Origin of the sequence: Methylobacterium oryzae (assembly GCF_021398735.1) — a bacterium.
Lineage (GTDB): Bacteria > Pseudomonadota > Alphaproteobacteria > Rhizobiales > Beijerinckiaceae > Methylobacterium.
Genome location: NZ_CP090350.1, coordinates 320,001 through 374,875, shown reverse-complemented (window position 1 = coordinate 374,875; position 54,875 = coordinate 320,001). Strand labels below are relative to the sequence as shown.

The following is a 54,875-nucleotide window of genomic DNA, read 5'->3' as shown; positions in this document are numbered from 1 at the left end:
GTGAGGGGGCTTGCCCCGCTGGGCTTGGAGTGCGCGCGCTGCTCCTTGCGATCCGTCACGGGCGGCTTGGATGAGGTGCGCGAGGTCTTGTCCGGTTGCTGCAGCCACAGCACCACCTTATCCTGAGTCTGTCGAAGGATCGATCAGTTCCTCGCGGCTCAGCCATTCCAGTTCGCTGCGGCCCATCTCACGAAGAAGTCAGCAAAATCCGTCCCACGCAAGGGCCTGGGCAATTGCCAGTCACTAACGCTGCATTTATCGATCTGCGTCAAGGATACGACACGTATTTGCGGTATCTCAGATAGGATTTGATAGCTTTCGTAGTCAAACGGCCGACGACTTCCAGCAGCCAATGCCGCGTTCAGAAATCTGCGACTATATTGGAGGCGCTTCTTCCGTCGTCACATGGAACGCGACGAGTTCGTTGGGTCCAAAAGTCAGCGTCAACGGGACGTCCGCGGCGTCTCGACCATAGGCGATCAGAATCCGACCGATGCGTGAGCTGTTGTTGCGCGGATCAAACGTGTGCCAGCGCCCGCCGAGAAAAACCTCCATCCAGGCAGCAAAATCGCCGGGCGCATGGGGCAGCGGCAGACCGATGTCGCTGACATAGCCGTTGCAGTAGCGTGCCGGGATGTTGAGACACCGGCAGAACGCAATCGCCAGATGCGCATAATCACGGCAGACGCCCCGCTGCTCCTCGAATGCATCGAAGGCCGTCCGCGTGGCTCGCGCATGCTCGTATCCGAAGGTAATTCGATCATGGACGTAGTCGCAGATCGCCTGCACACGCTCCCAGCCCGGTGGCAGGTGGCCGAACAGATCCCAGGCGATCGATGACAGACGATCGGTCTCACAGTACCGACTGCCGAGGAGGAACAGCACCGTATCCGACGGCAACTCCTCGATTGCGGTCTCCCGAGCGTCGAAGGCCGCCGGGTCGCCGCCGCCGGGGTCCCGCACGATCGTGTCGGTCCGCAGCGTGAAGCGGCCAGCCGGGGCAACCATGCGGCTGCACCAGTTCCCGAAACTATCGCGATAGCCCTGGACCGGTACAGCGGGGCTCGTGATCAAGTAGTCGGGTCGTTCGAGATCCGAGAAGCGCGATGCGTGGACGTTAAGCGTCGCGATGATGGGGGTGGGCTGCAGGAACTCGTAGGTCATCTTGCCGCCGACGAGAATGCGCATGTGCGTTGCCCTCAGGAGCGACTTCGGGATCGGCCGCCGCCGCGGCCTCCCGCGTCCCGGGCCGCCTCACGGCGCGAGACGCGGGTCTCGATCGCGATGACACGGCGCCGATGTTTGGGAGCTCTCCGGTCGGGCGCTTCCGCAGGACCGGAACGGGGCCAGTCCGTGCATCCCGGCCCGCGTGACGTGCCCCCGACGAGCCGGCGTCCGGCTCGTCGGGCATCACCGGAACTGGTTTGGTAGCTCAGAAGTCCATGCCGCCCATGCCGCCCATTCCACCACCGCTCGGCATCGGGGGAGCCTCCTTCCGCGGGGCCTCGGCGATCATCGCCTCGGTGGTCACCAGAAGGCCGGCCACCGAAGCCGCCCCCTGGATCGCCGCACGGACCACCTTGGCCGGATCGACGATGCCGGCCTGAAGCATGTCGACATACGCTTCGGTCTGGGCGTCGAAGCCGAAGGTCGAAGACGCATCGGCCAGGATCTTGCCGACCACGATCGAGCCCTCGACGCCCGAGTTCTGGGCGATCTGGCGCAGCGGCGCCTCGAGCGCCTTCAGCACGATCTTGATGCCGGCCTGGACGTCGGGGTTGTCGCTCGAGAGCGCCTGAACAGCCGCCGTGGCGCGCAGCAGCGCGGTGCCGCCGCCGGGGACGATGCCTTCCTCGACCGCCGCGCGGGTGGCGTTCAGCGCGTCGTCGACGCGGTCCTTCTTCTCCTTCACCTCGACCTCGGTCGCGCCGCCGACGCGGATCACCGCGACGCCGCCCGCGAGCTTGGCCAGGCGCTCCTGCAGCTTCTCACGGTCGTAGTCCGAGGTGGTCTCCTCGATCTGCGCCTTGATCTGGCTGATCCGGCCCTCGATGTCGGACTTCTCGCCGACGCCGTCGATGATCGTGGTGTTCTCCTTCTCGATCCGCACGCGCTTGGCGCGGCCGAGCATGGGGAGCGTCACGTTCTCGAGCTTGATGCCGAGATCCTCGGCGATCATCTGACCCTTGGTCAGGATCGCGATGTCCTCGAGCATCGCCTTGCGGCGGTCGCCGAAGCCCGGCGCCTTGACGGCCGCGACCTTGAGGCCGCCGCGGAGCTTGTTGACGACGAGGGTGGCCAGAGCCTCGCCCTCGATGTCCTCGGCGATGATCAGGAGCGGCTTGCCGGTCTGAACGACGGCCTCGAGCACCGGCAGCATGGCCTGGAGCGACGAGAGCTTCTTCTCGTGGATGAGGATGTAGGGGTCCTCGAGCTCGGCGACCATCTTCTCCGCGTTCGTGATGAAGTACGGGGAGAGGTAGCCGCGGTCGAACTGCATGCCCTCGACGACGTCGAGCTCGGTCTCGGCCGTCTTGGCCTCCTCGACCGTGATCACGCCCTCGTTGCCCACCTTCTGCATGGCGTGGGCGATCATCTCGCCGATCTCCTTGTCGCCGTTGGCGGAGATCGTGCCGACCTGGGCGACCTCGTCGGACGAGGCGACCTTGCGGGCGCGTGAACCGATATCCTTCACGACCGCGGCCACCGCCAGATCGATTCCGCGCTTCAGGTCCATCGGGTTCATGCCGGCGGCGACGTACTTCACGCCCTCCCGGACGATGGAGGCGGCCAGCACGGTCGCGGTGGTGGTGCCGTCACCGGCAGCGTCGCTCGACTTCGAGGCCACTTCGCGCACCATCTGGGCGCCCATGTTCTCGAACTTGTCGACGAGCTCGATCTCCTTGGCGACCGTCACACCGTCCTTGGTGATGCGGGGGGCGCCGAAACTCTTCTCGATCACGACGTTGCGGCCTTTCGGGCCGAGCGTCACCTTCACCGCGTTGGCGAGAAGCTCGACCCCGCGCAGCATCTTATCGCGAGCATCGACCGAAAAGCGGACGTCTTTGGCGGACATGGCAGGACCCTCATCATCTGTCGTTTGGCCCCGAGGCGCACCCCAGCGGGCGCCTCGAAGGGCAGATCGTCACGACGCTCCGCGCCGCCCGAGCCGGGCTAGGCGACGATGCCCAGGATGTCGGATTCCTTCATGATCAGGAGGTCCTGACCGTCGATCTTGACCTCGGTGCCGGACCACTTGCCGAACAGGACGCGGTCGCCGGCCTTCACTTCAAGCGCGATGATCTGGCCGGCCTCGTCGCGCACGCCCGGTCCCGCGGCGACGACCTCGCCCTCCTGCGGCTTCTCCTTGACCGTATCGGGGATGATGATGCCCCCTTTGGTCTTCTCCTCGCCTTCGATGCGACGGAGCACCACGCGGTCGTGCAGCGGACGGAATTTCATCGTGAGATCCTGATCGTTCCCAAGCGAGATCCAACCGACATGACTGGCGCTGTCGCGGGACAGATAACGGCGAGACTGTCATCGCCGCCCGATCGACCCATTATTAGCACTCGCCGCATGGAAGTGCTAATCTTATAATGGGACGGCGGGTCCCGCTCATCCGGAAGCCGGGGCAAAACGCCCAAACGGCCCCTTCAGCGGGGGACAGCGGATTCGAACCGCCTCCTTCGATCGACCGATCTCCGCGCCGCGCGGATCAACCTGCGCGATCGTCCGCCCTGATCGGGCCGCTCAAGCAGGACTGTGTTGGAGAATGGCATGACGATCAGTCAGGTCACAGCTCCGCCGACCAGCGACGATTCCATTGTGAAAAGCAGCTGTCTCGCCTGAAATCGCCAAGAATTTTGACAATCGAAAATCTGGCCGGTGGCAGACGGATATTTCGTCTCTTTCACGCGTTACACTTTTCCGCGCGATGGTCAGTCCCGCCGCTGGCGGACAAGGATCATTGTCATGACAATTCTGATGGCCGTCGCTCTGGCGATTGCGTTGCTCGGCATCGCGCTGACGTCGGCAGCCTACCGGTTTGCACCGGTGTCGAAGCACATAGCGAGCGGGGATATCGTCCTCGTCTGTGGGATCAGCACTGCGGCGTTGGGAAGCCTCGGAGTCCTCCTGCAGATCTTCACCGTCTGACCTGCGGGCTCGTCGAAGCCGCGTTGCCCGTGACCGGGTCGCGCGGCGGGATCCATGTCATGGACGGGAGGCTGCCACCATGCCGACACTGCCCGACGCCTACCTCCGGGACATCCTTGCACAGGCGGAACAGGACCTCGCCGCGGCCGAGCTGCGCCGGGCCCAGCAGGCACGGATCGTCGCCGGCCCGCTCAATAGCCCGGAGACCCGAGCCGCCGCGGAACTGCTTCTGCGGGAGATCGACCGGACCATCACGTCCATCTGGGCGAACCGCCATTTAATCGAGGTCATCCTGGCCTGATCAAGCCGAGCCGGCAGATATGCCGATGCCGCGTTCATCCCTCCGCCCCTCGGCCAAGCGCGTCTCGTCCGTGCACAACGGCAGGTCGGCGGCTGGGGCCCCGACAATGGCACAGGACCAATCCTCACGATGCGTGTCACGTGCCGTTGCCTTGGGCGGTCATGCTGCCCGCGATCGCACCCTTATTCGAGCCCTCGGCAACAACGTGGCCTGCACGGCACCGCCCGCCGACACTTCCCGAGGGGGCTGGCGACAAGCGTCAGCTCACGAGACTGCGCCACGGTCTGCCGAAGCGTTCGCCGACAGAGCCATCCGCGGCACGCATCTCCAAGCCACTTCGCTGTCGCTTTCTCAGATTATCGAGCGTCACGATTATCCACGAGACTTGGGCTTTGGGGGTCTGTGCGCTCGAAGTTGAGGGTCAATACCTGAGATCGCTCCAGCGAAAGCAGACCATCAGCGGCCAGGCCCGAAACCACGTCCTCGAATTCGTCCCTGGTCAGGCCACGACTCTTCAAGGACTTCACGATCGTGTCCGCATGCGCCATGTCCATCAGATCGCGCTTGATCTCCATCGTCGAGGGAATCGATATTTTGCGTCCAAAACGTTTCTGATTGAGCATGGCGGATTTCCTTGACGGCAGCAACGGAAGCTTGCGTACTGAAAACGCCCAGAAAGTTATTTCGTTCATATCGGCGCCTGTTTCGTGTTTTCCCGGACAAATTTGCAATTTGCGATGAATCGCCAGATTTATATTTATTGGATCTAGTAAAATATTTTCGACACACCATCTTATGAAGATCGCCGCATCCTGCGTGCGATCGCCGCGACGCGCGACTGTGTCGTCGGACGGACGCGGGTCCTGTCGCGTGCTGACGTCAGTCAGCAGGTGATGCGCTGAGTTCCCGGCATGCCGAACCTCGGGGACGACCCTCGACATGATGGAGCGTCTCAACGTCGCCAGTCGGCGGGGCCACCTGAGCAAACGGTGACGTCATCTGCCGGCGCTTCGGCAGGACAGCGGCTTTCGGCTGTCTCCATGCGCGTGAATTCAGCCCCTTCAGCAAGGAGTGCGTTATGGCTCAACCCAGACTTACAGGCTTGGAGTTCAGCTGGTTCACCAAGTGCCAGATGATGGCGTCAAACTATGCCCAGCACTGGGAGATGGTTCTCGAGCCTGATCTCGGAAGTCTGATTCAGGCCGTCGCCACTGATGCGCGGACCAGCTTCACCGGGCCGCAATCGATGCGGCGCGTCGCCGAACGACTGACGCTCGTTGCAGACTCGCTTGTCGCGGCGAGCGACGATCGGGCTCGCGCTGCCGATGTGCGCCGCGAGGACGGTCGTTGCACGGAAGCGCTGCAATACTTGGCGTCGCAACTGGCGAGCACGGCAGCCAGCGTCGAGGCATGGAAGCATGCGTCCGCCTCCGCGACTGAAACAAGTCAGGCGCCGTCGGCGTGACTGCCAAAGGACCGACAATCTCGGTCCTGGAAGATCAAGAAACGGTTCTTATCGGAGCATTGAACAGATCAGATGATCGTTTTCAGACCCAATCCCCACAAGTTACAGGTCATGCCATCGGCGAAGGAGCCCGGCCGGTTCGACTGGTCGATCACGCGGGACGATGTGATCGTACGCCAGTCGGCCCGATCCTTCGATTCGGAGGGCGCTTCGGAGACGAATGGCGATTTAGCCCTTCGTCGGATGACGGTGCGTTGGCAGGCCGCGCGATAGGCGCCGCCACCGCAACGGCAGTGCCTCCAACCGGGTCATCGCTCCGCCGGGCATGTAAGAGCCTTCGGCCTGTTCAAGCGAGACCGACCGGAGCCGCGCCGAGACCCATGCGTCCCGCGTGCCGTCTGGCGGCGCCGACCGAGCGCCCTGCCAACGTCATCCTGCCGACACCGTCCGCTTGCCGCGCCGGAAACGGCGGACCGGCGCCTCCTCCCGTTGGCGGGAAGGGGACTCGCCGTCCCTCGGCAATCGGAAGGCACGCCCCATTCCAGTGAACAGGATCAATCCCATGACAGGCCGTTCAAGAACAGCGTGGCTGCTTCCGACCCTGCTCGGCTCCGCGACCGCGCTGGGAGCGTCCGCCCTCTATGCGGCCGCCCAGGCAAAGCAGGCCGAGCGACGGACGCCACCGATCGGCGCGTTCCTCATCGTGGATGGCGTGCGCCTGCACTACGTCGAGCGGGGGGCCGGCGAGCCGCTGGTGCTGATCCACGGCAACGGCATGATGATCCAGGACTTTCTCGCCAGCGGCATCGTCGACGATCTGGCTGAGCGCCACCGCGTCATCATCTTCGACCGACCCGGTTACGGCTACAGCGACCGCCCGCGCGGGCTCTGGACGCCGCGCGCTCACGCGACGCTGTTCCAGAAGGCGCTTCAGCAGCTCGGCGTTGCCCAAGCCGTCGTCCTCGGACACTCCTGGGGGGCTTTGGTCGCGGTCGCCCTCGCGCTACAGGCCCCGCAGCTCGTGCGCAGCCTCGTCCTGGCGTCCGGGTACTATTACCCGACGCTGCACGCCGATGTGGTGCTCGCGTCCCCGGTGGCGCTCCCCGGCATCGGGGACCTGATGCGCCACTCGATCTCGCCCGTGATCGGCCGGATCCTGCAGCCCGCCCTGCTCAAGGCCATGTTCGCGCCGGCCGCGGTCACGGAGCGTTTCGACCGAGGGTTCCCGAAGGCCATGATGCTGCGGCCGATCCAGCTGCGGGCGTCAGCAGAGGACGCCGCTTTGATGACGCCGGCGGCGGCCGAGCTTCAGAAGCACTACCGCGACCTGAGGCTCCCGGTGGTGATCATCGTGGGCGGAGCCGATCAGATCGCCGATGTCGATCGGCAGTCGAAGCGCCTGCACGGCGAACTGCCGGACAGTCACCTCATCGTCGTGCCCGGCCTGGGCCACATGATCCAGCATCTGGCGCCGGACGCGGTCATCGCCGCCATCGGCCAGGCTTCGGAGCGGGTTCGCGTCGCCGCCTGAGGAGCGGCCGGTTCGGATCCCGGCCTCGCACGCGCCCGTTTAAAGCGTGGTCAACGGAGTGGAAAGCCGCGCCTCCGCTTTGTCGCTCCGAGGCGGACCGGCGGCTCTTGGGTCGGGCCTCGCTCGTTCGTCGTCACACGGTGGTGGGCAAGCCGGCACCGTGACGGCGCGCGATGGCTGAGCGTTGCGGGGCGCTGGAAGTAGCCCTATCGGCGACGGCGATGCCCGGCCGATCACGTCGCACAACCCGGTCCGATAGCCTCTTCGGCGAAATCAGCGCGAGGCTCCCGCTGTTCGAGGACCTGCCGCCTGACGCGCTTCAGCTGCTCTCAGCGTCGGGATTGGGCCGCGGTTTCCTGACGGCCTCCCTGCGGGCCCGTCTGCGCAAGGCCGGGTACCGGGATCTCGGCCTTCTGGCCGAGAGCTCACCGGACGCGATCGCCAGCATCAGAAAGTTCGGCCCGGTCCGCGTCGAACGCGTTCGGACCTTCATCCTCGCCGAGCTGGCGCGCTGGGTGCCGGGCGCCCGCGACATGCACACGGCCGAGGCTACCGGCGAGCGAAGGCTCGGACGGCTGCGGCACATGCTGGTCGAACGCCTGCCTCTGCACGCCGACGACATCGCAGCGCTCGGCTTCGCCGGAGGGTCCTGCGCGGATTTGGCCGGCCGTTCACGCCTCGAACTCATCGGCACGGGCATCGTGATGTCTAGCGATGTTGATCGCATCATCACGACCATCGCCCGCGTCCTGGAAGGGGACAGGCCGATCGCTTCTCTCCCTCTCCAGGCGCCCTTGGACGCTCCGGCGGCGGAACCGGAGACGCTCGCGGCCCGTCGTGCCGCCTTGCTCGCGGAGCAGGACCGGGAATGGGGGGAGGCGGCTCCGGCTCAAGATTAATGTCGGAATGGTACGCCTCGGATTAGCTGCTTCCGGCCATCGTCAATCATCGCTTCGCGAACATTCCCGTCGCTTGACGGGTCTCAAGAGCTGTTCACGCGCGAACATTCAGTGCCTCGCGCCGGCTCCGCCGTTCAAGCGGTTGTGACAGATGCTTCCCATGCTCGCGGCGTTACCGAGATCTTGGCAGGATGCGGGAACACGCGTCCCCGTCAGGACTATCTTTGTCGATCGGAAAGGCGCAGAGTGCCGAGATCACCGGATCGGCTGTTCCAGGCTCCGGTGGCTGAGGGTTCATGCCCCCGCCTGCAACGGACAGGCGCGCATGGCAGACCTCATCAAGTTCCCCGCAAAGCCCCGCTCGAGGCACGCGCGCCGCGCCTATCAGGTTCATCGGCTCGCTCCGAGCGGTGGCGTGGTCGCGACCTCGATCATCACGGCCCGCGACGACGGGGACGCCAAGCGGCAGGCAAAGGGATTGATCGCCGGGCACCATGCCGAACTCTGGGCCGGCAGCCGCCTCGTCACCGTGCTCGGCGCGTTCGACTTCCCGATCGCGACCGCAATCCGGGCGCTGGCGGACCAGCCGAAGTCGGAGGGGTGAAGGTCGTTATCGAATCTGCCACGCGTATCGAGGAGCGGGATCATGGCAACGGACAAGAAACGCGGGAATCGCGAGACCAAGAAGCCAAAGAAGCCCGTGCCCAAGACCAACGCGGCGGCGCCCTCGAACAAGGGTACGGTCTCGGCTGCCATGAAGACCAGCGGTCGAGGCTAAGGCGATGTCCGACCACCATGGCTGCACGGTATGGTAGAGTTCGTTCGCCCGCTGATGTGCCCAGTGATGCGGAAGCTGATCGGGATGATCGTCCGCATGTCGCAGCACCCCGGCCTTCAGGAGCAGGGACAGTTGATTGATCAGCTCACGGAGCTCGAGACCGAGGGCATAGCCAGGGATGTTCCTTGGCGGACCGTGGAGGCAATCCGCGCCACCCGGTTGAGGCTGCGCGTCGAGGGTCTGATGCCCCGGACGCCACTCCCGCGCGGTCACTGATGGCTTGATGCATGACCGAAAACGAGGGGTGCTTGAACGAACCTCGCGCTGGTCGGTCGGTCGGGCGGACCGGGACGACCTTGCCGCCGCCCAGGAGGCCCCGCTGCAGGTTACCTGCCCGCGGACGGTGCGGAACGACGGGAGAAGGCACTCGACGGACTGCGCGTCGAACTCGGGCGTGGTGATGACGCGGGCGCGTGCTCGCGGGAGCAGCAGGCCTTCCGCACGGTGCTGCTCGCGATGGTTGAGCGGACCCGCGAGATGGCAGGACCGGCGGAGGGGTGACGTCCGCTGCGGTGCGGACCTCTTCGAAGCCGCAGCTTGCCGCCTGTTGGCACAACGCCGCGCGCTTTCCGAAGGTCCAGTTCGGCCATGGAATCGGCCCCGATCGCGGATAAGTCCTCAGGGCGGGACCTCGCATTAATCGGCGACCGCTCCCGAGCGGGATTACCGCGGCATCCAGCCCCGTCGTTGGACTCGCGTTTGCCTGCGTGTGTCAGAGGGCCCGCGCGAGGCCCGCTTCCAGAACAAGTGCGCTGGCCGTTTGCTGAGACAAGCGGCCCCCCGTCGGCTCGACCGCTGCGTCCGCCTTGACGGCACGGCGCACGATGGCGAGCGCCTCGTCCTCGGAGGTGGTTATCGCCGCGTAGAAGAGGACCAGTTGCCCGGAGAGTTCCGCGTCATCGGGCTGTGTCACTGAATCGCCCCGGGTTTTCCGGAGGCCGTTTGGTTTGGCTCAGGCGGCCAAGGCTTGGACCTCGGCCTGGGCATAATAGCGTGCCTCCGCCTCGGCGGGAGGGATGTGGCCGATTGGTTCGAGCAGCCGACGGTGGTTGAACCAGTCCACCCATTCCAGCGTGGCGTACTCGACCGCCTCAAAGGACCGCCACGGCCCGCGTCGATGGATGACCTCCGCCTTGAACAGGCCGATCACCGTCTCGGCGAGAGCGTTATCGTACGAGTCGCCAACACTGCCGACGGAGGGTTCGACGCCCGCCTCGGCCAAGCGCTCGGTGTAGCGGATGCTCACATATTGCGATCCGCGATCCGAGTGACAGACGAGGCCGCTGCCGGCGAAGGGGCGGCGCTCGTGCAGGGCCTGCTCCAAGGCATCGAGCACGAAGTCGGCCCGGGCCGAGCGCGACACACGCCAGCCCACGATCCGGCGGGCGAAGACGTCGATCACGAAGGCCGCATAGACGAAGCCGCCCCAGGTGGCGATGTAGGTAAAATCCGCCACCCATAGCCGGTTCGGGCATTCGGCCCTGAACTGTCGATTGACCCGGTCGAGCGGGCAGGCCGCCGCCGGATCGGGAACGGTGGTGCGAACCCTCCGCCCCCGGACGACGCCAGCCAAGCCCATCGTTCGCATCAGCCGGACCACCGTGCAGCGCGCCACAATGATCCCTTCGCGGGCGAGCTGCCGCCAGACCTTGCGCACGCCGTAGACCCGGAAGTTTGCCTCGTACACGCGCCGGATCTCGACCATGAGTGCCGCGTCCCGCTTGGCTCGAGCCGACAGCCTCCCGGGATCGGCTCGTCGCGCGGCATGGGCGTGGTACGTCGACGGGGCGATCGGCAGAACCTTGCAGATCGGCTCGACCCCGTAGAGCGCACGATGATCGTCGATGAAGGCGATCATGACCGGAACCGGCGGTCGAGCTCCGCCTGGGCAAAATACGCGCTCGCCTTCCTGAGGATCTCGTTGGCCTGCCGGAGCTCGCGGTTCTCCCGCTCCAGCGCCTTGATCCGCTCGCGCTCATCCGTCGTCGGTCCGGCCCGCACGCCCCGGTCGCGCTCGGCCTGACGGACCCACTTGCGCAGCGTTTCGCCAGAGCAACCGATTTTGGCCGCGATCGACTGGATCGCGGCCCATTGCGAACCGTGCTCGCTCTCATGCTCCCGGGCCAGCCGGACTGCCCGCTCGCGAACCTCAGGGGAAAAGGGTGGGGTATGCTTCGTCATGGCTCCAGTCTCTCAAGAGTTGGAGCCTCCGAAAATCCCGGGGCGATTCAAGCAGATCGAGCTGCCCGCGGTGGCACCGATCGTGACGCAGCGCCAGCACTTTGCCGTTTGTTGTCCGAGCTGCGGGACGCGCGTGATCGCGCCATCGGCCGAAGCAGCTCGCGGCACCCCGTTCGGTCCGCGGCTGCATGCGGTGGCGACGTACCTGAGGACCTTACAGGCGCTCTCGTACGAACGGCTGTAGGCGGCGCTTTCCGACCTGTTCGGCCTCACCCTCAGCCAGGGCGGGTTGATGAACCTGCTCCGCCGCGCGCAGGGCTGCTTCCTGTCCGGTTGTGACGCGGCCATCGCGCCCCCGGCGCCGGGCCGAGGTCATCGCCTGCGACGAGACCGGCGTGCGGATCGAAGGCGCGAACGCTTACCACTGGCTGTTCCACTCAGCTGCGGCCGTGGTGCACACGACTTCGCCGACTTGCGGCGCCGTCGTAGTGCGGGAGATGATGGAGGGGCACCGGCCCACAGTGTGGACTCGGACCGCTATACCGCCCAACAAGGCCACGCGGATGAACACCAGACCCACCTGGCGCATCTGGCCCTCGACATCGCCTACGTTGTCGAGGTCAGCGATGACCCCGTACCCTGGCGCCTGCAACTCTGGCTGGGAGACGTGTTCGCCCTGGCCGAACACGTCGTGGATCTCGCCGCCTCGACGCTTTCAGCCCAGCGCCGGAGCCTGGATCGGCAATTCGGTGCCATCTTGGCCACGCCGAGCCGCTATGACCTGACCCGCGAGCTGCAGGCCACGATCAGCCGCGCCCGCGATCAGCTCCTGGTGTTTCTCGCCTATCCCGGAAAGGTCGGGCCGACCGACAACAGTTCGGAGCGGCTGCTTCGTCCAGCCGTCGTGCAACGGAAGGTGACCAACGGTGACCGGGCCATGTGAGCGGCCGAGGGCGAGACCGCCATCCGCACCGTCGTCGACACAGCGCGCCTGACCGGCGCCCGTCGCTTCGCAACCATCCTCAAAACCGTCGGTGCCTGAACCCAGCCATCACAGACCTTGGTAATTGAAATGTCTGCTTACCGGCCGTTCTTCAAACAGAATGAATGACCGACTTGGGCGCCAAGTCGAATGTCCGGTTCTGCGCGCGACGTCGATCCAGCGTGACGAAATATGGCCGAGAGCGGAGTGGCCGCTGTGGAGCGCGACCGCTGCAAAGGCGGACGGCCTCCCACCGACCCGACCCTGCCGTCAGAGCGTATCGGCACGTCTCCCGGAAGCGGATCTCCAGCGTGCAGCAACCGGACGATGCGCGCCCTGCTCAGTGCGCCAGCGATCGGTCCGATGCGTCCGACGAACGCTTCTTCCTCTTGCGCTTGCTCGCTTTCAAGACCACGTCCGCGTTGTCCTCGGCGATGCGCTCAGCCAGCGCGAAGTCGTGAAGCTCCGCGGTCGCACCCTCAGCGGCGGTCGCCCCTTCTGTCACGGCGTAGAACGCGGCGCGGACGATCTCCTTCTTGCTCGCCTCCGGATGCCGCTCACGGATGGCGGAACGGATCGCCTTCGGCTTCATGCCCGGCGCGGCGATCTTCCTCAGCGTGTCCGCGATCTCCCGGATCGATGCCATACCGCTACCTTCACCTGACCCCTTCTGCCGGCTCACAAACCCGTCAGCCGACGGGGCGTTCCGATACCGCGGCCACACAGGCGGCTTCCCGCGCGCGACGCGCCGCACCCGCGGACGTGAGGTCGCGCCGACGCGCCGCGCTCCTCCCGAGACCGGAACGCGCTCGGCGCGCGCGGGGGCACGCAAGCGGGCCGCGTTCACCTCAGTAGCGGGTGATGGCACGCAGGCCGAACACCGCGGCGCCGCGCACCCGCTTGCCGTCAGGATCGCGCGGATTGGCGATCCCGCCACCCGGATGGGCGACGTACTGCACGGTCGGCTGCAGGGCGATGCCGGGCGCGAGCACGGCCTGATAGGTCGCTTCGAGCAAGATCTCGGCGCTCCGGCGCGGTGCGGGTGTCGTGCTCTGGAGCGCGGCGATCACATCGAGCCGGCGTGCCGCCGGGGAGATGCGGGTGATGCCGACGGCGAGGCCCAGCGTGTCGTCCGACCGTCCGGGGATCAGGCCGCGATAGGCGATGCCGCCGTCGATGTAGAGGTCCACGAGATTGCGGTCCCCCGGCGAGACGGACGCACGCAGGAAGACGCTGGCGCCGTCGTTGGGATCGTCCGGCTCCTGGTAGATCGTCTGGTCGATGAGCCCGTAGAGGCCCGAATTGCCCGAAACCCTCCGATCGAGGCCACTCACCGGATCCGGCGTGAGGGCATCGACGCGGCCGAAGCGGTGCCAGCCGCCCAGCGTGACGGTGCCCGGCCGGCCTTCGGAACTCGGACGGGTGTTGTAGGCGTAGGCGACCTCGGCGATGACGAGCGGGGGGTCGGAGACGGGGAAGCGGATACCGTTCGGATTGCGGCGCTGCGGGTCTACGCCCGAGCGGGGACGGCCGCCGCCGGGTGTGCCGTCGATCACGCTCGCCTGGAACGAGAGATCGGGCGTCGGGACGTACTTCAGGCGGACGGTCGGCGCCGAGAGCGGATAGGCCGGCCCTCCGTCCACCATGTTCGCGGCGAAGATCTCCGGCCAGCCGAAGGTACCGTTGGTGAACAGGATGCTGGTCTGGCTCACCATGTACTCGGTGTCGGCGGAGAGCTGGCCGACACGGACGGACAGCCTGTCGTCGAACAGGCTCTGCTCCAGCCACAGCTCCGAGAGCCGCGAAGCCGGCAGGGCCTCGATCTCGCTGATCGTCATGAGGTTGCCGACGCGGCTGCGGGAGGCTCCGCTGCCCTGGATCTGGTAGACGGTGGCGTGGGCCGTCGCCCCCTTCCACCCGGCGAGCGTGTCGAGATCGACATCGACGTCGAGATCGAGCAGCGTCAGGCCCGTGGAGCCCCGCCGCAGGCCGCCGCGCAGGTTGCGGTAGGTCTCGGCCACACTGATCAGGCCGAAGGTGATCCCGCGGCTCTCCAGGAAGGCGCGGTACCCGCCGGGATCGCCGGCGGCCCCGAGGAGGGGCTGGAACGAGGTCGTGACCTCCGCCGCGCGACCGGCCGAGAACACGGGCTGAGCGACCGAGGTCTGCGGATCGCCGCCTGCGCCGGAGGGTGAACCGATGGCGAGGCCCTCCGCGGCGACCCGCGCGGCCGTCGCCAGCGGATCCGCGGCCGGTTCGGCCAAGGCACGGCCGACCGGCGCGATGAGAACGAGCGTGATGCCAGCGAGGGCGCAGATGACAGAGCGCACCAGGACCTCTGGAGACATCGGGCTCGGCGAACGAAGGCATAGCCTCGTGACCATTCGACGACGGCGGTGGCGAGACATCGCCGCGAATTGATGGGACAGACGCGGCACTGACGCTGGCTCGTACAACCGCAGGTCGCTAGGGTTCTCCGCATCACCGGAGGTCCTCCACCGTGCGTACGCTCGCTCTCGCCTCGGCCCTCGTCTTCGCCTGCACGGTGTCCGTCCGAGCGCAGGCCCCCGCACCCTCGGCGGCTCAGACCGCGCAGCGGGATCGGATGAAATCCTGCAACGTGGATGCTGGGACGCAACGGCTGTCGGGCGCCGCCCGCAAGAGCTTCATGGCAGATTGCCTCGCGGGAAAGAGCGCCGCGCCGGCCAAGGAGCTGACGCCGCAGCAGATGAAGATGAAGAGCTGCAATGCGGATGCCTCGGCCAAGAGCCTCAAGGGCGCCGAGCGCAAGGCGTTCATGAGCACGTGCCTCAGAGGTTAGTCGCCTGCGCCCATACCGCGTCCCTGTTCGGCTTCTGACCAATGTCAGGGCTGCGTGAAACGGATGCCGTTCGAGATACCGACCGATCTCGGGCGTCCTGAACGTCACTCGGGCTTCCACGAAGCGGTCGACGTCCCCCTCACTCTCCCCCCGCTCCGTCGCGGAACGGTTTTGCCAGCCTCGCCGTAACTGACCCATCGAGCCGCGACGGCGCGGGTCAGATGGCCGAGGCGGTCCCAGCATGAAGCGCGCTCCCTTCCGCATCCTGATCCGCATCGAGGGCGATCGGCGCGTCCTGCGCGCGACCTCGGAGCGCGAGGCGGCGCTCAAGGCCGAATCCGTTCTCCGGCGCTACGACGTCCTGCCCGGCGGCGCCGGCCTCATCATCGAAGCGTCGGACACCCGGGCGAGCGCGCGCATCGCGGCCTATCTGGCCGACGTTGCGCTCGAGATGGAAATCGCGTGATCGGCCTCCGAGGATGACGGTCTCGGACAGCGCGGTCCCCTACGTGCTGGGCGCTGCGGCGGTGCGCTCGGTCGAGGTCATCGACGGCGGCGGCACACTGGCGATCCGATTGCGGTCGCCCGACGACAGTGAGTTCTGCGTCCTGCTGCCGATCGGTGTCGTGGGCGACCTCCTCTTTCAACTCGCGGATGTGATGAGCGTCAGCCTTGACCCACGCCCATGACCGAGAGGATGCCCACCTGGGCGAAGGGGATGACCCGGTGCTCGACGCGGTCGCCGTGCTTCGGTGCCGCGGGTACACGGTCGAGCCGGATGACGACTGCGCGCGCTGGCGGATCGACGGTGCTGACTGGATCACGCTCAGCGACCTGTTCGCGCGGGCTCTGCGGCTCGGCTTGAGAGACGGGCCGGGACGCGCGCAGTAATCCCCGGCCAGACCCGGAGTTGGACCGCTGAGGGATCGACCGGCGGGATCAAACACCTAGTTGATCAGGCAGAAGCCGGCTTCCGCCCTGTCGACGCCGCCGACGCGCCTCCCGGTCTCGCAACTCGGGGCGACGGCGCGCACCGCTTGGACACGCGGCGTTTCGGGCGGCGGGCGGAGGAGGGTGGGCTGTGGCCGAAGCTCCGGCTCGCGCGCTTCGGCCGGCGTGTTCGCCACCGCTGCCGCGGCCGCCGCAGGAACGGCCGCAGCGATGGGGGCCGGCGCGATCGCGATGATGGGACGGTAGCCGGCACGGCCGCTCGGGGCCGTGTCGGTCGCGGCGACAGACGGAGGCGACGCGGGTCGCTGCGCCGTCGACGACCGCCCGAAGAACAGACGCCCGCGCCCGCGCGCCTCGACGGTGTCGATGCTACCCACAAGTGTAGAGAACGCCACACCTGCCACCAGCCACGCGCGCATGATGTCCCCCACCGCACGCGAGGAGTATGGCAGCGAACCAATTCAATAGTGCTGCCATGACCTTTCAAATTCGATTGATTTGACGAATGCAGAGCGCGAACATGTCGCGACAGCGCGGGATTTCCGCGCGCCTGACCTGTCGGCACCGAGCCGCGATCGACCGGACAACGCTGTCCTTCAGCAAGAGCGGCTCCCGGCGCGCCGATGACCGATTGCGCCGTGCACCGTCCGCCGTGTCGCGTGCAGAGCCGACCGATACGGTGTGGCCGCGCAGCCGGGAGGACACGCCCCCGCGGCAAGTCTCGCGGGCAGGACTTCCGGGCACGACCCACCGGTAAGCCTTCTTACGCCCCCAGCCCCGCGGCGCCGGAGACCGGGGCCGAGACAGCCGGGCGTCAGGTACCGGGGCGGCCCAACCAACGACACCCTGGAGCCGCACCGCCCGGCGGCCCGCGCCGTGCCGGACGGCCGGATGAGAACGGTGACTCCACCCGTTCTCGATCGAGGGCCCGTCGCCCGCCGGATCTCCTGCCCGTGTTTCGACGCCGCAAGACTTCTCCGACCGACGCGTCGCCCGGCGCCGGTTCAGGTCCCGCCGCGGGGCAACTCGCGGTGTCGGGCGTGAGCCGACGCTACGGCCGGACGCTGGCGCTGGACAACGTGTCGCTGACGCTCGGTCCGGGCGAGATCCTGGCGGTGCTCGGCGCCTCCGGCTGCGGGAAGAGCACGCTGCTGCGGCTCATCGCCGGCCTGGACGCGCCGGACGCGGGCGAGATCGCCTTCGGCGATCGCCGCGTCGCCGGGCGCGGCCGCAACGCGCCGCCCGCGAGCCGCGGCGTGGGCCTGATGTTCCAGGACTACGCGCTGTTTCCCCACCTCACCGTGCTGGCCAATGTCCGCTTCGGCCTCGCCCATCTCCGCGGCGCGGACGCGCGGGACATCGCCCGCGAGCGCCTCGATCAGGTCGGGCTGGCACACCGCGCCGACAGCTATCCGGGCACGCTGTCGGGCGGAGAGGCGCAGCGGGTGGCGCTCGCCAGGGCGCTGGCCCCGCGTCCGCGGGTGCTGCTCCTCGACGAGCCGTTCTCGAACCTCGATGCCGGCACCCGCGAGCGTGTCCGCGCCGACACCCTGGCGGTCCTGCGGCGGGACGGCATCGGCGCGATCCTCGTCACGCACGATGCGGCCGAGGCGGTCGCCTGCGCGGACCGCATCGTCCTGATGCACCGGGGTCGGATCGTCCAGAGCGGCAGCGCCGAGGCGCTGTACGCCGCGCCGGCGACGCCGTTCGCCGCCCGGGCGCTCGGCGAGATCATCGAGATTCCGGGCCGCGCCGTCGACGGCCACGTCGCGACACCCCTCGGCACGCTGCCCCGGCCCGACGCCGTGCCGGAGGGCGCGGTCAAGGTCTGCCTGCGCCCCGAGGCGATCCGCCTCGGGCCGGCGGGTGCCGGGGTGCCGGCCAGGATCCTGGGCCGGGCCTTCGCGGGGCCGCGTCTGCGCCTGGACATCGCGGTCGCGGGCCTCGGCGCGCCGCTGCGCCTCGACCTCCCGCCGGAGGAAGTCCCGGGCGAGCAGGTCGGCATCGAGCTGCTGCCCGGGCGCGCCCACGTCTTCCCGCTGCCGGACGGAGTCCAAGTGTTGTCAGATTGTAATTAGAATACATCTAAATAAATCCGCCTTGCAGGGCGCACTCTTACTCTATAGCACCGGCTCGTCGCTCGACGAACGGGGTTTATCATGTTGGACGTCTGCAGAACCGGAGCCTGGGCGAGCTTGTGCCTGTCTCTCTGCTTCGGCGGACCGGCCTACGCGGCCGAGGTCAACCTCTACACCACCCGCGAGCCGGGCCTGATCCGGCCGCTGCTCGACGCCTACACGGCGCAGAGCGGCGTCACCGTGAACACGGTCTTCGTGGAGAAGGGGCTGGCCGAGCGGGTCGCCGCGGAGGGCGCGCGCTCGTCCGCCGACGTCCTCATGACGGTCGATATCGGCAACCTGATCGAACTCGTCGACCGCGACCTGACCCAGCCGGTGCGCTCGCCCGTGCTCGAAGCGGCCGTGCCGGCGCCCCTGCGCGGCGCCGACGGGCGCTGGTTCGCCCTCTCGATGCGCGCGCGCGTGCTCTACGCCGACACGGGCCTGAACGATCTCGCGGCCGCGACCTACGAATCGCTCGCCGACCCGCGCTGGAAGGGCAAGGTGTGCCTGCGCTCGGGCCAGCATCCCTACAACACCGCCCTGATCGCCGCCTTCCTCGTCCGCCACGGCGCGGAGAAGACGGAGGCGTGGCTGCGGGGCGTGAAGGACAACCTCGCCCGCAAGGCGACGGGCGGCGACCGGGACGTGGCCCGCGACATCGCGGCCGACCTCTGCGAGGTGGGCCTCGGCAATTCCTACTATGTCGGACTGATGCGCTCGGGTCGCGGCGGGGCGGACCAGCAGAAATGGGGCGCGGCCATCAAGGTCGTGCTGCCGACCTTCGAGGGCGGGGGCACGCACGTGAACGTGTCGGGGGCGGTCGTCGCCAAGAACGCGCCGAACCGCGACCAGGCGGTCAAGCTCCTCGAGTACCTCGTCTCCGACGCCGCGCAGGCGCTCTACGCCAAGGTCGACTACGAGTATCCGGTGAAGGCCGGCGCCCCGATCGAGCCGCTGCTCGCGGAACTCGGTCCGCTGAGCGTCGATCCGACACCGCTCGTCGAGATCGCCCGCAACCGCAAGGCGGCGAGCCTGCTCGTCGACAAGGTCGGCTTCGACAACTGAGTTCGAGCCGGGCCGGATGTCGGTGACCCGCTCTCTGGGCTGGGCGGGGGCGGTCGCCCTGGCGGCGCTGCTGCTCGCGCCCGTGATCTCCCTGGGCTTCACGGCGTCCGAGGGCGGCGGCGAGCTGTGGCCGCACCTCGCCGCCTACGTGCTGCCGCAGGCGATCCGCGACACCGCCCTGCTGCTCGCGGGCGTCGGCCTCCTGGTGATCGGGCTCGGGACCGCGACGGCGTGGCTGGTCGCGGCGTTCGACTTCCCCGGTCGGCGCCTCCTCGAGGCCGCCCTGCTGCTGCCGCTGGCGATGCCGACCTACGTGGTCGCCTACGCCTATCTCGACCTGCTGCACCCGCTCGGGCCGTTCCAGGTCGGGCTGCGGGGCCTGCTCGGCCTGTCGAGCCCGCGCGATCTCGCCCTGCCGGACCTGCGCTCGCTCCCGGGCTGCAGCCTGCTGCTCGGCTTCGTGCTCTACCCTTACGTCTATCTGCCGACCCGCGCGCTGTTCCTGATGCAGGCCGGCTCGCTGCTGGAAGCCGCGCGGACGCTCGGGGCCGGGCCGTGGCGCAGCTTCCTGCGGATCGCCCTCCCGCTCGCGCGGCCGGCGATCGCCCTCGGCACCGGCCTCGCCCTGATGGAGGCGCTGAACGATGTCGGCGCGGCCGAGTTCCTGGGGGTGCGCACGCTGACGGTGCAGGTCTACGCCACCTGGGTGAACCGCTCGGACCTGCCCGGCGCCGCGCAGATCGCGCTGGTGATGCTGGCCGCGGTGGTCGCGGTCGTCGGCCTCGGACGGCTCGCGCGGGCCGGCCGCGGCTATGCCGGAGGCGCCCGCCGCCACACGGCCGGCGCGCGCCGCCGGCTGGACGGCTGGCGGGCGGGGTCGGCCCTGGCCCTGGGCACGGCCCCCGTCGCGATCGGATTCCTGGTGCCGGCGGGCTCTCTCGGCCTCGAGGCGTGGCGCCGGATCGACGCGAGCGGCTTGCCCGACGCGCTCGCCGCCCAGGCCCTCAACACGGTCTACTACGCGGGCCTCGCCACGGCGGTGACGGTGCTGGCGGGCCTGGCGGTGGCGGCCGTTCCCTCCCTGCTGAGCGCCCGGGCCGGGCGCCTGCTCATCGGCGCGGCCGGGATCGGCTACGCCATGCCCGGGACCGTGCTGGCGGTCGGGCTCCTGGGTCCTCTGGCGCTGGTCGAGGCCGGGTTGTTCGAGGCCGGCCTGACGACCGCACGGGTGGGACTCGGGACCGGCGCCGCCCTCGTCATCGCCTACGCCCTGCGCTTCCTGACCGTTACGGTGGGCGCCAGCGAGGCCGGCTTCGCGCGGATCCCGCGCACCATCCCCGACGCCGCGCGGGTGCTCGGGCGGGGTCGGCTCGCCACGCTGGTCACCGTGCAGCTGCCGCTGGCCTGGCCCGCGGTGCTGAGCGGCGGCCTCCTCGCCTTCGTCGACATCGCCAAGGAACTGCCGGTGACGCTGCTCCTGCGTCCCCTCAACGTCGAGACGTTGAGCACGCATCTCTACGGCGAGGCGGCGCGCGGCACGTACGAGGACGGCGCCGTCGCCGCCGTGCTCATCGTGATGATCGGTCTCCTCCCGGTGACGCTCCTGCTCAGGCTCGACCGGAACGCGATCGGGCCGGGACGGTTGGCCGGGGAAGAGCCGCGGACCGGCCGGGGATAGGCCGGGGAGAGGCCGGGGAGAGGTCGGGGGGAGGTCGGGGATCGATCGCCCGCCCTTCGCGCCGCCCGCTCCGCGCGCCGGTATCCGTCTCGTGCCGCGCGCCCGTCTCCGCGTCGCGGGCCTCGGCGGTCAGGCGATGGTCGGAACGATCCCGCCCTCGACCCGGAGCGCGGCGCCGTTGGTCGCGGCGGCGAGGGGACTCGCCAGGTAGGCGATCATGGCGGCGACCTCGTCCGGCTCGATCAGGCGCTGGATCAGCGACAGCGGCCGATGGAGCCGGAAGAACTCCGCCTCCATCGCCTCGGGCGACAGGTCGGGATCGGAGGCGACACTCTTCAGGAAATCGCCGATCCCGTCGGAGCGCGTGGGCCCGGGCAGCACCGTGTTCACGGTGACGCCGCTGCCCTTGGTGAGCTGGGCGAGTCCGCGGGCGATCGTCAGCTGGGCCGATTTGGTCACGGCGTAGTGGATCATGTCGGGCGGCGGCACGATCCCGGACTCGCTCGAGACGAACAGGACGCGCCCCCAGCCGCGCGCCTGCATCCCCGGGAGATAGGCCTGCGCGAGCCGGGCCCCCGACACGACGTTGACCGCGAACAGGCGGTGCCAGTCGTCGTCGGCGATGTCCGGGAAGGCCTTGGCCTCGTAGATCCCGAGATTGTTGACGAGGATGTCGACCGCGGGGGCCGCGCGCACGAGCGCGGCAGCGCCCTCGGCCGTGGCGGGATCGGCCAGGATCGCGCGCGCGCGGCCCGCGGCGGCGACCGCGGCCGCGGCCGCATCGAGCTTGGCCTGCTGGCGCCCCGCGATGATGACCTCCGCGCCCTCCGCGGCCAGCCGTTTGGCCACAGCGAGACCGATCCCGGCGGTCGAGCCGGTGACCAGGGCGCTTCGTCCCGTGAGCTGAAGATCCATGACGGTTCGTCCTCGTTGCCGTGTCGGTCCCGAGGAGATGGACGGCCGCCGGATTGCTGAGTAGCAGGCATCGCGGCACGATGATCGTGACTTCGATGCACGAGTGGCGGCGCGATGGACAACCGGCTCGGGGACATGGAGGCGTTCCTCCAGGCGACGCGGTGCGGCAGCTTCGCGGCGGCCGCCAAGGCCCTGCGGCAAACCCCCTCCGCCGTGAGCCGGGCCGTCGCCCGCCTCGAGGCGCGCCTCGGGGTCGCGCTGCTCCGGCGCACGACCCGATCCCTGACCCTGACCCCGGAAGGCGAGGCCTATCGCGAGCGGGCCGCCGAGCTGATGGCGGAACTCGACGCGATGGAGCGGGGCCTCACCCAGACCGCCGCCGAGCCGAGCGGGCGGCTCCGGGTGAACGCCTCGGTCCCGTACGGGACCCACGTCGTCCTGCCGGTCCTGCCGCGCTTTCTCGCGCAGCACCCGCGGATGAGCCTGGATCTCGCCCTGACCGACGAGGTGATCGACCTGCCCGCCACGCAGGCGGACGTCGCGATCCGGATCGGCCCACTCCGCGACACCCGCCTGCGGGCGCGACGCCTCGGGCGCAGCCGGATGATCGTGGTCGCCGCCCCCGCCTATCTCGCGCGGGAAGGTGTCCCGGAGCATCCCGACGGCCTCGCGGCGCACAAGTGCCTCAACTTCAGCTTCCGCCGCTCCCTCGATACCTGGCCGTTCCGCGTCGGAGCCGGTCTCAACCAGCGGCCGATCCAGGGGAATTTCTACGGCAATTCCGGCGAGGTGGTGCGCCTGATGGCGCTCGGCGGCGCCGGGATCGCCCGCCTCGCCCGGTTCCATGTGGCGGCCGATCTCGCGGCCGGCCGGCTCGTGCCGGTGCTGGAGGCGTTCAACCCCGGCGATGCCGAGGACGTCCACGTCCTCTATGTCGGCCACGCGCGCTTGGCGCTGCGCATCCGAAGCTTCGTCGATTTCCTCGCCGCCCACGCGACGGTGGAGGAATGACATCGGCGCGGCAGACGCTTCACGAGCGATGCCTCGACTGCGGTAATATTTATTTTCATTGCTCGAAGACCCGAAATATTTGAGACGCTTGGGTCCTGAACAGGATCAGATCCGGCGACGGAGAGGCCGGCTCGCGGTCCGGGCGCTGGAACCGAGCGTCGCCGAGCCCGTCATGCGCGGCCCGACCTCGGTGCAGCGCGCGCGTGCGCGCGACCCCGAACCGCTCTGGCAGCCATCGGCCGCTCTGAGTGCTAACCGACTGAGATCGCGGGCGATTCGGCGTTTGTTAACAGCTCAGCCGGCAACTTTCTTGCTTCGTCGTGGGTCACTCTCACGATGCGCGCAGGAGGGGCCGCCATGAGCGTTTCGACCGCCTTCCGTCGTCAGCTGGAAGGCTACAGCCTGACGACAGCCGAGATCCTGTATCACCTGCCCGACCATCCCCACCTGCTCCAGACCTTCATCTGGCAGCAGCACGATCTCTTCCCCGTCTTCCCGGAGCTGAAGCGCTTCCTGGCCTTCTGGCAGGGCGCCCTCGATGGGCCGCTGCATTCGGTGAAGGTGGCCCACAGCCGCCTGATCAGGCCCGCGGAATTGCGGGCCGTCGGCAGCGAGTTTCACCTCCACTGACGCCGGGGGCGGGAGCCGAGCTTTCCGCGGGCCCGCGCGGGAAGCGCGATCGCGATGGTCGCGGAGATCGCGGAGATCGCCTGCGCCGGCCGGATGCGGGCTCAGGATCCGCGCTCAGATCTCGCCGCGACTCATCCGCTTGGCGATGTGGTCCGCCTGCCGCAGGGCCAGCGCGACGATGGTGAGGGTCGGATTCTCCGCGGCGCCGGTCGTGAACTGGGAGCCGTCCGAGACGAACAGGTTCTCGACATCGTGGGCTTGGCCGAAGCGGTTGACGACGCCGTCCCGGGGCTTCTCGCTCATGCGGTTCGTGCCGAGGTTGTGCGTCGACGGATAGGGCGGGGTGCGGATGGTGCGGACCGCGCCGACGGCCTCGTAGAGGGCGCTGCCCTGCCTGTAGGCGTGCTCGCGCATCGCCTCGTCGTTGGGATGGTCGGCGAAATGGACCGACGCGACCGGCATCCCGTAGGCATCCGTGTCGTCCGACAGGGTGATGCGGTTGTCGGAACAGGGCATGTCCTCGCCCACGATCCAGAGGCCCGCCATGTTCCGGTACTTGTCGAGGGCGCCGGTGAAGTCGCGGCCCCACGTCTGCGGGTCGAGGAACGCCGCCATGAAGGGCAGGCCCAGGGAGAGCGTCTCGAGCTCGTAGCCGCCGACGAAGCCGCGGCTCGGATCGTGCCGGGCCTCGTCGCGCACGATGCCGGCCATCGTGGTGCCGCGGTACATGTGGACCGGCTTCTCGAAGATGGCATAGACCGAACCGGTCGTGTGGCGCATGTAGTTGCGCCCGACCTGCCCCGACGCGTTGGCCAGACCGTCGAGGAACTTCGCCGAGTGCGAATTGAGGAGGAGTCTCGGGCTCTCGATGGAGTTGCCGGCCACGGCGACGGCCCGCGCTCTCTGCCGGTGCTCGACGCCGTCCTTGTCGGCGTAGACCACGCCGGTGACCTTGCCGCCGGAATCGTGCTCGATCCGCAGCACCTGGCAGCCCGAACGGACCTCGAGCCGGCCCGTGGCCTCGCCCTTCGGGATCTCCGCGATGAGCGTCGACCACTTCGCGCCCGACTTGCACCCCTGGAAGCAGAAGCCGAGCTGCATGCACGCGGCGCGGTCGTCGCGCGGCTCGGAGTTGATGGCCATCCGGCCGGTATGCACCTCCGTGTAGCCGATCTTGCGGGCGCCGGCCTCGAGCACCTTGAAGTTGTTGTTGCCCGGCAGGCCCGGGATGCCGTTGGTGCGCGTGACGCCCATCCGGTTCTCGGCCATGGCGTACCAGGGGTCCATCTCCGGGAGGTCGACGGGCCAGTCGAGGAGGTTGGCCCCCTTCACGGCGCCGTAATGCGTGCGCGTCCTGAACTCGTGCTCCTGGAAGCGCAGCGACGCGCCCGCCCAGTGCACGGTCGAGCCGCCGACGGCCTTCACGATCCAGGCCGGCAGGTTGGGGAACGTCTTGGCGATCGGCCACGGCCCGGTGGCGTGCCGCTTGTCCTTCCAGGCGAGCTGGGCGAACGAATCCCACTCGTCGTTGACGAAGTCGAAGGTCTCGTGCCGGTCGCCCGCCTCGAGGATGACGGTGTCGATGCCCTTGAGCGCGAGCTGGGTCCCGAGGGTCCCGCCGCCGGCGCCCGAGCCGACGATGACGAAGACGGAGCCGTCGCTGAGGTCGTAGGGAGCTGACATGGTTTCCTCCTGCCGCGGATCGGCCCCGTCCCGTCTTCGCGCGGGATGGTCGGACCGAGCGGTGAATGCGTGTCGCGCGCGGCCGTCGGCGCGGGCGCCGGGCCGCCGTCAGAGCCAGTCGATGTCGTCGAAGCCGCGCTCCAGGTAGCCGCCCTTGTCGAAGGAGGCGCCCTCGTAGCCGAAGATCGGCCACAGCTCCTTCTGGTTGTAGAGACCGACGATGAGGTTGGCCCGCACCTTCTGGAAGAACGGGGTCGGCTCGATGGTCTCGAGGAGGGCTGCCCGGTCCGTATCCTGCGGAACCTTGGCGTAGGGCAGGCGGTGCCTCTCGACGGCCGCCCGGTTGAGCGCGGCCATCCCGTCCTCGAGGAGCGTCAGTTCTCCTGGAGCGGTCCGCGCCGCGTCGTCGAGGATCTGCACCGCGGCGGCGTAGTACCTGTCGGCGACGCGGTCGTGCGGGTAGCAGTCGCGCGACATCTGCACGAGCGAGGCGAAGGTCTCGGGCTTCGTCGCCTTCGGCATCTGCGCCCAGGCCCGCCCGGTCACGCTGCCGTCCGGCATAACCGCGACCGCGAGCAGCGTCGAGCCCGCGGCGCCCAGGAAGCCGCGGCGGGACAGGTGTGCGCCCGTCTCCTGCATCCTCATCCCGTCCTCCCCTGTCCGTGTCGGTCGTGCCGGTGCCGCGGCGGCCGATGGCGGGCCGTCGCGGGTCATCAGGCGAAGCGCCAACCGCGGGCGAGCACCTCGATCTTGTGCTCGTCCGGGTCGTCGATGAAGCAGGAGCGCGCCGTGACCCGGGCGGCCCCCACGCCCAGGCCGCAGGCGCCGTCGTGGCCCGTGTTGACCGTCAGCGCCGACGCGAGACCGGACGCGGCATGCGCGAGATCGATCGGGGTGAAGGTTTCGAAGCCGGGCCGGTCGGCGGTGTCGAGGCGGAAGGTGGTCCGGTAGAAACGCGCGGAGCGCGCCGCGTCCCGGACCCGGATCATCGCGGGGATCCGCTCGGGCATGTCGGACATGTCGCGCATGATCCCCCTGTCGAGGCCCGAGGCCGAAGGCCCCGAGGGGTCCCGCCGAGCGGAAACTTAGAGCCGCTCCAGCGTGCGGTGGTAGTATCATGCTACTGCGGAGCGGGCCCGCGACGATCCGCGGAGCGCGTTATGCCAGAGCCCGGAAGGCGGTGGAAACGGGCGCGCGCTGCATTATTGTTCCTCATCCCGGGGAACCGCGGGCGGTCGCCGCGGGTGAGCGGCGCGGATCGCAGGGGTGGACATGTGCAATCTGTACTCGGGGATGCCGTCCGCCGACTACGAGGGCGAGACCCGCTCCATCCGGCTCGGCGGACACTCGACCTCGATCAGGATCGAGGTGATGTTCTGGAACGTGCTCGAGGACATCGCCGCCGCTCAGGGCATGACCCTTCCCCGCCTCGTGACGCTTCTCTACGACGAAGTGCTCGCTCTCCACGGTGAGGCACGCAATTTCGCCTCGCTCCTGCGGTGCGCGTGCCTGAGGCACCTCGAGATGAAGGCGGACCGCCTCGCCTCGGCGCAGCGGCGCGCCGTGGAACAGCGCGGCAGGGTCGCGGGGGACGTCGATGGCGCCCTGGACCGGATCGACGACCGTGACGTCGGCGTCGGACACGTCGCGCGGACCGCGCGCGCCCTGCGCGGCGACGCGGTCCGGCCGCGCGATGCCCGCGGCGAGGGCTGAGGCGCGTCCCCCCCGGCATGGCCGATGCAGAGGGCTGGCGCGGTCGGCCGCTCCGGCCCCGATGAACGGATACCCGACATGCCGCTGCAGGAAGCCCCGAGGTCGCCCATCCGCGGCGGTCGCATCGCGATCGCCGGCCTCGGCACCGTCGGGCTGGCCGTGGCGCGCGCTCGATGCGGGCGCCATATCGGGGCTGAGGCTGACCGCCGTCGCGGTTCACGATGCCGCCAGAGCCCGGGCCGCCCTCGCGGCGCTCGCGGAGCCGCCGGAGGTCGTCACCGCGTTCGACGCCCTGGAGCCGCGGGCCGACATCGTGCTGGAATGCGCGCCGTCCCAGCATCTCCCGGCGATCGTGCGGCCCTTCGTGGCGGCGGGGAAGACCGCGATCGTGCTGAGCTGCGGCGCGCTCCTCGATCACGAGGACCTCGTGGCGACGGCCCGCGCCCACGGCGGTCAGATCGTCGTCCCGACCGGCGCGCTGCTCGGCCTCGACGCCGTGACGGCCGCCGCGGAGGGTACTATCCGCACGGTGCGGATGATCACCCGCAAGCCCGTGCGCGGCCTCGTCGGCGCGCCCTACCTCGCGGAGAACGGCATCGAGATCGGCGGCATCACCGAGCCGATGCGCATCTTTGCCGGCAGCCCCCGCGAGGCGGCCCGCGGCTTCCCGGCGAATTTCAACGTCGCGGTCGCGCTCTCGCTGGCCGGCATCGGTCCCGACCGGACCGAGCTCGAGATCTGGGCCGACCCCGGCCTGGAGCGCAACACGCACCGCATCGAGGTGGAGGCCGACGCCGCGCGCTTCGCGATGACATCGAGAACGTCCTGACCGACGAGAACCCCCGCACGGGCCGCATCACGGCCCTGTCGGTCATCGCCTACCTGCGCAAGCTCACAGCCCCGCTCCGGGTCGGAACCTGACAGACCGGACCCGGCCGGCACGGCCCCTGCCGCCGCGCCCCCGCGCCCGGAGCGGTGCCCGGGCGCGGTCGCCTCTCAGAGCCCGGAGCGGTCCGTGACAGCGGCGAGCGGCGCGATCCCGTCCGCCATCGAGCGGGCCACGGCGGCCCCGTCAAGCGCGGGCGGCGCCGGTCGCGGGCCGCGCGGCGAGGTCGAGGCGCGGCCCCGCGGGCTCCGCGCTCACCTCCCGGACGCCACCCGCGATCTCACCCCGCCACTTGGCGACCGCCGCGGTGGCGAGCCCGTTACCGAGGACGTTCGTGACGGTGCGCCCCATGTCGAGGATCTGGTCGATGCCCATGATCAGCAGGATGCCGGCGGCCGGGAGACCGAACATCGGCACGGTGGCGGCGACCACGACCAACGAGGCCCGCGGCACGCCGGCGATGCCCTTGCTCGTCACCATCATGACGAGCAGCATCGTCAGCTGCTCGCCGAAGCCCATGTGAATCCCGAACGCCTGGGCGATGAACAGGGCGGCCATGGCCTGGTACATCATCGAGCCGTCGAGGTTGAACGAGTACCCGAGCGGCAGCACGAACCCGGTCACGCGCGGGCGCACCCCGAAGCGCTCCAGCACCTCGACGGTGCGCGGGAAGGCGGCCTCGCTGCTCGCCGTCGAGAAGGCGAGGATCATCGGGGCGCGCAGCAGGCGCAGCAGCTCCACCACGCGGCGGCCCAGCACGGCCCAGCCGGCACCGATCAGCAGCAGCCAGAGCAGGGACAGGCCCGCGTAGAAGCTGGCGATGAACTTGCCGTAATCGAGAAGGACGCCGAGCCCTTGGACGGTGACGACCGCCGCGATGGCCGCGAAGACGGCGATCGGCGCGAGCCGCATCACCGTGTCGGTGACCCTGAACATCACGCGGGCGAGGCCGTCGAGAAGCTGCACCATCGGCTCGCTGTAGCGCCGGTCGATCGTGCTGAGACCGAAGCCGAAGAAGATCGAGAAGACCAGGATCTGCAGCACCTCGTTGCCGGCCATGGCCGAGACGATGCTGGTCGGGAAGACGTGGACGAGGAAGTCGCGCAGGTTCAGCGAGGCGGCCTTCAGGCCGGTCTGCGCCCCCGCGTCGGGCAGCGGCAGGCCCAGGCCCGCGCCCGGCTGGAACAGGTTCGCGGTCAGGAGCCCGAGGGTGAGCGAGACGACCGAGGCGGTGACGAACCAGCCCATGGCCAGCGCGGCGACCCGGCCGACCGAGCGGGCGTCGCCGAAGCTCGCGATGCCGGCCACGATGGTGGCGAACACGAGCGGCGCGATGATCATCTTGATCAGACGCAGGAAGATGTCGGTCGCGAGGGTGAAGTGCGCCGCGAACGCCTTGGCCTCGTCGGGTCCGGCCGCCAGTCCGTGGAGGACGGCGCCGACGAGGATGCCGAGTGCCAGCCCGAGCCCGGTATAGAGCGTGAGCCGGCCCGAGCGCGATGTCGTGGAATCCGGGTCCGTATCGGCGTGCGTCATCCGTTGTCCTCCCATGGGATCGTGTTGTTCGGCGTGCGGGACCCGACCGCTGGCGTCGCGGGCGCGGATCCCGGATTCTGGATCAGGCCCCGGCGACGGCCCGGGCGATGACCGGATCGGGGGCTTGCGGGCGGGTCAGCCGCTCGGGCCGGAGGACCGCGTCGAGCTGCGCGCGGGCCATCAGCCCCTTCTCGAGCACGAGGTCGTAGACGCCGCGGCCGGTCGCGTGCGCCTCCATGGCGACGGCCGTCGCGTTGCGGTAGCCGATATAGGGGTTGAGCGCGGTCACGATCCCGATCGAGTGCTCGACGCTGGCGCGCAGCCGTTCGCGGTTGGCGGTGATGCCCCGCACGCAGTGGAGATCGAGCGTGCGGCAGGCGGCTTCGAGATGCGCGAAGCTGCGGAACAGGCTGTAGGCGATCACGGGCTCGAAGGCGTTGAGCTGCAGCTGGCCGGCCTCGGCCGCGAAGCTGATCGTCACGTCGTTGCCGATCACCTCGAACGCCACTTGGTTCACCACCTCGGGGATCACCGGATTGACCTTGCCGGGCATGATCGAGGAGCCGGCCTGCCGGGCCGGCAGGTTGATCTCGCCGAAGCCCGCGCGCGGACCGCTGGAGAGCAGGCGCAGGTCGTTGCAGGTCTTGGACAGCTTCACGGCCACCCGCTTGAGGACGCCGGACACCTGCACGAAGGCGCCGCAATCCTGGGTTGCCTCGACCAGATCCTCGGCCGTGACGAGCGGGATGCCGGTGATCTCGGACAGCCGCGCGCGGACCGCGGCCGCGTAGAGGGGATGCGCGGTGATGCCGGTCCCGATCGCGGTGGCGCCCATGTTGATCTCGCGGATCAGCAGCTCGGCCTCGCCCAGCCGGGCCTCGTCCTCGCCGAGCATGCGCGCGTAGGTGCCGAATTCCTGGCCGAGCGTCATGGGCACCGCGTCCTGCAGCTGGGTGCGGCCCATCTTGAGCACGTCCGAGAACTCGGCGGCCTTGGCCTCGAAGCTGCCGCGCAGCGACGCCATCGCGGCGACGAGCCGACGGATCGCGCCGATGCCGGCGATCTTGAGGGCCGTCGGGTACACGTCGTTGGTGCTCTGGCCCATGTTGACGTGCTCGTTCGGGTGCAGCTGCCCGTAGGCGCCGCGGGCGTGGCCGAGCAGTTCGAGCGCGCGGTTGGCCACGACCTCGTTGGCGTTCATGTTGGTCGAGGTCCCGGCCCCGCCCTGAATGAGATCGACCACGAACTGATCGTGCAGGCCGCCGGCCCGGATCTCCTCGCAGGCCGCGACGATCGCGTCGCAGCGCGCCGCATCGAGCAGGCCGAGTTCCCGGTTGGCGAGCGCCGCCGCCTGCTTGATCGCCGCGAGCGCCCGGATCAGGTCCGGGCAGGTGGCCAGCGTGGTGCCGGTGATCGGGAAGTTCTCGACCGCGCGCAGGGTATGGATGCCCCAGTAGGCCGCCTGCGGAACCTCGCGGTCGCCCAGGAGGTCGTGCTCGGTGCGGGTCGGGGCGGCGGAAGCGATCTCGGACACGGCTCTCTCCTCGCGCGCGGAAGCGATCCGGCGCGCCGTAGGGCAGGACGGTTGGGCGGACGATTGCGCGTGAGCGACCGGCCCGCGTGAGGGGGCGTCGACGCTCTCGACGGTGCGCGATGAAGGGTCGCCGCCAGTCGCCCCGCCCTCACGGGCGGCCGCGCCTGACCGGCCGGCGTCTGATAGTCCCGGTGCCGGCGGGCCGCCAATGCTAGTTGCGACCAGAACTATTCCGAACCGGAATAGTTCTTCGAATCCGCGGCGGCGGCCGACCAGACGGCCTCTAGGAACGGCCGGGCCCGCTCCGCGCTGCGGTACAGCCGGATCTCCATCGACATCTCGGGGCTGACGATGGCGAGCGCGCCCGCCGCGATCTCGCCGGCCACGAGGCTCCTCGGCAGCCACGCGACCCCGTGTCCCGCGAGCGCCATCGACCGCAGGGCCTCGGCCATCGAGTTCTCGTTCGTGTGGACCGGATAGGTCGCGGGCGCGCCCTCCCGGGCCTGGGCGATGGCGGCGAGCCGGCCCAGGAAGGAGCCGCGGGAATATTGCAGGAGCGGCAGGCGGCCTTCCCGGTCGCGGGGGAGATCCGCCGGCGCCGCCACGGCCACGAGGCTGTCCTGGCCCACGACGAGGCAGGGAAAGCGATCGGGCCCGAGCGGGATCGGGATGCCCGGATGGTGATAGGTCAGCATGAGGTCGTAGCCGCCCTCGACCAGGGCCTGGAGGCAGATGTTGAAGTTCTCCGGCAGCACGCGGCTGCTCATCGCGCCGAGCTCGCCCCGGAGCGTGCCGAGCCAGCGCGGCAGGAAGGAGAGGCAGAGCGAATGCAGGGCAGTGATGGCGACGACGGGCAGGCTCGACCGCTCGCTGCGGTTGCGGAAGTCGGCGCGGCTGAGGGTGAGGAGGCGCACCACCTCCTCGGCGGTCTCGAGGAAGTGGCGCCCGTCCGCCGTGAGGGTGATCGGGTAGGTGCTTCGGTCGAGCAAGGCCGTGCCGAGCCAGACCTCCAGGGAGCGGATGCGGCGGCTGAACGCCGATTGCGTGACGTGACGCGCCTCGGCCGAGCGTGAGAAGCTACGGGTCTCGGCGAGGCTGAGGAAGTCCTCGATCCACTTCAGTTCCATCGCCGGCCGGGCCACGTCCAGGGGTCACGGCCTTGAAACGCAGAAAGGGCGGGCCCGGCAAGCGGGGCGGGCGCGTCCGCGCCGACGCGGTCCGGCGCCCGATCCTGGGCGATCGTGGCCGATCCTGCCGAGAACCGCGCGCGCCGACGGCGCGGCCCGGAGCGGCTCAGAGCGGTCCGCCAGGCGCCCCTCGGACGAAGCGAGGCGGCCCGATCGTGGGCTGCGCGATAAGTCTCAACGCGACGGTGGCCGTCACGACGGCGTCGGAGGAGCGGCGCGGGGCGCTCCCCCGGCAGGCGGGCTCAGGCGAAGTGCGTCGGCAGACTCAGGGCCTGCGCGTAAGTCACCAGCGCGATCGCGCCGCCGATGAGGGTCGCGGCTATGGTGATGCGGTTCGTCCAGGTCATCGTCGTCTCCATCGGGCTCGCGACTGTCGTCGCGGTGTGATCCCGATGTAGGCTCAAGCTTTCAGGCCCGGCGTGTTCCGGAGCACCCGCGCTGACGGCGTTGCCGGAGCGACGGGATCGCCGTGGCCGCCGGCTCGGACCGCGGCCGGCTCGGGGAGCGCCCGACCGAACGGCCCCTCCGGCGGCTCCGCGGCAATCGTGCAGGCGTGCGGCACATCGAACGACACGGCGCAGCGATGTGACCGCGGGGCCTCAGCCGCGGGCGCGGCGGCCCGCGACAGGGTGCTACGTCCTTCGGTCGAGCACCGAGCACCACAAATGATGGCGACGGAAACGCCCGCGCGGGCTCTGCGCCTGGACAGGACTGGTCCGAGTCTGGGTCAGCCTCGGCGGCCGGCCGCAAGATCAGCATGAGCCGGCTGGCCGGGATCCGAGAGCGTCGCAGGACACACATGCAGGAAACACCCCGCAGAGTCGTGATCCGAACGGATCCCGATTTCGAACACGCCGTGATCGGCGGATTCAAGCTGGTCGAAGACGCCTACGCGCGCGGGATCATCTCTTGGATGCGCCGGTGCGCGTTGCGGGACCTGTTGGCGAGCGGCGAGTCCGAGCTGTACGAGAGGCGCACCTATGTGACGCCGCATTCGGACCCGGATGCGATCCAGATCGGCGTCTACTTGGAACCGACTTCGGCCTTCCTGATCGAACTCGGTCTGCTGACGCCGGAGATGACCGCGCCCGAACAGGCCGATTCCGGGGCCGACCGCGAGCGCTAGGGCCCGAGGCGCCGGGACGGAGGCTCCGGCCCGGCGGACGCGGGGTCGTGCAGGGGGCTCGCGGCGCGAGTTGCCCCGCCTCTGTGCTCCGGGCACTGCCCGCTGACGCGGCCGCGCGCGGCGGGGCGCGGCCCCGCGTTTGCCTCGCAGCCTCTCCGAGGGCACCATGCGACGCGACGAGGGTGACGGGCGCACGGTCTCCGATGGCATCCAGCACGAGCGCTCGCCGATGAGGCGCCGCGAGGTCCTCGCCGCCCTGGCCGCCGCCGCGGTCGCGCGGCCCGCCGTCGCGCAGCCCGCCAAGGTTCTGCGCTTCATCCCGGAAAGCGACGTCGCGGTGATCGACCCGATCTGGACGACGGCGACCGTGACGCGCAACCACGGCTACCTCGTTTTCGACACCCTCTACGGCCAGACCGCGGGCTACGAGTTCCAGCCGCAGATGGTCGAGGGCCACGCCGTCGAGGCGGATGGCCGCCTCTGGCGCCTGACCCTGCGCGAGGGCCTGCGCTTCCACGACGGCGCGCCGGTGCTGGCGCGCGACGCGGTGGCGAGCGTGCGCCGCTTCGCCGCCCGCGACGCCTTCGGCCGGGCGCTGATCGACGCCACCGACGAACTCGCGGCGACCTCCGACCGCGTCGTGCAGTTCCGCCTCAAGCGGCCGTTCCCGCTGCTGCCCGCGGCTCTGGGCAAGACCGGCACCTCGATGCCCTGCATCATGCCGGAGCGCCTGGCGAAGACCGACCCGAACACGCAGGTCACCGAGATGGTCGGCTCGGGCCCGTTCCGCTTCAAGGCGGACGAGCGCGTCCCGGGGGCGCTCACCGTCTACGAGCGCTTCGACGGCTACGTGCCCCGCCCGGACGGCGCGGCGAGCTTCACCGCCGGACCGAAGCGGGCCCATTTCGAGCGGATCGAGTGGCGGATCGTGCCCGACGCCTCCACCGCCGCGAGCGCGCTGGCGGCCGGCGAGGTCGACTGGTGGCAGAACCCGACGCCGGATCTGCAGGCGCTGCTCAGGAGCAGATCGGGGATCCGGCTGGAGGTGCTCGATCCGGCCGGCGGCATCGGCTGCCTGCGCTTCAACCACCTGCATCCGCCCTTCGACAATCCCGCGATCCTGCGGGCGCTGCTCGGCGCCATCGACCAGACCGAGTTCATGAGCGCGGTCGCGGGCGACGAGCGCGCCCTGTGGAAGGACCATGTCGGCGTCTTCAGCCCCGAGGCGCCGATGGCGACGCGCGCGGGCACCGACGGGCTGGTCGGCCCCCGCGACTACGCCGCGGTCAGGCGCGCCCTGGCGGAGGCCGGCTACCGGGGCGAGCGCGTCGTCATGCTCGACCCGACCGATTACCCGGCCACCCATCCCCTGGCCCTCGTCGCGGCCGAAGCCTTCCAGAAATGCGGGCTCGCCGTGGACCTCGTCGCGATGGACTGGGGGACCCTGGTGCAGCGCCGGGCGAGCCGCCAGCCCCCGGACAAGGGCGGCTGGAGCACCTTCGTCACCTACCTGAACGGCACCAACAACTTCGATCCCGCCGGCCAGCTCGGCATCCGCGGCAACGGCGACCAGGCCTGGTTCGGATGGCCCCGCGCGCCCCGTCTCGAGGAGCTGCGCGCCGCGTGGTTCACCGCGCCCGATTCTGCGGCGCAGAAGGCGATCTGCGCCGAGATCCAGCGACAGTTCTTCATCGACGTGCCGTACCTGCCGCTCGGCGCCTATTACGAGGCGACAGCCTATCGGGGCCTGACGGGCGTGCGCAACGGCTTCCCGCAATTCTACGATGTCAGGCCGGCCTAGAGCGCTCTGCACCGAAGTGGATACCGGTCCGGCGCAAGAGAGCGCGTCGAAACAGAGGCTTAGAGCCGCGCCCGGTCCTTACGTGGCGCGCCATCCTTCGCCGGGCCGGACCGTCGCCCCGGCGCGCGGCGCCCCGAGGACACCGGAGCCGATGCGCGTCGCCGTCCGGCCTTTCGCGGCCGCGGCGATGCGGGCGCGGTGGCGCGCGCTACATCGGTGCCATGCGGACTGCGCCAGCCTTCTCCTCCCGCCACCTCGACCGCCTCGGCGACCGCCTGACGGCCGATGTCGACAGCGGCGCGATCGCCGGGGCCGACATGCTCGTCGGCGGCGCGGACGGGGCGATCTGGCGACGCACCGTCGGCTACCGCGACCGCGTCGCGCACGCGCCCCTCGGGCCCGACGCGCTCTGGCGCATCTACTCCATGACCAAGGTTGTCGTCTCCGCCGCTACCATGGTGCTCGCCGAGCGCGGCGCACTGCGCCTCGATCAGCCCGTGGCGGCATTCATTCCCGCCTTCGAGCACCTGTCGGTGCTTGATCCGGACGGCGGCCTCAGGCCCGCCAGGGCCAGGCCGACCGTTCAGGATCTCCTGCGCCACACCGCCGGGATCGCCTACGGCTATCTCGGCGACGGGCCGGCGCGGCGCGCCTACGCGGCCGACGGCCTGCTCGCCGAGGATCTCGACAACGCGGCGTTCGCCGACCGGATCGCCCGCCTGCCGCTGGAGCACGAGCCCGGCACGGTGTGGCACTACTCGCACGCCACCGACGTGCTCGGCCGCGTCCTGGAGATCTCGGGCGGCGCGGATCTGCAGCGGGTCCTCGACGCGACCGTGCTCGAGCCGCTCGGCATGGCCGACACGCTGTTCCAGATCTCGGCCGCGATGGGATCACGCGTCGCGCAGCCGCTGCCGCAAGCACCGGGGCAGCGCCCTGTCTTTCACGATCCCGCGCAGCCGCGGCGCGGCCAGAGGGGCAATGGCGGCCTCGTATCGAGCACGGCGGACTGCGCCCGCTTCCTGCGCATGCTTCTCGCCGGCGGCAGTCTCGACGGCGCGCGCGTCCTGGCGCCGGCCAGCGTGCGGCTCATGACCTCGGATCATCTCGGGGCGGCGATCGCGAAGGCCGCCTACTATCCGCCGGGACCGGGCTACGGCTTCGGGCTGGGCGTGGCGGTCCGCCTCGCGGCGGGCGAGGCGCCGTTCCCCGGCAATATCGGCGACTGGTTCTGGAGCGGCGTCGGAGGCACATACTTCTGGGTTGACCCTGTAGAGGGGTTCTTCGCGCTCCTGATGATGCAGACCTCCTCGGCCGACCAGCGCCAGCACTACCGCACGCTGACCCGCACCATGGTCTACGCCGCCCTGGAAGACCGTCGACTGTCCGAGACGTCTCCCTGAGGGACAAGGTCCGCCCGACGCATGTCTACGCCGGCGGCACGACCGAACCCGGAGCGGTCATGGCGCGGACTCCTGCCGCGCCGCCTGGACAAGGCGGTCGCCGTCCTCGCGCAGGAGCAGGCGATCCCGAACCAGCGCGTCCACGGACTTGGTCACGGCAGCCAGGTAGGCATCCGGATCCGGGTAGCGCTCCTCCAGCGAGGGCCGCGGATCCCCGTTGGCCTCCCGCTCCGCCCGGGTCCGGGCGAACGGAAGCTGGCTCCCCTCCCGGTCGCAGAGGGCCCCCGCCGGGAAGGGATCGGCGTAGAGATTCCAGCCCGTGAAGGTCGCGCGCGGTGCGGCGACGGCCGGCAGGCGAATGCCTGCCACGTCGTTGCCATCCGCGTCGACGCGGGGCACGAGCGGCCGGTACTGCGGCCCGCTCTCGGGCTTGGGATCGACGTAGGTGCTGAAGCGGGCGATCGTGTTCGGGGCGGTCGGGACCGGCACACCGACGATGAAGGGATAGCCGGCCTCGGCCGGCTCCACCAGCGTGCCGTCCGACAGGCGCGGGATCTGGCTGTCGGGCGGGGGCGTGCCGAGCGTCACCCAGTCCTCGAGTGCGACGAGAAGCGCCCGGAGGGCAGGCGCCGGATTGAGGGTGCTGCGCATGTTGGCGCAGGGGCCTCTGCTCGAGGTCAGTCCGGCGCGCCCGTAGTGGAAGCCGCTCGAGACCAAGTAGACGCGTGTCGTGTCGGGCAAGGCCAGGTCGGTGCGGCCCAGGGGATCCGTCGCCAGCAGCGAGGCACCCTTCTGCCAGTACTCGGTGCCGGTGTTCACCTCGATCAGCAGCGGGTCGAAGCCGTCGTCGCGCAGCAGTGCGCCGTTCCGTCCCGTCACCGGGTCGTGCTGAACCGCCGCGGAGAACGGGAAGGCATTCTCCGGATAGAGATGGTCCTCGTGCTGCGTGTTGGTGCGGGACGGTTGGCCGAAGCGCGCGTTCAGGAAGACGCCGCCGATCCCCGCGATGTGCGACAGCACGCCGTCGAAGACCCGGCGCCCGGCCTCGTCGCGATTGAAGCCCTGGGCGATGAAGTCGCGCAGGTACCGCCCGCTCTGGGAGATGCCGAGCGCGACAGCGTGCCGGATCGCTCCGCCCGCCGGGTTGGCGCCACCGGCGGCATCGCCGCGCAGGTAGGCGACCACGTCGCGCGTCGCGGCGAAGCCGATGCCGAGCACCTTCGGCTCGGTGGCGCGGTAGGTGAACTGGTAGATCGAGCCCGGCAGCGGCTTCGTTCCCTTGGGCAGGAGCTCGAGTTGCCGCGGCGTCGCGTAGTGCCACGCCTCCTCCGGAACCGGCCGCGGCGGGTCGGCCTCCCGGCGGCGCACGGTCAGCTGCGTGCCGGCCTTGTCCTGGCTGGCCGCCTTGAAGGTGAGATAGAAGGGCGCCTCTGGCGGCCCGCGCGTCGCGCTCACGAGTTCGTCGCGCACGATCTCCACGATCGGCTTGCCGTTCCTGGAGGCGACCGGCACGTCGATGGCCATGCCGCCCTGCTGGCGCAGCGCGTCCGCCTCCCAGCCCGACCAGACGATCGTGTCGCCGCGACGCAGGACGAGGCCGGTTCCGGCGTCGACGGCGTTGCGCGGATCGTTGACAGCCTGGGCCCCTTGGGCCGGCGCGTCCAGCACCCAGTTGAAGAGGAACTTGCGGCCGCGGTTCAGCACCTCGAACAGCAGCGTACCGCTGCCGCGGGCAGGGTCCTTCGGGCGCAGGATGAACAGGTCGGTCCTGTATTCGACCATGCCGCGCGCATTGCGCGGCGCCAGCGCGATGTCGACGATGCCGGCATTGGCCGGATCTGCCGGATCGAGCTCGCCGCGGGCGGCACCGATGACCCGCTCGTACGCGCCGGCAGGTCCGAATTCAGCGCCGTCGGCGAACGGCTCGACGGTGACGACCTCGATCTGGGTGATCCGCGCCTGGGTCGGCGTGACGCCGAGCGCGCAGCCGAGCGCGCCGGCAAGAATCCAACCGGTCCGCATGGTCCCCCCTCTCGCGCGGCTCGTTCTCCTGGCCGGCCGTGTCAGCAAACACAGATGGAACGGGCCGTCGAGCGCGCTGCCCGCGAAGGCATTGCGTTCCCGGACCGCCTGTCAGCCGGTCTCGGGAGGCCCCCGGGCGGGCAAGGCAAGCATCCGCGAGGGGCAGCCTAGCGAGGCGCGAAGATCGTCACGTTGCTGTTGATCTGGTAGGCGGCCGTTGGCTTCGTGTTGACCAACCGCAGATAGATCGGGCTCTCGCCGAGGATCGCGCCGAACGCCCGTGTCACCTTGAGCGGGAAGCAGCGTGCCAGCACAGCGGATGCCGCCTCCTCGTAGCGACGGTGCGCGTCCTGGTCGCCGACCAGTCGCCGCGCGGTGATGAGCGGCTTGCCCCGGATGGCACCCGTCTTGTCGAGGCCGAACCGGTAGGCAATCAGGGATCCCTCCGTGCCGGGCGGCACCGTCCAGCACGCCGCCATCGCCTCGCGGAACTCAGCCCAGTTGTTGACGGGCGCGACCTGAGATCGCGCCGGCAGATCTGACAGAACAGAGACGGCTGCTGCGAGCAGCAGCGTGGCAAACGGTTTTGCCAAGGGCACCTCCGCGATGACCGCCGTATCTCCGAAGTATTCTGCTCGAACAGGGCCGCGCTCTCGTTGCCGCGGCTTCACGTCATCGCCGACAGGGGAGGATGTGCCGTCGACCCCGATGCCAGTGACCCGGGCCGATCCCGGGGCGTGCTCGACGTCGCGGACCCACCATCGACGCGCCCGGATTCGCTCACTGACGCGGTGCCGGCGCGGGGTTCTGCGGCGACGCCCCCGGCTGTGCGGGTGCCTGCGGGATCGAGTTCTGAGGCGGAGGCGGCGGCTGCTGACCGGTGCTGGCCGGAGCCTGATCGTTCTGCAGGGTCTGGTTCGCCTGAGTCTGGATCTTGTCGGCCGTCTGCTGGCTGATGACTCCGTAGGAGACTGCAGCGGCGAGCGCGACGGCGATAACGGCTCCGATGATGGTCTTGGTCAGCTTGGGCGGCATCGTTGCGTCCTCCACGATCAAAGTCAGTCCGACGGCGGCTCCCGGTCAGATGACATAGGCGGCAACCGTGCCTGAGGTAGTTCCCCGGCCCGGATCAGCAGCCGCCCGGCCTCTGCGATCGGGGGGTCTGCCGGGACCGGAGCCGTCGGGCCCGAAATGCGGCCAGTGCCCGGGCTGGTGAGGGAAGGCGCGTCGCCGCGGCGATCGAGGTGGACCACCCGACGAGGATGGATCTCCGGCGCGCGCCGGCGCCGTCGGGACCCGACCACGCCACCGGGTTGCAATCGGTTAAAGAACGGTTAAGCTTCTACGTAGGTAATACGGGGGAGCGGTCATGAAACCAATCTATCCGCAGCGTGAGGACGGTCCGCGTGTCCCGCAATCGACCGCGATCACAGTTTTCCCTCAGCACGAAGACGAGATCCTCCAGGAACAGATGCGGCGGCAGCACAATGCGCGTGCCCGCCACCGTTCGGCGCGCCGCCATCTTGCCGCGCGGGCCCATAGCTGAGGGCACGGCCATGCTCGAACCATTGCTCTTCATCGGCCTCATCATCGCCGCTGTGGCTGCCGCGACCCGGCTCGGGATCGCCGCCGCGGCACCGATGGCGCCGTCGCGCCTCGACGCGTGGGACGGACGCGCCGACGCGGACGCCTGAATCGGCAGCGTCCTCCCGACAGCACCGTCGTCGCGCCCGCGAACGGGTGGGCTGGACTCCAGGCGTCGCCGAGCGCCGCACCCGTCTTCCCGGGTTGTCGGCTCCCCGCCGCGGAGGCTCACGGGGGCGGCGCGTCGGAGACCGTGGCGGTGTCGCCTGAGACACCGATCGTCGCCTATGAGCCAGCCGATCCGTCGGCGATCCGTCCCGACGCGAAGGCCTTCGTCACCGCTGAGCGGGACGGCGGCAAACTGACGGCGCTCCGGGCCAGCGTGGGCGAGGACGGCCTCACCCCGGCATGTAGCCGACGATGTGGCCGGCGGCGGTCGGTCGCCGCGCGGCCATGGCGTCGCGGCGCATCCCGGAGGCGTGCCGGCGATCGCGCGTGGCGCTGTGGATCGCTCTCCGAGAACGGCGTCTCAACTGATTTGGTGCAATCCAACGCAATAATCGAAGCAATAACGGCGCAATTCAGCTTGGCCATATGACCGTCCTGGGACAGCCGATCCACGGCTGCACGGATGAGGCAACCACCGATGGCCACCAAGATGATGACCAAGGGCATGACCGTCACCGACCACATCGTGGCCTGGTCGATGCTGACTGGCTTGGCGCTCGCCGTCCTCCAGCTCGCCCTGACCGCGGCGCTGCCGACGCACTTCGTCTGATCCGCCGAGCGTGATGCCTGCTGGGAGGTGTGTGGGGATGGCTCGGGTTCGGGATAGGCGGAGTGTCGGCAGCGTGGCGCTGCGAGGCCTGTTGACCGCGGTGTTCCTGGTGGCCGCCGGCATGAAGTTCGCCGCTGTGCCGTTCGAGGTCGAGGGCTTCGTCCGCTTCGGCTACCCGCTGTGGTTCATGGACGTGGTCGGCGCCCTGCAACTCCTCGGCGCGGTGCTCCTCTGGACGCCCGGTTGCGTCGCCCTCGGCGCCTGTCTGCTCGCCGTGCTCATGGCCGGCGCGGTCGGCAGCCATCTCCTCGCGGGCGACCCCGTTCTGATGCCGCTTCCCGCCCTCGTGCTTCTCATCCTGCTGGGCGGCGTCGCTCACGCGCGCCGGTCCGAGCTTCTGCCGTCCGGCAGCGACACGGAGATGCGGCAGGCCTGACCGTTCCGACAGGGCGGATTCGGCCATTCACGTCCGCGCGGGGGCGCAGTGGGGGCGCAGTGGGGGCTCGTCGGTTCGAGCCTTGACCGGCGCGGCCGCGAGCGGAGTGACGGGCACGCGGCAATCCGGACACCACGCCCGGCCGCCGCGGCTGGGTGCCGGCGACGTGGAAATCGTCCCCGGGCGCCGATCGATCTGCGGCGACGGTCACGCATGTCTGCCGTGCCGACACGGGTGTGGCGACCATCGCGAACCGCCGTTAAGCCCTCCGGCCCTACCGGCGACGCGGTACATGCGCCGGGCCTGGCCCATCGGGACCCCCATGAGAAAGTTGCTCGCGTTCGCCGTGGCCGTCGTCGTGTGCGCGGGTCCCGCGCTCGCCCTGGCCGATCAGCCGGCTCGGGATTGCGACCGGGACCCCGAGACGACGGGCGCGTTGCCCGGTGATCCCCGCAGTCTGTACCTGCCTGGCGAGCGACCGGTGAAGGCCGACCGAGACCCGCCAGAGGCCAGCTGGCAGGACGAGGCCCGAGAGACGTCCGAGCAGCGCAGGCGCGATCTGCTCGCCTGCGGCGTGGACTGAGGCGGGTGGCCGATCACCGCGACGGAAGGATCGGCGGCGTCAGCGTCAGCCTGGGACATCTTCGGTCCCCCGCCGGTGACGATCCCCTAACCGGGCCCAGGCACCGTGCTGGCGAGCCGCGTTGCGTATCGGCTCACGGGTGATGACACCGGACGCGCTCCCGCCCCGTGACGGGATCGGTGGCGCAGGACGGCCGATGCTTGGGGGGCCTGCACGCATGAGGGACGAGCCGGACCAGACGCTCTCGGACGAGGAGCTGGACCGTCTGGCGCGCGAGCTGTTCGCCGAGGTCCGCGGCGAGTACTCGGAAGCGAAAGTGGAGCGGGCCCTGAAGACCGCCGGTGAGGTCGCTGGGGAAGTGCTTCCCGGGATACCGGACTGGCTGCTCGACGGTAGCGACGACGCCAGCGCCGGCGACAGCGGGACCTGAACCTCGCCGTGATGCGGCCCGTCGTCGACGGCGCATCTCTCCCGCGCCGGCGCACGCTGGGCTGGCCACCGTCAATGCGGCACGGACCCTACGCCCCGCGCCGCCAGCACAGCCCCCAGCGCGCCGGCCAGCCCCTCCGGTGTGAACGGTTTGCGCAGGTAGCGAGCGCCCATCGGCATCTGCTCCTCGGCGGGCCAAGCCACACCCGACACGATCAGGATCGCCAGTTCGGGCCAGCGCGCCGCGACGGCTTTGGCCAGGGTGAAGCCACTCAAGGGCTCGCCTGCCAAGTCCACGTCCGCGACCATGGCCACAAGTTCGGGACGGGCCGCCAGATGAGCCTGGGCGGCTTCGACAGTGGCGGCCTCCGCGACCTCGTATCCCGCGTCGCGAAGGGCTGCAGCCGCATCCATGAGCTGCACGGGATTGTCCTCGACAATCAGCACAGCGCGTTGCGACGCGACGGCGTCTGCCATCCTGGATCTCCACACTTCGTCGCCGCAGTAACGCAGCGGACCCCGATTGCGTCCCACGCAAACCTGTCCGATGGGGACCGGGTTCGGGGCGATCACGCGCCGAACCCCTCGCACCGAGAGTGCCGGGTGCCGCGGAACCTGCTCGGCATCCTGGCGGAACGGCACTGCAGGCGCCCGACCAATCCGGCATCGCTCACCGACACGTCACCGTGGCGGTCTTCGGAGAAGCGAGGGCGCCTGCCCGGCCCCTCGATGACCGCAGCGTGCCTGGAGCCGGGAAGGGATCGGACTCTTCGCGTGGTGGTCGGCGCGCTAGACCCGAATCTCCTCGATGGCGAGTCCACCGGCCCGGAGATGGTCGGGGATATCGGAATGATCGTAATACCCCGCCTCGTGCGCCATGGCGTCGAGGGCAGCGAGCGGGTCAGGCGCCGAGCCCGTCCAGAGGATGGCGCCCGTCACCTCGTGCCGGATCTGAAACACCTTCACCGCAAGCCTCCCATGTTCAACGGCCGCGCAAGCGTAGCGTGAGTTCCGGGATCCGGAGGCTACCTACATCGGTCAGGATCCGGGTGCCCGGATTCGCTGCCGCGGCGTGGCGCATCTGCAGGGCTTGGCGGTCCGGGGCAGGTGACGTTCGCCCGAGGTCACGTCATCTTCCTCCTGCGCATCGCCATGAGCTCGGCTTCGAGCCCGTAGCGACCTTCGGAACACAGGCGGACGAGCTGCCTGAAGTATCCGCCTGGGTTCTTGATGCGGATCTCACCCCGGCGCACGTCGTCGTCGTGGAGCTGCGCGACGATCAGCACGAGCACCGAGGCCCGGAACGGACCGAGGGCTTCGCAAGCCTCGCTCCAGGCCGACGGATGCGCGCCGATCCCGCCCCGCATCAGCCGGCCGATCTCGATGACATCCGCTTCCGTTCTGAGGGTGACGCCGAATTCGGCAGCGACAGGGCAAGCAGCCGCGACGAGTGACGGTTCGGGCCTACGGGTCGGCTCAGGCTCCTTCTCGGGAGCCTTTGCACAAGGATCGCTAGGAGATCCGGTGTCTTGTTCTAAGTGACGGCCGGAATTGCCGGCAGAGGCGGCTTGATAGAAACGATCCTCCGCCATGACTTGCAGTTCTCCCCAGGCGTCGAGGACGACGTCAGGGGCCACGCCGGAAGCGCGTCTCCTCGGCGTGCTGCGCTCCAGGGCCTCCTGCGCCGCGAGCAGATCGGCGGCATCCGTGGCCGGGAAGCGGGCGCGCAGGGCGGCAAGGGCCTCCGACACCGCGCGGCGACGAACGGTCAGGAGATCGAACGCGCGGCTTCGCTGAGCGTCCCTCGCGGTGGCTTCCATGATCGCGGTCGCCCATTCTCCCTTCCGGGCGACGATGGGAGTCAGGTCGAAACCGTACGCGTCGATGACGGCGCCGCCCGGCCCGCGGATGGCGAAACGCTTGCCGTTCGCGCTGTCCCGAGGTGTGATGACCTCCAGGGCCACCAGGTCGCGCAGGCCGTAGCGGAGCGCGCGCTCCGACAGCCCGGTCATCCCGCACAGGTGCTCGTTCGAGGGCCACACCACCAAGCGTTCCCAATCCTGCTCACCCCACACGGCGCAGAGCGCCGAGAGGATCGAACGCAGGGCAGGGCGCAGGTTCAGGGCCTTGGCCGCGTCCCGGCCCGCGGCCGAGAGCTCCCTGCGCGAGACCGTCCGCCCGTCTTCGAGCGCACGTCTCCGGCCGGCGAGCGCGGCGCGCGTGAGCGGCCGGCCACCGGAATGAACTGTCTCCACCTCGTCCGCCTCCTCTCAGGAGGCAAAGCGGGACCGTTCACCCCGAAGGGTGTTCTTGACGACGGCCTGGGGGAGGGGGCATAAAGGGGGTGCGAATCGCCTGTCGCGCCCCATCCCAGGGTATGTCAGGTCCAAAGGCCTCGAGGTTCCCGCCTCGGGGCCTTCTGCTTTGCCCGTTACATCATGCCGACTTCTCCTCGAAGGCAGACGCGAGCGCCCACTCGATCGCCTCGGTACGGCTCCTGAACCGACCGTTCTGGATCGCCTGGTCGATGACGGCCTTGACCGACGGCTTCAGCCACACGTTCTGCTGGGTCATGCCCTTCTGCTTCAGAGCCTCCCTGCGACGTGTCTGACGGCGCGTGTCCGCCGCCTTCAGCTCAGCCAGCCGTTCCTCTGCGGTCATCGGTCCCCGCCCGATTCTGCCAACGTGACTGTTCATGTGGACCGATTCTGCAAAGTGAGTCCAGCGGCGACCCGGATTCGTACGGGGATGGGTGAGTTTGTTAAGGGCGACCTGTTCCGCGGCGGCACCGGAGACCGCGCCGAGAGCCTCCGCGGCGAGGATGCCAGACGCGGCGCTGCCCAATGGTCGGTGACGCCACGGCCGACCTTCGTGCGACACGGGCGGCGCGTGGAGGCGGAGCGTCCGTCGAGGTGCCCGGGGATGATCTCTGGCTCGGACCGGGACGAGCGGCCTGCTGCGGCGGCAGCGACCGGGACGGGCCCGAACCTTGCCGAAGCGCGGGCTGAACCGCGGCGGTGTCCATCGACGATGGCGGCCGCGTGGTGCAGTCGCTGCTCGCGACACGCTCGTGCGACTTGAAGCGCGATGGGGGAGGGCGTCCCGCGGCGGTTTCGCGGTCGCGATAGGGGCCGAGACGGCTTTGCCGGCCTGCGCCTGGCCTTTCCCCGGCCTTCGAGCGTGTCGCGCGTCCGACCTCGTCTCTCTGCCAGGGCTATCCGTCCGACAAGGATGGTCGAGCCGTCGAGGTTCGACACCGGCCAGAACGGCGGGGGACCGTTCCCAGGTCGTCGCCCGTCGGGACTCGCCCCAGGGCGGAGCGCGGATGGGCACCTGTCTCAACCATGCAGGGGCCGTCGAGCGTAGAAAATCCGCCCTCGGTCAGGATGCTCGTCTCAGGCGAGATGCGCGACGAGCAAGGCCCGGGCGCGGCTCACCCGGCTCTTCACGGTCCCGGTCTGACAGCCCATCACCTCCGCGGCAGCCTCGTAGGTCAGGCCTTGGGCCCCCACGAGGAGCAGGGCCTCACGCTGCAGTTCCGGCAGCTTGCCGATATGGGACCAGACGATCTGCAGATCGGACCCGTGCTCCTGGGCTGCGGGCGCCGTGAGCTGCGCCGCGGCGGCACCGTTCACGTCCTCGATCTCGCGCTTTCGCTTGCGGCACTCGGTGTAGAACTGGTTGCGCAGGATGGTGCAGAGCCACGCCTTCAGGTTCGAACCTGGGATGAACAGGTCCTGGCGCGCCCAGGCTCGGAGCACAGTCTCTTGGACCAGATCGTCGGCGCGCGAGGCATCGCCGACGAGCGAGAGGGCGAAGGCGCGCAGGCCGGGCAGCGTTTCGGTCAGGCCCTCGCGAAACGCGGTGGCATCGTCCTGGCGCGGCCCCTCCAGCGCTGCATTGAGCCGCGCGACGAGGTCCAGCAGACGCGGCGGTGTCTGTGCCCGTGTCACGGCCTCGTAGGCGGCGCGCAGCTGCAGGCCGAGATGATCCCGCACACCGGTGGGCAGAATCGCGGGTTCCGGAGGGTCCTGTCGGCTCGGCCGATCGACTCCGCCGTCTTGAGCAACCAGCGTGTCCGTCAACTCACGTCCTCTCAAAGCGCTCGCCGCACGAACCGATCTCGGGCCGCCGTGAATCCCGCCTGACGAACCGGCGATCTGCAGCGGGCCATCCGGCGGGAGTGGCCCGACCACGCGCGTCATCGAGCGTCCACCCCTCCAGATAGGACCCGCCACCTGACTGTACAGTGAACATCTAACCCCGCAAGCGGCGGATCGTTCTCCGCGGCCTACGCGTTGGGGCACGCTTCCGTCCCTGGGGGGCGGACATGTTGAACCGAGAAGGAGCCGAAGATCATCGCGCGCGCAGGTGAACCCCGACGTGGTCTGAGGCCGAGCGAGGAACAACGGATCGAGGTGAACGAGTCACGTCGGCGAGAGGCGCGCGTTCGCCGTCAGACTGAGAGCTGCGTGGGCGGGGCGGCTGTTGCCGGCCAAGTGAGGATCTATTGGGCAGCGTCGATGCCTCAGAATGTCGAATACTGGATCACGGACAGGCCGGACGGCCACTTCGACGTTGTTGTCAAGCTCGAGTCCGGCAAAATCTTTCGCCGCAGCGGGTGCATCTCGCGGGCCGAGGCCGATACGTGGATCGAGGGATTGCGAATGCTGATGGCGGCGATCGGCGCGCCCGTATCGGCCGCCGACGTGACGTCTGACGACCCATCACCCCTCGGATCACAGACGGTGGACGGTGCGGACCACTCCACCTCCTGAGCTGCGCGGGCGGTCGTCTCCAGGCTGGAGCCGTCCCGCGCGCTTCGCGCATCCGAACGATCCGGGCCCTGAGAGCGTCGACGGCCTACGCCTCGTTGCCCTCAGACTCCGCGCTCCGATCGCCGAACAGGATCTCGTGGGTGATCGGGTCGTAGAAGCGCATCACGTTCCGGACGAACGCTCTCGGCTCGATCGCCAGCGCCTCGGCCCACGCGCGGTACCGATCCGGAGGAATACGACCGCGCCCGGTCTCCAGCTGCGAGATGAAGGTGTAGTAATCCGCACCGACAAGAGCTGCGAGCTGTCGTTGCGACAGGCCGCGCGCCTCCCGCAGTTCCTTCAGATACCGTCCCCCCTCCCGACGCAGCTCCAGCACCTCCTCGGAGTCCAGGCGTTGCTGATGGGCATACACGGGGTTTCACCTTCCTGCCGACCGAAGCCACTCGGCGCGGCGCTTATACAGTAAACACCATATAGCTGGGACGGAGCCGCGCTGTCCAGATGCGCGGCGGCACCCGTCGTCCCCGCGTCCTCCCCGAACGGATCCCGTTGCTTGGCAACTACCTGAATAGCGCTATCATCCTGTAAGGAACGATTTGGAGAATGGCGCCGGATGCCCCACTACCGGTGCATGTCTCTGGATAGCGGCCCATGAAAGTCGAGAATCGCACGTACGATTGCCGCTCGCGGATCTGAGCGCCCGCGGGTCACTGACGCGAGCAGCACGGGAATCTGAGCCATTGGGAATCGCCGATCGTGCCGATCGATCGCAGGAAGAGGGCAGAATGGGCGATCCTTCGCTGCAATCGGCATTGACCATCGGCCTGCGCTCGCTCCGGCCGGTCCTGGCGACCGCCGTGGTGTTCGGGCTCTTCATCAATCTGCTGCTGTTCGTCAGCCCGCTCTACATGCTCCAGATCTACGACCGCGTGATACCCAGCCGGAGTGAGACGACCCTGGCGGGGATCACGCTGATCGCTGCATTCGGCCTGGCCGTCTACGCGATGCTGGAGATGCTGCGCGCCCGCCTCCTGGTGCGCGGCGGTGTGGTGTTCGATCAGAAAATCGCCACGCCGATCTTCGATGCCGCCCATCGCGGCACCTTGCTCAGGCCCGGCGCGCAGCACGATACGGCGCTGCGCGACGTGGACGTCCTGCGGGAGTTCCTGACCGGCGCCGGCATGCTGGCGTTCTGCGATCTGCCCTGGATACCGATCTTCCTGCTCGCCTGCTTCATCCTCCATCCCTGGTTCGGCTGGATGGCGCTGGTGGGCGGCGGCACGATCCTCGGCCTCACGCTGCTCAACGAGGTCGCCACCCGTCGGACGCTCGACGCCGCCAGTCAGGCCTCGCGCGAAGCGGGGCAGAGCGCAGCCACGGTCTTTCGGAATGGGGAGGTGCTGCAGGCCATGGGCATGGTCGCGTCCATGCGCGGGCTCTGGGGGCGCCGCCACGACGACGTCCTGCTCCTCCAGGCGCGGGCCAGCGATCGCGCGGGCCTGATCGTCGCGGCCACGAAGTTCGTCCGCATGCTGCTGCAGACCCTGGTGCTGGGCATCGGCGCGTATCTGGCGATTCACCGCGAGATCTCGGCCGGGTCGATGATCGCCGCGTCCATCATCATCGGCCGCACCCTCGCGCCGATCGAGGCGGTCGTCGGCAACTGGAAGGGGTTCACGGCGGCGCGGGCGAGCTACCGGCGATTGGTCGATCTCGTGGCCGTCGCCGGCTCGGAGACGCGCCGCCTCGTCCTGCCGCGGCCGCGCGGCCTGATCGAGGCCGAAGACATCTCGGTGGCGGCCCCCGGCGCGACGCGCCCCATCCTCAAGGCTGTGAGCGTCCGGCTCGAGCCCGGCAGCGTCGTGGGGATCATCGGCCCGAGTGCCGCCGGCAAATCGACGCTCGTTCGCGCGCTCACCGGGGTCTGGCCCTTGCTGGAAGGCACGGTGCGCATCGACGGGGCCGACCTGAACCACTGGGACAGGGCCCTGCTCGGGCAGCATGTTGGTTATCTGCCTCAGGACGTCGAACTGTTCGACGGGACCGTCGCGCAGAACATCGCGCGCTTCGCCGACCGGGACGACGCGCGCGTCATCGAGGTTGCCCAACGGGCTGGCTGTCACGCGCTGATCCAGTCGCTTCCGGAGGGCTACAATACGGTCATCGGTCGGGGGGGACACGGGCTGTCAGGCGGTCAGCGGCAGCGCATCGCTCTGGCCCGCGCGCTCTACGGCGAGCCGAGCCTGGTCGTGCTCGACGAGCCCAATGCGAGTCTCGACCAGCCCGGCGAGGCGGCGCTGATGCGCGCCGTTGCGGACCTGAAGCGATCCGGGACGACGGTGGTGCTGGTGACCCACAAGGTGAGCCTGCTGGAGGAGGCCGACCGTATCCTGCTCATGAGCGAGGGCCGCGTGCAGCTCTCCGGCACGCCCGAGCAGGTTCTCGCCCACGTCACCGGCCAGCGGCCGGTCCCGACCCTGGTGCCGCCCGTCGGCCCCGCGGCATCCCAGAGCCGCCGCAGCTCCGACGAACAGCGGAGCGCGGGATAAGCGATGACCGTCACGCGCGCCGCGATCCCGAGCCCGTCCCCCGAGCGAAGAAGGTCCGATCGGGACCGGTCGGGCTCCGCCGACCTGACGAACTGGCGCGCGTACGCCGTCGCCGGCTACGCGCTCATCGTCGCGACGTTCGGGGTGGTCGGCACCTGGGCCGCCGTCGCGCGCCTCGACCGGGCGGTCATCAGTCCCGGGGTGGTGGTCGCGGAAGGCAGCCGCAAAGTGGTGCAGCATCTCGAAGGCGGCATCGTCCAGGAGGTGCTGGTCCGGGACGGCCAGGCGGTTCGCGCGGGCGACGTCCTGCTACGCATCGATCCCGTGCAATCGCGAGCCAGCAACGATCTGCTCCGCGGCCAGCTCGACGGGGCCCTGATCCTCGAAGCGCGCCTCCGCGCGGAGCAGGGCCAGGCGCAGGATCTGCTCCTGCCGCCGGAGATCGCGGAGCGGCGCGCCGAGCCGGCCGTCGCCGGCCTGATCGACGACCAGGCCAGCCAGCTGTCGGAGCGCCGCGCGTCCTTCCAGGCGCAGCTCGGCCTCATCGAGGCGCGGGTCACGCAGCTGAAGACGGAGATTTCCGGGCTGGCGGTCGAGAAGGCCTCGGGCGAGCAGCAGGTCGCGCTGATCCAGCAGGAGCTGGAGGGCCTGCGCGGCCTCCAGGAGAAGAACCTCATCCCGCTCTCGCGCGTTCTGATCATGGAGCGCGAGCACGCGCGCCTCCGAGGCGTGATCGGACGGTCCGTGGCAGAGACCGCCAAGGCGCAGAACGACATCAACGAGGCGGGGATGCAGACCGCGCAGCTCAAGCAGAAGCTGCAGGAATCGCTGACCGCGCAGCTCCTCGACACGCGCCAGAAGATCGCTGAACTGCGCGAGAAGCTCATCGTGGCCCGGGATGTTCTCCGTCGGCACGAGGTCCGGGCGTCGCACCAGGGCGTCATCCAGGGATTGAAGGTCTACACGATCGGCCAGGTGGTCCGCTCGGGCGAGCCGCTGATGGAGATCGTTCCGACGAACGACAGGCTCGTGATCAGCGTGCAGTTCGCGCCGAACGATCTCGAGGCGGTTCATGCCGGCATGCGGGCCGAGGTGAAGTTTCCGGCTTTTCAGACGCGCCGCATGTCGGCGATCTTCGGGACGTTGACGATGGTCTCCCGCGACCGCCTGATCGACGACGGCACCAAGCAGGCCTATTTCGCCGGCACCGTGGAGATCGACGACCATCAACTCCCGGACGACGTACGACCACGCCTCCTGGCGGGCCTGCCCGCCGAGGTCGTCGTCTCGGCCGGCGAGCGCACGGCGCTCGACTATCTGGTGGCGCCGTTCTTCGATGCTCTGGGACGCAGTTTCCATGAACGATAGAGTCCGCTTCTCAGTCACTGTGCGGACGTGAGGTCCCGATGGGCGCGGTCATCTCGTTCTTCCGACCCGCAACGACGTGCCAGGGCGGCTGGTCGCAGCAGGAACTCGCGGAATTCTACCGCGTCGAGGCCGCGCTGATCCGAGCCGGCCTGCAGATCGGCAGCGAGCAGGGCCTGAGCGACGAGGCGGATCCCTGGTTCGTCTTCTGCCGGCCGGATGGCGACGCCGTCATGCATTTCGCCAGGATCGACGGCAGCTACGTCATCGCGTCCGATGTCTTGGACAGCCCGATGCGAGGCAGCGACTTCCGCGCCCTCATCAACGAGATCGCCCGACGCTATCCCGAGCTTCTCCCGATCCCGCAGGATGCCCGCGGGACGAAGCTCTCGGTTCACCCGGCGGCGCTGCTCGCGGCTCTCGTCGCGGCTGCGGCCCTGAGCCTGTCGCCCGACGACGCCCGCGCGGATGACGGGGAGCGATCGACCGAGAGCGCGGCGCAGCCCCCTCACGCGGGCCACGCGCAACAGCACGGGCCGTCCGAAGCGCGCGACACGGGCGATGCCGATGAGCGCGACAGCCACCGGAAGCAGGTCGGGCTGATCGTGTTCTCGGCCATGGTCTTCGCCGCGGATGCCCTCGTCGACCACCCCGCACAGGGTATCGAGGCCACATCATACCTCGGCGCGCGGGGCGCTAGCAGCGCCGTCCCGGGTGACCAGGGCAGCCTGTCGCCGACGACGGGTGGAGCGGCGAGCCCCGTCCAGTCGGAAGGTCCGCTCGGCACCGGCCGCCACGAAGGTCCCGCGAGCGGCGCGGCCGGTCTCGTAACGGCCGAGTCGGCTGCGGTCGCTTCTGCCCGATCTGACGCCGCCGATTTCGGGCTCATCGGCCTCAGAGACCCGGCCCTCGGCCATGGGCCGACCCGGGCAGGCGCGGAATCCGGATTTCAGCCGCTCGCGCGCGGCGCCGAGGCCAGCGCAGCCCTCGCAGCGGGTTCATCGTCCTCTCCGGATTCCAGATCGGACGGTGGCGCCGCGCCATCGGGGGACGCCGCGGCACGGGAACAGGGAGCCCCGTCGTCGAGCGCGACCGGTGAGGCGCCATCGCTGGCCCAGAGCGTGACCCCGACGACCGGTCACGCGGCATCCGAAGCTCCGCCAGCCCCGGTCAATGGGCTCAATGCCGCCGCACAGCCCGAGTTGAGACACGCGCAGCTCCCGGTCGAGGAGCGCTCCGGTAGCCCGGACAACGGTCTGCGAATGGGCGTGTCGCCGGAGGCAAGGGGACGGCACGACGCGGTCGCGCATGCGGATGCTTCAGGCATCGGCGCAGGTGCATCCGAACGGGAGTTGCACGGCGCGGCCGGCGACCCCAGTGCAGCATCCGATCCGAGCCCGCGTCCAACAGCGGGCCTCGCGCAGGTCCGGGGGGAGGTCACCGATCAGGGCCGCGGTCAAGATGGCGACGGGCCTGGCCGGAGCGCCGATGCGCCAGGCCATCACAAGGACGCGGCGGCCGTTCCACTGGACGCGGCCGGCGGCGCGGGTCCGGATGAACCGCCGGGTCTGGCGCAGGCTCAGACAAGCACTGCCGATCCAGGCTCGACGCGGGCCGGCGAAGGTCCCGGCCGGAGTGCCGCCGCGCCGGGCCACCTCCGGGGCTCGGCGCCGCACGCCCAGGACAATGACGGTCAGGGCACGGACACCGGCACGCAATCAGCGCCGCCCTCAGCCACCGTGCAGGCGAGCGGCGCGGTGGCTGCGCACGCTCCGGCCGGCGAAAGCCCCGGCCGGAGCGCCGAGGCACCGGGATCTATCCAGGGCCCGGCAGGGCACGCACAGGATGCCGGCAGCCACGGCACGGCGGCCACCGATCCCACCCCCTCAGCACCGGCAGCCAACCTGCAGATCGAGGCCAGAGCCGCCGAACCGGATCACAGGCAGGCTGGCGAGGGACCGGTTCGGAGCGGGGTGGCGCCGGAACATGTCCAAGACACGGCGCCGCACGCCCGGGATGCCGGCCATCACGGCTCGGCCGCCGACACGGATCCGGTCCAACCATCCGCGAGCGCGCAGACGCAGGCGGATGTTGCTGATCCCGGTCACGCGCGGGCCGGTGCTTCACTTGGCCGGAGCGCCGAGGCGCCGGGACATCTTCACGATACGGTACCACCCGCACAGGATAGCCGCGGTCACGGCTCGGCCACCGACGCGGACCCAGGTCCGCCGTCAGCCGGCACGCAGGCGCGCGCTGCCGATCCAGGCCACGGGCAGGACGATCGAAGCGGCGAGCCGCCCGGGCACCTCCGAGACGATGGACCGCACGCACAGGGTCCCGCCGTTCACAGCGCGGCTTCCAACGCGGACCCAATCGCTCCTTCGGCCAGCGCGCTGGCGGGGGTGAGAGCGGACGATCCAGGCCATACTCAGACCGCCGACGGGCCCGGCCGCAGCGGCGAGGCTGCGGATCACGCCCGAGAGACCGAACCGCATCTGCGGAACTCGGACGGCTCCAACCCGGCAACCGGTGCGAACGCAGGCATCTCGCCGAGCGGCACGCAGGATCGAGCGGTCGGGGCGGATCCCAATCCCGCGAACCTCGACGCGGGCCCGCACCACACAGGTCACGGCACTGCCGTTGCGGCCGCGAACGTCGGCACCCCGGTGGCGTCAGACCAATCGCTCTCGCGCCAGGGATCGGGAGGCGTGAGCCGCGATCAAGAACCGTCAAGCGAGCCGAGTCCCCCGACGAGCGGGGGCAGTCACGGTCCGAGACCGGCCGCCAGCATCGGCCCGAACGGCACCATCGAATTCGCGTCCGACAGCAAACCCGGCTCACCGGCCGGACCGAGCCACGCACCGGCGGACAGTGGCGTCCACGGAGACGTCGGCCTGATCGGGGTTTCAGATCACGGCGCCAACGCCCATCACTTCGACCTCCACTCCTGACGGGAAACCGAGGATCCGCGAACGGCAGGCATTCTCGTGAGTTCTCGACGGTGGCGCTCGACCGCCCTGAACTCGACCGGGGAGCGCGAAGCACTCGATCTGACGAAGAGCGGCTCATATCTCGACGCACGCAGCAGAGCGCGCGCGTCGATGATCGGCGTCGCCACATCCAGCACCGCCTCGTCAGAGGACGTGGCCGTCGCCATTCGTCCTGCGAGAACGCTCCGCGGTTTCACCGGCCAGGATCGATGCGTCGCCTGTCGGGTGCAGCGTTGCCGACATCCGTCGGATCCGCTGTCTCACGCTTGGACGGCGAGAGGCTGCTCCGCATGATGGTGAATGTCCAGGCTCGAAGATGGCCACGAGGACGAAAGCGATCCTGACACAGCCAAGCCCTGAGCAGCGTCTCTTGAACCAAGTCCTCAGCCTGATCGGCCGTCTCCGCCATCGACCTTGCGAATCGCTTCAGGTCGGGCAGCAACTCCACGAGGGCTGCCCGGAAACGGTCCGCGTCGAACGCCGGATCCCGATCGGCCGCCGCATTGAGATCCCCTGAATGCGGAAGACGCAGATGGATCTTGTCGGGGCCGGACGCGGCAGGCGGACACTCTGGTCCGCCATCAGGCCTGAAGGACGGCGATCCAGCCCTATCACCGGGGACCGACCGTGAGCGCGTGTCCGGATGGCACGGCATGCGATGCTCGATTCCACACTGACCGGAGGCATTGTACAGCAGCATCATAATAGAGGTTTGCTGTACAGCCCTCAAGGCCGCGCCTTCGGCACAGCGCGGTCGTCGGTGCCGGGCGAACGACGAGTGGCCGAGGCGTTCGGCCCGACAGGTCGGGAGAGGCACGAAGCAGGCAGATGTCCGGGATCAGTCAGCCCTCGCGCGACGCGGGGAACCGCCTTCGCGGTTGCGCGCGATCTCTCGGCTGATCGGGATGGCCTTGCGGCCGATCGAACGCCCATCACAGAAGGTGAC

The 54,875-nt window shown here is 69.5% G+C and carries 55 protein-coding genes, 3 pseudogenes and 1 other annotated feature (1 of these 59 only partly in view); of the genes and pseudogenes, 31 read left to right on the top strand and 27 right to left on the bottom strand.

Annotation, left to right across the window (positions count from 1 at the left end; translation table 11 throughout):
• The 4 genes and pseudogenes from LXM90_RS30205 to groES all read right to left on the bottom strand — a co-directional run.
• Positions 1-186 (bottom strand): annotated as a pseudogene (locus tag LXM90_RS30205) (IS66 family transposase) (its annotated part extends 126 nt beyond the left edge of the window); the annotation flags it as partial.
• A gap of 189 nt (positions 187-375) precedes the next feature.
• Positions 376-1,188 (bottom strand): transglutaminase-like domain-containing protein, encoded by an 813-nt coding sequence (locus tag LXM90_RS30200; protein WP_020095946.1) that lies wholly within the window; start codon positions 1,186-1,188, stop codon positions 376-378.
• Positions 1,189-1,432: 244 nt separating this feature from the next.
• Positions 1,433-3,076, bottom strand: a complete 1,644-nt coding sequence (gene groL, locus LXM90_RS30195) for a chaperonin GroEL (protein ID WP_205834022.1) — start codon at positions 3,074-3,076, stop codon at positions 1,433-1,435.
• A gap of 98 nt (positions 3,077-3,174) precedes the next feature.
• Positions 3,175-3,462 carry a co-chaperone GroES gene (groES, locus tag LXM90_RS30190; RefSeq protein WP_020096510.1) on the bottom strand — a complete coding sequence of 96 codons (288 nt, stop codon included), beginning with the start codon at positions 3,460-3,462 and terminating at the stop codon, positions 3,175-3,177.
• A gap of 513 nt (positions 3,463-3,975) precedes the next feature.
• Here groES and LXM90_RS30185 point away from each other — a divergent pair.
• Both LXM90_RS30185 and LXM90_RS30180 read left to right on the top strand, forming a co-directional pair.
• A complete protein-coding gene (locus LXM90_RS30185; protein WP_020096511.1) occupies positions 3,976-4,158 on the top strand; it encodes a hypothetical protein in 183 nt (60 codons plus the stop codon).
• Positions 4,159-4,237: 79 nt separating this feature from the next.
• The gene (locus tag LXM90_RS30180) at positions 4,238-4,459 is read left to right on the top strand and encodes a hypothetical protein (RefSeq protein WP_020096512.1); all 222 of its coding nucleotides are present in this window, start codon (positions 4,238-4,240) and stop codon (positions 4,457-4,459) included.
• Positions 4,460-4,815: 356 nt separating this feature from the next.
• Here LXM90_RS30180 and LXM90_RS30175 read toward each other — a convergent pair whose 3' ends face one another.
• Positions 4,816-5,400, bottom strand: a complete 585-nt coding sequence (locus LXM90_RS30175) for a hypothetical protein (protein WP_128083421.1) — start codon at positions 5,398-5,400, stop codon at positions 4,816-4,818.
• 137 nt (positions 5,401-5,537) lie between these two features.
• Here LXM90_RS30175 and LXM90_RS30170 point away from each other — a divergent pair, with 137 nt between their 5' ends.
• From LXM90_RS30170 to LXM90_RS30150, 5 genes are all read left to right on the top strand, one after another.
• A complete protein-coding gene (locus tag LXM90_RS30170) occupies positions 5,538-5,924 on the top strand; it encodes a hypothetical protein (RefSeq protein WP_146074101.1) in 387 nt (128 codons plus the stop codon).
• Between the two features lie 562 nt (positions 5,925-6,486).
• Positions 6,487-7,455: an alpha/beta fold hydrolase gene (locus tag LXM90_RS30165; protein ID WP_020096515.1), complete on the top strand. Its 969-nt coding sequence runs from the start codon at positions 6,487-6,489 to the stop codon at positions 7,453-7,455.
• A gap of 173 nt (positions 7,456-7,628) precedes the next feature.
• Complete coding sequence (locus LXM90_RS30160; protein ID WP_234083213.1) at positions 7,629-8,354, top strand: hypothetical protein; 726 nt, start codon at positions 7,629-7,631, stop codon at positions 8,352-8,354.
• A gap of 325 nt (positions 8,355-8,679) precedes the next feature.
• On the top strand, positions 8,680-8,958 hold the full coding sequence (locus LXM90_RS30155; RefSeq protein ID WP_042675125.1) for a hypothetical protein: 279 nt from the start codon (positions 8,680-8,682) through the stop codon (positions 8,956-8,958).
• Between the two features lie 240 nt (positions 8,959-9,198).
• Positions 9,199-9,408 (top strand): hypothetical protein, encoded by a 210-nt coding sequence (locus tag LXM90_RS30150; RefSeq protein ID WP_103986542.1) that lies wholly within the window; start codon positions 9,199-9,201, stop codon positions 9,406-9,408.
• 496 nt (positions 9,409-9,904) lie between these two features.
• Here LXM90_RS30150 and LXM90_RS30145 read toward each other — a convergent pair whose 3' ends face one another.
• The gene (locus LXM90_RS30145; protein ID WP_020096519.1) at positions 9,905-10,105 is read right to left on the bottom strand and encodes a hypothetical protein; all 201 of its coding nucleotides are present in this window, start codon (positions 10,103-10,105) and stop codon (positions 9,905-9,907) included.
• Positions 10,106-10,144: 39 nt separating this feature from the next.
• Positions 10,145-11,373, bottom strand: a protein-coding gene (locus tag LXM90_RS30140; RefSeq protein WP_091713013.1) for an IS3 family transposase whose coding sequence is annotated in 2 segments (ribosomal slippage) — positions 10,145-11,085 and positions 11,085-11,373 — 1,230 coding nt in all. Because the reading frame shifts where the segments join, the coding sequence is not laid out codon by codon here.
• Positions 10,976-11,092, bottom strand: a sequence feature (AL1L pseudoknot). Its footprint overlaps the gene before it by 117 nt.
• Before the next feature lie 52 nt (positions 11,374-11,425).
• Here LXM90_RS30140 and tnpC point away from each other — a divergent pair.
• Positions 11,426-12,415 (top strand): annotated as a pseudogene (tnpC, locus tag LXM90_RS30135) (IS66 family transposase); the annotation flags it as partial.
• A gap of 280 nt (positions 12,416-12,695) precedes the next feature.
• Here the strand turns inward: tnpC and LXM90_RS30130 are convergent.
• Entirely contained in the window at positions 12,696-13,001 is a 306-nt protein-coding gene (locus tag LXM90_RS30130; protein ID WP_020095942.1) for a hypothetical protein, read from the bottom strand.
• A 202-nt stretch (positions 13,002-13,203) separates the two neighbouring features.
• The gene (locus LXM90_RS30125) at positions 13,204-14,685 is read right to left on the bottom strand and encodes a carbohydrate porin (protein WP_234083210.1); all 1,482 of its coding nucleotides are present in this window, start codon (positions 14,683-14,685) and stop codon (positions 13,204-13,206) included.
• Between the two features lie 170 nt (positions 14,686-14,855).
• Between LXM90_RS30125 and LXM90_RS30120 the strand changes: the two genes are divergently transcribed.
• The 4 genes from LXM90_RS30120 (at position 14,856) to LXM90_RS30105 (ending at position 16,067) form a co-directional block, all read left to right on the top strand.
• On the top strand, positions 14,856-15,176 hold the full coding sequence (locus LXM90_RS30120) for a PsiF family protein (protein ID WP_026605361.1): 321 nt from the start codon (positions 14,856-14,858) through the stop codon (positions 15,174-15,176).
• 241 nt (positions 15,177-15,417) lie between these two features.
• Positions 15,418-15,642, top strand: a complete 225-nt coding sequence (locus tag LXM90_RS30115; protein WP_020095939.1) for a hypothetical protein — start codon at positions 15,418-15,420, stop codon at positions 15,640-15,642.
• Positions 15,643-15,655: 13 nt separating this feature from the next.
• A complete protein-coding gene (locus tag LXM90_RS30110; RefSeq protein WP_020095938.1) occupies positions 15,656-15,865 on the top strand; it encodes a hypothetical protein in 210 nt (69 codons plus the stop codon).
• Positions 15,849-16,067: a hypothetical protein gene (locus tag LXM90_RS30105; protein WP_020095937.1), complete on the top strand. Its 219-nt coding sequence runs from the start codon at positions 15,849-15,851 to the stop codon at positions 16,065-16,067. The genes LXM90_RS30110 and LXM90_RS30105 overlap by 17 nt, the downstream gene beginning before the upstream one ends.
• Before the next feature lie 56 nt (positions 16,068-16,123).
• Here LXM90_RS30105 and LXM90_RS30100 read toward each other — a convergent pair whose 3' ends face one another.
• Positions 16,124-16,546, bottom strand: a complete 423-nt coding sequence (locus tag LXM90_RS30100; RefSeq protein WP_234083208.1) for a hypothetical protein — start codon at positions 16,544-16,546, stop codon at positions 16,124-16,126.
• A gap of 612 nt (positions 16,547-17,158) precedes the next feature.
• On the opposite strand from LXM90_RS30100, the gene LXM90_RS30095 reads away from it, so the two are divergent.
• From LXM90_RS30095 to LXM90_RS30085, 3 genes are all read left to right on the top strand, one after another.
• Positions 17,159-18,205: an ABC transporter ATP-binding protein gene (locus LXM90_RS30095; RefSeq protein ID WP_234083206.1), complete on the top strand. Its 1,047-nt coding sequence runs from the start codon at positions 17,159-17,161 to the stop codon at positions 18,203-18,205.
• Positions 18,206-18,286: 81 nt separating this feature from the next.
• Positions 18,287-19,312 (top strand): extracellular solute-binding protein, encoded by a 1,026-nt coding sequence (locus LXM90_RS30090; RefSeq protein WP_020095934.1) that lies wholly within the window; start codon positions 18,287-18,289, stop codon positions 19,310-19,312.
• Positions 19,313-19,328: 16 nt separating this feature from the next.
• Positions 19,329-20,990 carry an ABC transporter permease gene (locus LXM90_RS30085; RefSeq protein ID WP_234083203.1) on the top strand — a complete coding sequence of 554 codons (1,662 nt, stop codon included), beginning with the start codon at positions 19,329-19,331 and terminating at the stop codon, positions 20,988-20,990.
• 129 nt (positions 20,991-21,119) lie between these two features.
• On the opposite strand, the gene LXM90_RS30080 is transcribed toward LXM90_RS30085, so the two are convergent.
• Positions 21,120-21,905, bottom strand: a complete 786-nt coding sequence (locus LXM90_RS30080; protein WP_132368883.1) for an SDR family NAD(P)-dependent oxidoreductase — start codon at positions 21,903-21,905, stop codon at positions 21,120-21,122.
• A gap of 114 nt (positions 21,906-22,019) precedes the next feature.
• On the opposite strand from LXM90_RS30080, the gene LXM90_RS30075 reads away from it, so the two are divergent.
• Together LXM90_RS30075 and LXM90_RS30070 are read left to right on the top strand one after the other, a co-directional pair.
• Positions 22,020-22,916, top strand: coding sequence for a LysR family transcriptional regulator (locus LXM90_RS30075; protein WP_234083201.1), 897 nt, complete (start codon positions 22,020-22,022; stop codon positions 22,914-22,916).
• 357 nt (positions 22,917-23,273) lie between these two features.
• Positions 23,274-23,546, top strand: a complete 273-nt coding sequence (locus LXM90_RS30070; protein ID WP_020095930.1) for an usg protein — start codon at positions 23,274-23,276, stop codon at positions 23,544-23,546.
• A 114-nt stretch (positions 23,547-23,660) separates the two neighbouring features.
• Here LXM90_RS30070 and LXM90_RS30065 read toward each other — a convergent pair whose 3' ends face one another.
• The 3 genes from LXM90_RS30065 to LXM90_RS30055 form a co-directional block, all read right to left on the bottom strand.
• Positions 23,661-25,229 carry a GMC family oxidoreductase gene (locus LXM90_RS30065; RefSeq protein ID WP_234083199.1) on the bottom strand — a complete coding sequence of 523 codons (1,569 nt, stop codon included), beginning with the start codon at positions 25,227-25,229 and terminating at the stop codon, positions 23,661-23,663.
• Positions 25,230-25,337: 108 nt separating this feature from the next.
• Positions 25,338-25,874, bottom strand: coding sequence for a gluconate 2-dehydrogenase subunit 3 family protein (locus LXM90_RS30060; protein WP_244527024.1), 537 nt, complete (start codon positions 25,872-25,874; stop codon positions 25,338-25,340).
• A gap of 68 nt (positions 25,875-25,942) precedes the next feature.
• Positions 25,943-26,257: a hypothetical protein gene (locus LXM90_RS30055; RefSeq protein ID WP_234083197.1), complete on the bottom strand. Its 315-nt coding sequence runs from the start codon at positions 26,255-26,257 to the stop codon at positions 25,943-25,945.
• A 244-nt stretch (positions 26,258-26,501) separates the two neighbouring features.
• On the opposite strand from LXM90_RS30055, the gene LXM90_RS32135 reads away from it, so the two are divergent.
• Positions 26,502-26,942, top strand: a complete 441-nt coding sequence (locus LXM90_RS32135; protein WP_020095926.1) for a ribbon-helix-helix domain-containing protein — start codon at positions 26,502-26,504, stop codon at positions 26,940-26,942.
• Positions 26,943-27,020: 78 nt separating this feature from the next.
• Positions 27,021-27,863: pseudogene (locus LXM90_RS30045) on the top strand (aspartate dehydrogenase).
• 151 nt (positions 27,864-28,014) lie between these two features.
• Here the strand turns inward: LXM90_RS30045 and LXM90_RS30040 are convergent.
• The 3 genes from LXM90_RS30040 to LXM90_RS30030 all read right to left on the bottom strand — a co-directional run bounded on the left by LXM90_RS30040 (position 28,015) and on the right by LXM90_RS30030 (position 32,025).
• On the bottom strand, positions 28,015-29,364 hold the full coding sequence (locus LXM90_RS30040; protein ID WP_042672326.1) for a dicarboxylate/amino acid:cation symporter: 1,350 nt from the start codon (positions 29,362-29,364) through the stop codon (positions 28,015-28,017).
• 82 nt (positions 29,365-29,446) lie between these two features.
• Positions 29,447-30,898, bottom strand: a complete 1,452-nt coding sequence (gene aspA / locus LXM90_RS30035; protein ID WP_020095924.1) for an aspartate ammonia-lyase — start codon at positions 30,896-30,898, stop codon at positions 29,447-29,449.
• Positions 30,899-31,125: 227 nt separating this feature from the next.
• Positions 31,126-32,025: a LysR family transcriptional regulator gene (locus LXM90_RS30030; RefSeq protein ID WP_020095923.1), complete on the bottom strand. Its 900-nt coding sequence runs from the start codon at positions 32,023-32,025 to the stop codon at positions 31,126-31,128.
• Positions 32,026-32,884: 859 nt separating this feature from the next.
• Between LXM90_RS30030 and LXM90_RS30025 the strand changes: the two genes are divergently transcribed.
• From LXM90_RS30025 to LXM90_RS30015, 3 genes are all read left to right on the top strand, one after another.
• Positions 32,885-33,211, top strand: coding sequence for a hypothetical protein (locus LXM90_RS30025; RefSeq protein ID WP_128083354.1), 327 nt, complete (start codon positions 32,885-32,887; stop codon positions 33,209-33,211).
• 229 nt (positions 33,212-33,440) lie between these two features.
• Positions 33,441-35,012, top strand: a complete 1,572-nt coding sequence (locus LXM90_RS30020) for an ABC transporter substrate-binding protein (RefSeq protein WP_026605358.1) — start codon at positions 33,441-33,443, stop codon at positions 35,010-35,012.
• Positions 35,013-35,233: 221 nt separating this feature from the next.
• Positions 35,234-36,415 (top strand): serine hydrolase domain-containing protein, encoded by a 1,182-nt coding sequence (locus tag LXM90_RS30015; protein ID WP_020095919.1) that lies wholly within the window; start codon positions 35,234-35,236, stop codon positions 36,413-36,415.
• Positions 36,416-36,472: 57 nt separating this feature from the next.
• On the opposite strand, the gene LXM90_RS30010 is transcribed toward LXM90_RS30015, so the two are convergent.
• The 3 genes from LXM90_RS30010 to LXM90_RS30000 form a co-directional block, all read right to left on the bottom strand.
• On the bottom strand, positions 36,473-38,437 hold the full coding sequence (locus LXM90_RS30010) for an alpha/beta hydrolase domain-containing protein (protein WP_020095918.1): 1,965 nt from the start codon (positions 38,435-38,437) through the stop codon (positions 36,473-36,475).
• A 167-nt stretch (positions 38,438-38,604) separates the two neighbouring features.
• Positions 38,605-39,036, bottom strand: a complete 432-nt coding sequence (locus LXM90_RS30005; protein ID WP_234083319.1) for a hypothetical protein — start codon at positions 39,034-39,036, stop codon at positions 38,605-38,607.
• A gap of 181 nt (positions 39,037-39,217) precedes the next feature.
• On the bottom strand, positions 39,218-39,472 hold the full coding sequence (locus tag LXM90_RS30000) for a hypothetical protein (protein ID WP_026605357.1): 255 nt from the start codon (positions 39,470-39,472) through the stop codon (positions 39,218-39,220).
• Between the two features lie 521 nt (positions 39,473-39,993).
• Here LXM90_RS30000 and LXM90_RS29995 point away from each other — a divergent pair.
• The 5 genes from LXM90_RS29995 (at position 39,994) to LXM90_RS29980 (ending at position 42,248) form a co-directional block, all read left to right on the top strand.
• Positions 39,994-40,131 carry a hypothetical protein gene (locus LXM90_RS29995; RefSeq protein WP_157861912.1) on the top strand — a complete coding sequence of 46 codons (138 nt, stop codon included), beginning with the start codon at positions 39,994-39,996 and terminating at the stop codon, positions 40,129-40,131.
• A 536-nt stretch (positions 40,132-40,667) separates the two neighbouring features.
• Complete coding sequence (locus tag LXM90_RS31960; RefSeq protein WP_020095914.1) at positions 40,668-40,799, top strand: hypothetical protein; 132 nt, start codon at positions 40,668-40,670, stop codon at positions 40,797-40,799.
• A gap of 37 nt (positions 40,800-40,836) precedes the next feature.
• On the top strand, positions 40,837-41,235 hold the full coding sequence (locus LXM90_RS29990; protein WP_026605356.1) for a DoxX family protein: 399 nt from the start codon (positions 40,837-40,839) through the stop codon (positions 41,233-41,235).
• A gap of 322 nt (positions 41,236-41,557) precedes the next feature.
• Positions 41,558-41,818, top strand: a complete 261-nt coding sequence (locus LXM90_RS29985) for a hypothetical protein (protein WP_026605355.1) — start codon at positions 41,558-41,560, stop codon at positions 41,816-41,818.
• A gap of 217 nt (positions 41,819-42,035) precedes the next feature.
• Entirely contained in the window at positions 42,036-42,248 is a 213-nt protein-coding gene (locus LXM90_RS29980; protein WP_020095911.1) for a hypothetical protein, read from the top strand.
• 71 nt (positions 42,249-42,319) lie between these two features.
• Here the strand turns inward: LXM90_RS29980 and LXM90_RS29975 are convergent, their stop codons facing one another.
• The 5 genes from LXM90_RS29975 to LXM90_RS29955 form a co-directional block, all read right to left on the bottom strand.
• Positions 42,320-42,724 carry a response regulator gene (locus LXM90_RS29975; protein WP_020095910.1) on the bottom strand — a complete coding sequence of 135 codons (405 nt, stop codon included), beginning with the start codon at positions 42,722-42,724 and terminating at the stop codon, positions 42,320-42,322.
• 312 nt (positions 42,725-43,036) lie between these two features.
• Positions 43,037-43,213: a hypothetical protein gene (locus tag LXM90_RS29970; RefSeq protein WP_020095909.1), complete on the bottom strand. Its 177-nt coding sequence runs from the start codon at positions 43,211-43,213 to the stop codon at positions 43,037-43,039.
• A gap of 158 nt (positions 43,214-43,371) precedes the next feature.
• Positions 43,372-44,502, bottom strand: coding sequence for a plasmid replication protein RepC (repC, locus tag LXM90_RS29965; RefSeq protein WP_020095908.1), 1,131 nt, complete (start codon positions 44,500-44,502; stop codon positions 43,372-43,374).
• 181 nt (positions 44,503-44,683) lie between these two features.
• Positions 44,684-44,908: a hypothetical protein gene (locus tag LXM90_RS29960; RefSeq protein WP_020095907.1), complete on the bottom strand. Its 225-nt coding sequence runs from the start codon at positions 44,906-44,908 to the stop codon at positions 44,684-44,686.
• Between the two features lie 734 nt (positions 44,909-45,642).
• Positions 45,643-46,332, bottom strand: coding sequence for a sigma-70 family RNA polymerase sigma factor (locus LXM90_RS29955; RefSeq protein WP_026605354.1), 690 nt, complete (start codon positions 46,330-46,332; stop codon positions 45,643-45,645).
• A 438-nt stretch (positions 46,333-46,770) separates the two neighbouring features.
• Between LXM90_RS29955 and LXM90_RS29950 the strand changes: the two genes are divergently transcribed.
• Complete coding sequence (locus tag LXM90_RS29950) at positions 46,771-47,025, top strand: hypothetical protein (protein ID WP_020095905.1); 255 nt, start codon at positions 46,771-46,773, stop codon at positions 47,023-47,025.
• Between the two features lie 85 nt (positions 47,026-47,110).
• Here the strand turns inward: LXM90_RS29950 and LXM90_RS29945 are convergent, their stop codons facing one another.
• The gene (locus LXM90_RS29945) at positions 47,111-47,437 is read right to left on the bottom strand and encodes a helix-turn-helix domain-containing protein (RefSeq protein ID WP_234083194.1); all 327 of its coding nucleotides are present in this window, start codon (positions 47,435-47,437) and stop codon (positions 47,111-47,113) included.
• 373 nt (positions 47,438-47,810) lie between these two features.
• Between LXM90_RS29945 and LXM90_RS29940 the strand changes: the two genes are divergently transcribed.
• Genes LXM90_RS29940 through LXM90_RS29930 form a run of 3 tightly spaced genes read left to right on the top strand, consistent with a single transcriptional unit; the run spans position 47,811 to position 53,890 of the window.
• Positions 47,811-49,574, top strand: a complete 1,764-nt coding sequence (locus LXM90_RS29940; RefSeq protein WP_020095903.1) for a type I secretion system permease/ATPase — start codon at positions 47,811-47,813, stop codon at positions 49,572-49,574.
• Positions 49,575-49,577: 3 nt separating this feature from the next.
• On the top strand, positions 49,578-50,942 hold the full coding sequence (locus LXM90_RS29935; protein WP_020095902.1) for an HlyD family type I secretion periplasmic adaptor subunit: 1,365 nt from the start codon (positions 49,578-49,580) through the stop codon (positions 50,940-50,942).
• A gap of 38 nt (positions 50,943-50,980) precedes the next feature.
• Complete coding sequence (locus tag LXM90_RS29930; protein WP_106735961.1) at positions 50,981-53,890, top strand: hypothetical protein; 2,910 nt, start codon at positions 50,981-50,983, stop codon at positions 53,888-53,890.
• A gap of 232 nt (positions 53,891-54,122) precedes the next feature.
• Here the strand turns inward: LXM90_RS29930 and LXM90_RS29925 are convergent, their stop codons facing one another.
• Entirely contained in the window at positions 54,123-54,338 is a 216-nt protein-coding gene (locus LXM90_RS29925; RefSeq protein WP_234083318.1) for a sigma factor, read from the bottom strand.
• Between the last annotated feature and the right edge of the window lie 537 nt (positions 54,339-54,875).

Bases quoted from the DNA above. Each gene is read 5' to 3' on its own strand.
- LXM90_RS30200 (WP_020095946.1), bottom strand. From the start codon at position 1,188: ATGCGCATTCTCGTCGGCGGCAAGATGACCTACGAGTTCCTGCAGCCC.
- groL (WP_205834022.1), bottom strand. From the start codon at position 3,076: ATGTCCGCCAAAGACGTCCGCTTTTCGGTCGATGCTCGCGATAAGATG.
- groES (WP_020096510.1), bottom strand. From the start codon at position 3,462: ATGAAATTCCGTCCGCTGCACGACCGCGTGGTGCTCCGTCGCATCGAA.
- LXM90_RS30185 (WP_020096511.1), top strand. From the start codon at position 3,976: ATGACAATTCTGATGGCCGTCGCTCTGGCGATTGCGTTGCTCGGCATC.
- LXM90_RS30180 (WP_020096512.1), top strand. From the start codon at position 4,238: ATGCCGACACTGCCCGACGCCTACCTCCGGGACATCCTTGCACAGGCG.
- LXM90_RS30175 (WP_128083421.1), bottom strand. From the start codon at position 5,400: ATGTCGAGGGTCGTCCCCGAGGTTCGGCATGCCGGGAACTCAGCGCAT.
- LXM90_RS30170 (WP_146074101.1), top strand. From the start codon at position 5,538: ATGGCTCAACCCAGACTTACAGGCTTGGAGTTCAGCTGGTTCACCAAG.
- LXM90_RS30165 (WP_020096515.1), top strand. From the start codon at position 6,487: ATGACAGGCCGTTCAAGAACAGCGTGGCTGCTTCCGACCCTGCTCGGC.
- LXM90_RS30160 (WP_234083213.1), top strand. From the start codon at position 7,629: ATGGCTGAGCGTTGCGGGGCGCTGGAAGTAGCCCTATCGGCGACGGCG.
- LXM90_RS30155 (WP_042675125.1), top strand. From the start codon at position 8,680: ATGGCAGACCTCATCAAGTTCCCCGCAAAGCCCCGCTCGAGGCACGCG.
- LXM90_RS30150 (WP_103986542.1), top strand. From the start codon at position 9,199: ATGCGGAAGCTGATCGGGATGATCGTCCGCATGTCGCAGCACCCCGGC.
- LXM90_RS30130 (WP_020095942.1), bottom strand. From the start codon at position 13,001: ATGGCATCGATCCGGGAGATCGCGGACACGCTGAGGAAGATCGCCGCG.
- LXM90_RS30115 (WP_020095939.1), top strand. From the start codon at position 15,418: ATGAAGCGCGCTCCCTTCCGCATCCTGATCCGCATCGAGGGCGATCGG.
- LXM90_RS30110 (WP_020095938.1), top strand. From the start codon at position 15,656: ATGACGGTCTCGGACAGCGCGGTCCCCTACGTGCTGGGCGCTGCGGCG.
- LXM90_RS30100 (WP_234083208.1), bottom strand. From the start codon at position 16,546: ATGCGCGCGTGGCTGGTGGCAGGTGTGGCGTTCTCTACACTTGTGGGT.
- LXM90_RS30090 (WP_020095934.1), top strand. From the start codon at position 18,287: ATGTTGGACGTCTGCAGAACCGGAGCCTGGGCGAGCTTGTGCCTGTCT.
- LXM90_RS30085 (WP_234083203.1), top strand. From the start codon at position 19,329: ATGTCGGTGACCCGCTCTCTGGGCTGGGCGGGGGCGGTCGCCCTGGCG.
- LXM90_RS30080 (WP_132368883.1), bottom strand. From the start codon at position 21,905: ATGGATCTTCAGCTCACGGGACGAAGCGCCCTGGTCACCGGCTCGACC.
- LXM90_RS30075 (WP_234083201.1), top strand. From the start codon at position 22,020: ATGGACAACCGGCTCGGGGACATGGAGGCGTTCCTCCAGGCGACGCGG.
- LXM90_RS30070 (WP_020095930.1), top strand. From the start codon at position 23,274: ATGAGCGTTTCGACCGCCTTCCGTCGTCAGCTGGAAGGCTACAGCCTG.
- LXM90_RS30065 (WP_234083199.1), bottom strand. From the start codon at position 25,229: ATGTCAGCTCCCTACGACCTCAGCGACGGCTCCGTCTTCGTCATCGTC.
- LXM90_RS30060 (WP_244527024.1), bottom strand. From the start codon at position 25,874: ATGAGGATGCAGGAGACGGGCGCACACCTGTCCCGCCGCGGCTTCCTG.
- LXM90_RS30055 (WP_234083197.1), bottom strand. From the start codon at position 26,257: ATGCGCGACATGTCCGACATGCCCGAGCGGATCCCCGCGATGATCCGG.
- LXM90_RS32135 (WP_020095926.1), top strand. From the start codon at position 26,502: ATGTGCAATCTGTACTCGGGGATGCCGTCCGCCGACTACGAGGGCGAG.
- LXM90_RS30040 (WP_042672326.1), bottom strand. From the start codon at position 29,364: ATGACGCACGCCGATACGGACCCGGATTCCACGACATCGCGCTCGGGC.
- LXM90_RS30030 (WP_020095923.1), bottom strand. From the start codon at position 32,025: ATGGAACTGAAGTGGATCGAGGACTTCCTCAGCCTCGCCGAGACCCGT.
- LXM90_RS30025 (WP_128083354.1), top strand. From the start codon at position 32,885: ATGCAGGAAACACCCCGCAGAGTCGTGATCCGAACGGATCCCGATTTC.
- LXM90_RS30020 (WP_026605358.1), top strand. From the start codon at position 33,441: ATGAGGCGCCGCGAGGTCCTCGCCGCCCTGGCCGCCGCCGCGGTCGCG.
- LXM90_RS30015 (WP_020095919.1), top strand. From the start codon at position 35,234: ATGCGGACTGCGCCAGCCTTCTCCTCCCGCCACCTCGACCGCCTCGGC.
- LXM90_RS30010 (WP_020095918.1), bottom strand. From the start codon at position 38,437: ATGCGGACCGGTTGGATTCTTGCCGGCGCGCTCGGCTGCGCGCTCGGC.
- LXM90_RS30000 (WP_026605357.1), bottom strand. From the start codon at position 39,472: ATGCCGCCCAAGCTGACCAAGACCATCATCGGAGCCGTTATCGCCGTC.
- LXM90_RS29995 (WP_157861912.1), top strand. From the start codon at position 39,994: ATGCTCGAACCATTGCTCTTCATCGGCCTCATCATCGCCGCTGTGGCT.
- LXM90_RS31960 (WP_020095914.1), top strand. From the start codon at position 40,668: ATGGCCACCAAGATGATGACCAAGGGCATGACCGTCACCGACCACATC.
- LXM90_RS29990 (WP_026605356.1), top strand. From the start codon at position 40,837: ATGGCTCGGGTTCGGGATAGGCGGAGTGTCGGCAGCGTGGCGCTGCGA.
- LXM90_RS29985 (WP_026605355.1), top strand. From the start codon at position 41,558: ATGAGAAAGTTGCTCGCGTTCGCCGTGGCCGTCGTCGTGTGCGCGGGT.
- LXM90_RS29980 (WP_020095911.1), top strand. From the start codon at position 42,036: ATGAGGGACGAGCCGGACCAGACGCTCTCGGACGAGGAGCTGGACCGT.
- LXM90_RS29975 (WP_020095910.1), bottom strand. From the start codon at position 42,724: ATGGCAGACGCCGTCGCGTCGCAACGCGCTGTGCTGATTGTCGAGGAC.
- LXM90_RS29960 (WP_020095907.1), bottom strand. From the start codon at position 44,908: ATGACCGCAGAGGAACGGCTGGCTGAGCTGAAGGCGGCGGACACGCGC.
- LXM90_RS29950 (WP_020095905.1), top strand. From the start codon at position 46,771: ATGCCTCAGAATGTCGAATACTGGATCACGGACAGGCCGGACGGCCAC.
- LXM90_RS29940 (WP_020095903.1), top strand. From the start codon at position 47,811: ATGGGCGATCCTTCGCTGCAATCGGCATTGACCATCGGCCTGCGCTCG.
- LXM90_RS29935 (WP_020095902.1), top strand. From the start codon at position 49,578: ATGACCGTCACGCGCGCCGCGATCCCGAGCCCGTCCCCCGAGCGAAGA.
- LXM90_RS29930 (WP_106735961.1), top strand. From the start codon at position 50,981: ATGGGCGCGGTCATCTCGTTCTTCCGACCCGCAACGACGTGCCAGGGC.
- LXM90_RS29925 (WP_234083318.1), bottom strand. From the start codon at position 54,338: ATGGCGGAGACGGCCGATCAGGCTGAGGACTTGGTTCAAGAGACGCTG.